The 45,446-nt window shown below is 42.1% G+C and carries 38 protein-coding genes; 32 read left to right on the top strand and 6 right to left on the bottom strand.

Going from position 1 to position 45,446, the window contains the following annotated elements; genetic code table 11:
• Nucleotides 1–571: 571 nt before the first annotated feature.
• The 9 genes from hpf (at nt 572) to HC179_RS11065 (ending at nt 13,105) form a co-directional block, all read left to right on the top strand.
• A complete protein-coding gene (hpf, locus tag HC179_RS11105) occupies nt 572–1,132 on the top strand; it encodes a ribosome hibernation-promoting factor, HPF/YfiA family (protein WP_168864368.1) in 561 nt (186 codons plus the stop codon).
• Nucleotides 1,133–1,354: 222 nt separating this feature from the next.
• Complete coding sequence (secA, locus tag HC179_RS11100; protein ID WP_168864367.1) at nt 1,355–3,865, top strand: preprotein translocase subunit SecA; 2,511 nt, start codon at nt 1,355–1,357, stop codon at nt 3,863–3,865.
• Between the two features lie 499 nt (nt 3,866–4,364).
• Nucleotides 4,365–5,463, top strand: a protein-coding gene (prfB, locus tag HC179_RS11095) for a peptide chain release factor 2 (protein ID WP_148987459.1) whose coding sequence is annotated in 2 segments (ribosomal slippage) — nt 4,365–4,436 and nt 4,438–5,463 — 1,098 coding nt in all. Because the reading frame shifts where the segments join, the coding sequence is not laid out codon by codon here.
• 237 nt (nt 5,464–5,700) lie between these two features.
• Entirely contained in the window at nt 5,701–6,570 is an 870-nt protein-coding gene (locus tag HC179_RS11090; RefSeq protein ID WP_168864366.1) for a YitT family protein, read from the top strand.
• Between the two features lie 60 nt (nt 6,571–6,630).
• On the top strand, nt 6,631–6,963 hold the full coding sequence (cccB, locus tag HC179_RS11085) for a cytochrome c551 (RefSeq protein WP_168864365.1): 333 nt from the start codon (nt 6,631–6,633) through the stop codon (nt 6,961–6,963).
• Nucleotides 6,964–7,267: 304 nt separating this feature from the next.
• On the top strand, nt 7,268–9,694 hold the full coding sequence (locus tag HC179_RS11080; protein WP_481747970.1) for a S8 family serine peptidase: 2,427 nt from the start codon (nt 7,268–7,270) through the stop codon (nt 9,692–9,694).
• Between the two features lie 392 nt (nt 9,695–10,086).
• Entirely contained in the window at nt 10,087–10,773 is a 687-nt protein-coding gene (ftsE, locus tag HC179_RS11075; RefSeq protein ID WP_168864364.1) for a cell division ATP-binding protein FtsE, read from the top strand.
• Nucleotides 10,763–11,656 (top strand): permease-like cell division protein FtsX, encoded by an 894-nt coding sequence (gene ftsX, locus HC179_RS11070; RefSeq protein WP_168864363.1) that lies wholly within the window; start codon nt 10,763–10,765, stop codon nt 11,654–11,656. Before ftsE ends, ftsX begins: the two co-directional genes overlap by 11 nt.
• 105 nt (nt 11,657–11,761) lie before the next feature.
• Nucleotides 11,762–13,105: a murein hydrolase activator EnvC family protein gene (locus HC179_RS11065; RefSeq protein WP_168864362.1), complete on the top strand. Its 1,344-nt coding sequence runs from the start codon at nt 11,762–11,764 to the stop codon at nt 13,103–13,105.
• Between the two features lie 108 nt (nt 13,106–13,213).
• On the opposite strand, the gene HC179_RS11060 is transcribed toward HC179_RS11065, so the two are convergent.
• Complete coding sequence (locus HC179_RS11060) at nt 13,214–14,626, bottom strand: DUF4309 domain-containing protein (protein WP_168864361.1); 1,413 nt, start codon at nt 14,624–14,626, stop codon at nt 13,214–13,216.
• A gap of 5 nt (nt 14,627–14,631) precedes the next feature.
• Nucleotides 14,632–15,174 (bottom strand): sigma-70 family RNA polymerase sigma factor, encoded by a 543-nt coding sequence (locus HC179_RS11055; protein ID WP_168864360.1) that lies wholly within the window; start codon nt 15,172–15,174, stop codon nt 14,632–14,634.
• Nucleotides 15,175–15,530: 356 nt separating this feature from the next.
• Here HC179_RS11055 and HC179_RS11050 point away from each other — a divergent pair, with 356 nt between their 5' ends.
• The 7 genes from HC179_RS11050 to HC179_RS11020 all read left to right on the top strand — a co-directional run bounded on the left by HC179_RS11050 (nt 15,531) and on the right by HC179_RS11020 (nt 23,878).
• Nucleotides 15,531–17,009, top strand: a complete 1,479-nt coding sequence (locus HC179_RS11050) for a S41 family peptidase (RefSeq protein ID WP_168864359.1) — start codon at nt 15,531–15,533, stop codon at nt 17,007–17,009.
• 90 nt (nt 17,010–17,099) lie between these two features.
• On the top strand, nt 17,100–18,296 hold the full coding sequence (locus HC179_RS11045; RefSeq protein WP_240948516.1) for a PDZ domain-containing protein: 1,197 nt from the start codon (nt 17,100–17,102) through the stop codon (nt 18,294–18,296).
• Between the two features lie 302 nt (nt 18,297–18,598).
• Nucleotides 18,599–18,847 (top strand): acyl carrier protein, encoded by a 249-nt coding sequence (locus HC179_RS11040; protein ID WP_168864357.1) that lies wholly within the window; start codon nt 18,599–18,601, stop codon nt 18,845–18,847.
• Nucleotides 18,840–20,234: an AMP-binding protein gene (locus tag HC179_RS11035; RefSeq protein WP_168864356.1), complete on the top strand. Its 1,395-nt coding sequence runs from the start codon at nt 18,840–18,842 to the stop codon at nt 20,232–20,234. The genes HC179_RS11040 and HC179_RS11035 overlap by 8 nt, the downstream gene beginning before the upstream one ends.
• Before the next feature lie 39 nt (nt 20,235–20,273).
• Entirely contained in the window at nt 20,274–21,725 is a 1,452-nt protein-coding gene (locus HC179_RS11030) for an MBOAT family O-acyltransferase (RefSeq protein ID WP_168864355.1), read from the top strand.
• A gap of 51 nt (nt 21,726–21,776) precedes the next feature.
• Nucleotides 21,777–22,682, top strand: a complete 906-nt coding sequence (locus tag HC179_RS11025; RefSeq protein WP_168864354.1) for a hypothetical protein — start codon at nt 21,777–21,779, stop codon at nt 22,680–22,682.
• Nucleotides 22,683–22,873: 191 nt separating this feature from the next.
• Nucleotides 22,874–23,878, top strand: coding sequence for a DUF1646 family protein (locus tag HC179_RS11020; protein ID WP_168864353.1), 1,005 nt, complete (start codon nt 22,874–22,876; stop codon nt 23,876–23,878).
• Between the two features lie 59 nt (nt 23,879–23,937).
• Here HC179_RS11020 and HC179_RS11015 read toward each other — a convergent pair whose 3' ends face one another.
• A complete protein-coding gene (locus tag HC179_RS11015) occupies nt 23,938–24,795 on the bottom strand; it encodes a MurR/RpiR family transcriptional regulator (RefSeq protein WP_168864352.1) in 858 nt (285 codons plus the stop codon).
• Nucleotides 24,796–24,968: 173 nt separating this feature from the next.
• Between HC179_RS11015 and gnd the strand changes: the two genes are divergently transcribed.
• From gnd to gntK, 3 genes are all read left to right on the top strand, one after another.
• The gene (gene gnd / locus HC179_RS11010; RefSeq protein ID WP_168864351.1) at nt 24,969–25,865 is read left to right on the top strand and encodes a phosphogluconate dehydrogenase (NAD(+)-dependent, decarboxylating); all 897 of its coding nucleotides are present in this window, start codon (nt 24,969–24,971) and stop codon (nt 25,863–25,865) included.
• Nucleotides 25,866–26,096: 231 nt separating this feature from the next.
• Nucleotides 26,097–27,443, top strand: a complete 1,347-nt coding sequence (locus HC179_RS11005) for a GntP family permease (protein WP_168864350.1) — start codon at nt 26,097–26,099, stop codon at nt 27,441–27,443.
• A 247-nt stretch (nt 27,444–27,690) separates the two neighbouring features.
• Complete coding sequence (gntK, locus tag HC179_RS11000; protein WP_168864370.1) at nt 27,691–29,229, top strand: gluconokinase; 1,539 nt, start codon at nt 27,691–27,693, stop codon at nt 29,227–29,229.
• A gap of 301 nt (nt 29,230–29,530) precedes the next feature.
• Here the strand turns inward: gntK and HC179_RS10995 are convergent, their stop codons facing one another.
• Nucleotides 29,531–29,794 (bottom strand): hypothetical protein, encoded by a 264-nt coding sequence (locus HC179_RS10995; protein ID WP_240948515.1) that lies wholly within the window; start codon nt 29,792–29,794, stop codon nt 29,531–29,533.
• 150 nt (nt 29,795–29,944) lie between these two features.
• Here HC179_RS10995 and HC179_RS10990 point away from each other — a divergent pair, with 150 nt between their 5' ends.
• The 3 genes from HC179_RS10990 to HC179_RS10980 all read left to right on the top strand — a co-directional run bounded on the left by HC179_RS10990 (nt 29,945) and on the right by HC179_RS10980 (nt 32,473).
• On the top strand, nt 29,945–31,522 hold the full coding sequence (locus HC179_RS10990) for a peptide chain release factor 3 (protein WP_168864349.1): 1,578 nt from the start codon (nt 29,945–29,947) through the stop codon (nt 31,520–31,522).
• Nucleotides 31,523–31,734: 212 nt separating this feature from the next.
• Entirely contained in the window at nt 31,735–32,157 is a 423-nt protein-coding gene (locus tag HC179_RS10985; RefSeq protein WP_168864348.1) for a hypothetical protein, read from the top strand.
• A 91-nt stretch (nt 32,158–32,248) separates the two neighbouring features.
• Entirely contained in the window at nt 32,249–32,473 is a 225-nt protein-coding gene (locus tag HC179_RS10980) for a DUF2198 family protein (protein ID WP_168864347.1), read from the top strand.
• Between the two features lie 25 nt (nt 32,474–32,498).
• Here HC179_RS10980 and HC179_RS10975 read toward each other — a convergent pair whose 3' ends face one another.
• Nucleotides 32,499–33,020: a hypothetical protein gene (locus HC179_RS10975; RefSeq protein ID WP_168864346.1), complete on the bottom strand. Its 522-nt coding sequence runs from the start codon at nt 33,018–33,020 to the stop codon at nt 32,499–32,501.
• A gap of 205 nt (nt 33,021–33,225) precedes the next feature.
• Between HC179_RS10975 and uvrB the strand changes: the two genes are divergently transcribed.
• Nucleotides 33,226–35,205, top strand: a complete 1,980-nt coding sequence (gene uvrB, locus HC179_RS10970; RefSeq protein WP_168864345.1) for an excinuclease ABC subunit UvrB — start codon at nt 33,226–33,228, stop codon at nt 35,203–35,205.
• Between the two features lie 7 nt (nt 35,206–35,212).
• On the top strand, nt 35,213–38,089 hold the full coding sequence (uvrA, locus tag HC179_RS10965) for an excinuclease ABC subunit UvrA (RefSeq protein ID WP_168864344.1): 2,877 nt from the start codon (nt 35,213–35,215) through the stop codon (nt 38,087–38,089).
• A gap of 64 nt (nt 38,090–38,153) precedes the next feature.
• Here uvrA and HC179_RS10960 read toward each other — a convergent pair whose 3' ends face one another.
• Entirely contained in the window at nt 38,154–38,561 is a 408-nt protein-coding gene (locus HC179_RS10960; RefSeq protein WP_168864343.1) for a hypothetical protein, read from the bottom strand.
• 308 nt (nt 38,562–38,869) lie between these two features.
• On the opposite strand from HC179_RS10960, the gene HC179_RS10955 reads away from it, so the two are divergent.
• From HC179_RS10955 to HC179_RS10920, 8 genes are all read left to right on the top strand, one after another.
• Nucleotides 38,870–40,069: a DUF4097 family beta strand repeat-containing protein gene (locus HC179_RS10955; RefSeq protein ID WP_168864342.1), complete on the top strand. Its 1,200-nt coding sequence runs from the start codon at nt 38,870–38,872 to the stop codon at nt 40,067–40,069.
• 1 nt (nt 40,070) lies between these two features.
• Nucleotides 40,071–40,271 carry a PspC domain-containing protein gene (locus HC179_RS10950; RefSeq protein ID WP_168864341.1) on the top strand — a complete coding sequence of 67 codons (201 nt, stop codon included), beginning with the start codon at nt 40,071–40,073 and terminating at the stop codon, nt 40,269–40,271.
• Nucleotides 40,268–40,630 carry a phage holin family protein gene (locus HC179_RS10945; RefSeq protein WP_168864369.1) on the top strand — a complete coding sequence of 121 codons (363 nt, stop codon included), beginning with the start codon at nt 40,268–40,270 and terminating at the stop codon, nt 40,628–40,630. The genes HC179_RS10950 and HC179_RS10945 overlap by 4 nt, the downstream gene beginning before the upstream one ends.
• A gap of 406 nt (nt 40,631–41,036) precedes the next feature.
• On the top strand, nt 41,037–41,975 hold the full coding sequence (hprK, locus tag HC179_RS10940; protein ID WP_060664420.1) for an HPr(Ser) kinase/phosphatase: 939 nt from the start codon (nt 41,037–41,039) through the stop codon (nt 41,973–41,975).
• Nucleotides 41,976–41,997: 22 nt separating this feature from the next.
• A complete protein-coding gene (gene lgt, locus HC179_RS10935; protein WP_168864340.1) occupies nt 41,998–42,825 on the top strand; it encodes a prolipoprotein diacylglyceryl transferase in 828 nt (275 codons plus the stop codon).
• A 94-nt stretch (nt 42,826–42,919) separates the two neighbouring features.
• Nucleotides 42,920–43,864: a nucleoside recognition domain-containing protein gene (locus HC179_RS10930; RefSeq protein ID WP_168864339.1), complete on the top strand. Its 945-nt coding sequence runs from the start codon at nt 42,920–42,922 to the stop codon at nt 43,862–43,864.
• Nucleotides 43,854–44,504 carry a pyrophosphatase PpaX gene (ppaX, locus tag HC179_RS10925; protein WP_168864338.1) on the top strand — a complete coding sequence of 217 codons (651 nt, stop codon included), beginning with the start codon at nt 43,854–43,856 and terminating at the stop codon, nt 44,502–44,504. Before HC179_RS10930 ends, ppaX begins: the two co-directional genes overlap by 11 nt.
• A complete protein-coding gene (locus HC179_RS10920; protein ID WP_148987487.1) occupies nt 44,497–45,009 on the top strand; it encodes an acyltransferase in 513 nt (170 codons plus the stop codon). Before ppaX ends, HC179_RS10920 begins: the two co-directional genes overlap by 8 nt.
• The last annotated feature ends 437 nt before the right edge of the window (nt 45,010–45,446 follow it).

Below are 45,446 nucleotides of genomic sequence, written 5' to 3'. Positions count from 1 at the left end.
CTCAAGCACCGCCCCTAGGAAAGCGAAGCCATTTGTGGAGATCAACAGCGGTATTTAGAGCCAATACCTATGACACCTAAATTGTTCGTCTTTTATTAGGCTTTTTTAGTTTTGTCCCAGCCTCTTTATTCTTTCCTTCCTGTTAAAGGGGGTGAAAATTTTATGCAAATCCCCCCTGTTCCTGCAGTGCAGGGGGTTCGACTCCAGCGGGAGATAGCGGTAGCTTGAGACCCCGCAGCGGAGCGAGGAGGCTCAAGCACACGCCCCGCGGAAAGCGAACAACCGGAACGAAAGGAAACAGGAAGTTAAATGTAACCTATAAATTTTACGAAAGTTTTCCCCAACCCCCGCATATACTTGTTTCACCCCACCAGAACAAGCCAAACTCACCCCTTCACAAATTCTTCACAAATCTTTTACGTTTAAGCAGGATTTCTGTTGGGTATTGTAGAAATATGTTTACATAAGCTTCACGCAAGCTTAACCTTTCTTTCAATTAAGAAAGGAAATGTAGGCAGATTGTTTGGATGCAAGATAAGTCCAAACAGGAACAAAAGGAGGAGTTCGATTTATGAAGTACAACGTACGCGGTGAAAACATTGAGGTAACTCCAGCAATCCGAGATTATGTAGAAAATAAGATCGGAAAGATTGAACGCTATTTTGATTCCACAGACAATGCAGAATGCAAAGTGAATGTGAAAGTCTACAACAACAAACAAAAAATTGAAGTGACCATTCCTATGACAGGCCTAGTGTTACGTGCAGAAGAAAGTCACGATGATCTCTATGCAGCGATAGACCTTGTCGTAGATAAACTAGAGCGACAAATTAGAAAACATAAAACAAAGGTCAACCGAAAGCTACGCGATACCGGTTCACCTAAGTACTTATTCAATGAAGTGATTGATAACGGAGCACCCTCTCACGTGGCAGTAGCAGATGAAGAGGACGAAGCAGATTTGGTTCGTACAAAGCGTTACAATTTGAAACCAATGGACAGTGAGGAAGCAATTCTGCAGATGAACCTGCTGGGCCATAGTTTCTTCGTATTCCTAAACGCTGAGACAAATGAAACGAATGTCGTGTATAAGCGAAACGATGGTAAATATGGATTGATTGAGTCTTATTGATAAGCAAAGGCCCTGGAAACAGGGTCTTTTTCTATGTGCTCGACTTTTTCTGCTAAAATCATTTCTCAGGGAATGTAGAATCATCAATATTTTTGTCACTTCCTCTTTATTTTCTGAAAAGACTGTCTGCAAATCTTCCTTTAAGTTGTACCAGTCCCCAATAAGTGTTAAAATTTATATATTATTTAGGCTATAAGACTATAGTTACAGAGGAGCGTTTGTATGCTTGGTTTATTGAATAAAGTGTTTGATATGAATAAGCGTCAATTAAAGCGTCTGGAGAAGATGGCGGATCAGATAGATTCCCTAAGTGCCGATGTGGCAAGGCTTACGGATGACCAGTTAAAAGAGAAAACGGCAGAATTTCAAAGCCGTTATCAAAAGGGTGAGACGCTAGAGGATATGCTGGTTGAAGCGTTTGCGGTTGTTCGTGAAGCTTCCAAGCGCGTACTCGGACTTTATCCTTATAAAGTGCAGCTTATGGGTGGTGTTTCCTTGCATGAAGGAAACATTTCTGAGATGAAAACAGGGGAAGGTAAAACGTTAACAGCGACCATGCCAGTTTACCTGAACGCGATTACTGGAAAAGGTGTGCACGTTGTAACAGTCAATGAATACTTGGCAAGCCGTGACGCGACGGAAATGGGTCAGCTGTATGAATTCCTTGGGCTTACTGTCGGGTTGAACCTGAACGGACTGTCCCGTGATGAAAAAATTGAAGCATACAAAGCGGATATCACATATGGAACAAACAATGAGTTCGGATTCGATTACTTACGTGACAACATGGTGTTGTACAAAGAGCAAATGGTACAGCGTCCCCTTCATTTTGCAGTAATCGATGAGGTTGACTCCATTTTAATTGATGAAGCGCGTACGCCTTTGATTATTTCTGGTAGTGCTCAGAAGTCCGCAGCATTGTACATCCAAGCAAACGCATTTGCTCGTACATTGGTGAAGGATGTCGATTACACCTATGATGTGAAAACAAAGGGTGTTCAGTTAACCGAGGACGGAATTACGAAGGCGGAGAAAGCATTCGGGATTGAGAATCTGTTTGATATCGCCAATGTTACCTTGAACCATCATATCAACCAGGCATTGAAGGCGCATGTAACGATGCATCACGATGTGGATTATGTGGTGCAAGAAGGCGAAGTTGTCATCGTTGACCAATTCACAGGTCGTTTAATGAAAGGCCGTCGCTATTCAGATGGACTTCACCAAGCAATTGAGGCAAAAGAAGGCTTGGATATTCAAAACGAAAGCATGACACTTGCGACCGTTACATTCCAAAACTACTTCCGTATGTACGAAAAGCTTGCCGGGATGACTGGTACAGCGAAAACAGAGGAAGAGGAGTTCCGAAATATCTATAATATGAGCGTTATTGCAATTCCGACGAATAAGGATATCGTTCGTGATGACCGTGCCGATCTTATTTTTAAAACGATTGAAGGCAAGTTCAATGCGGTGGCGGATGATATCGCGGAGCGCCATAAAAATGGACAACCTGTGCTTGTTGGTACGGTTGCCATTGAAACGTCTGAAGTTATCTCTAAACTTTTAACGAAGCGCGGAATCAAGCATGACGTATTGAATGCGAAAAACCATGCGCGTGAAGCGGATATTATCCTTGGTGCTGGTCAAAAGGGTTCTGTAACGATCGCTACGAACATGGCCGGTCGTGGTACGGACATTAAGCTTGGCGAAGGAGTGAAAGAAGTCGGTGGTCTTGCTGTCATTGGTACAGAGCGTCATGAATCCCGTCGTATTGATAATCAGCTTCGTGGACGTTCCGGACGTCAAGGAGACCCTGGTGTGACGCAATTCTATCTTTCCATGGAAGATGAATTGATGCGCCGATTCGGTTCTGACAATATGAAAACGATGATGGAGCGTTTGGGTATGGATGATACGCAGCCGATCCAAAGTAAAATGGTTTCCCGTGCAGTGGAATCTGCGCAGAAACGAGTTGAGGGTAACAACTTTGATGCACGTAAACAGCTTCTGCAATATGATGATGTTCTTCGTCAGCAACGTGAAGTGATTTACAAGCAACGTTTCGAAGTGTTGGATTCTGAGAACTTACGAGAAGTCGTCGAAAGAATGCTTGTTTCTGCAATTGAGCGTCAAGTGGGTCTTTATACACCAAAAGAGGAAGTGCCGGAGGATTGGAACCTGCAAGGAATCGTTGACTATGTAGATGCAAACCTTTTAGAGGAAGGTGCAGTTACGTTAAACGATCTTCGTGGTAAAGAGCCGGAAGAGATGTCCGAGCTAATCATCGAGAAAGTGAAAGCTCGTTATGATGAAAAAGAGCAGGAGCTTACTCCGGAACAAATGCGTGAGTTCGAGAAAGTTATCGTTCTTCGTGCGGTGGACAGCAAGTGGATGGATCACATTGATGCAATGGATCAGCTACGTCAAGGTATTCACCTGCGTGCTTATGGTCAGATCGATCCGCTTCGTGAGTATCAGTTCGAAGGATTTGCCATGTTTGAAAACATGATTGCTTCCATCGAGGAAGATGTAGCAAAGTATGTCATGAAGGCGCAAATCCGCAACAACCTGCAACGTGAAGAAGTGGCAAAAGGCCAAGCGGTTGTTCCAAAAGAGGGCGGCGGAGAGCCTCCAAAGAAAAAACCAGTGAAGAAAGTAATGGACGTTGGCCGTAATGATGCTTGCATCTGCGGAAGCGGAAAGAAATATAAAAACTGCTGCGGGAAGTAATGGCAGTTTCGGGAAGAGTGGGGCTTATTTGGCCTCACTTTTTCCATGTATAAAGGGCATCTGGATTTTTGTAAAATAGCTATTTTTAAACCAACGTTTGAATAAGTGAAAGTGGAAATGCAGCAACCCCAATGGGTTTAGCTGTTCGATTCGGAATTAATTTTTAAAATTGCTATTGTAGGATAGGGTACTAAATGGAGTTTTTCAGTGTTTTTATTACTCTAAAATAGTAGTTTTTAAACCAACGTTTGATTAACCGAAAACAGAAAATCAGGTTTCTCAATGGGTCTAGCGGTCGTGTTTCGGATTAACTTTTGAAAAAGCTATTTCAGAAAAGAAAAAATATGCTGTAGCCTGCTTTCATTGCTCCATCTGTTAAACACGATTGCTCAGGTACTTTTTTATTTGAGCAAAATACGATAATATAGACTATTAGTTGCCCTGTTCGTTTTATAAGGGTTAAAAAACGTTTTAGTGAAAATTTTATGAGGTGAAATAAATGGAATTAGTAGAGATTCGTCAAGAGTTAGAAAAAATGGCTAAGCGATTAGTCGAGTTTAGGGGGTCTCTTTGACTTAGAGGCCAAAGAACGTCGTATTGCCGAACTTGATAATGAGATGTCCAATCCGGAATTCTGGAACAACCAGAGTGCGGCGCAGGTGGTCATCAACGAAGCAAATGCATTGAAAGAGCCTGTAGGGCAATTTCATGAGTTGAGTGAGAACTATGAAAATCTGCAACTGACCTATGAATTGGTGAAAGAGGAGCCGGATGCGGAGCTGCAAGCCGAGCTAGGCAGTGAAGTGAAAGCAGTAGCTGAAGATTTCAACAAGTTTGAACTTCAATTATTGTTGAGCGGTGAGCATGACAAGAACAATGCCATTCTTGAACTTCACCCAGGTGCTGGCGGAACCGAGTCACAGGACTGGGGTTCCCTTCTACTGCGTATGTACACTCGTTGGGCAGAACGCAAAGGCTTCAAGGTGGAGACGCTTGATTACCTACCAGGAGACGAAGCAGGGATTAAGAGTGTGACATTATTGATTAAAGGTCACAATGCGTATGGATACTTGAAAGCGGAAAAAGGGGTACACCGTCTTGTGCGTATCTCTCCATTTGATTCTTCTGGCCGCCGTCACACAAGCTTCGTTTCTTGTGAGGTTATGCCGGAGTTTGACGATAACATTGAGATTGATATCCGTACGGAAGATTTGAAAATTGATACGTACCGTGCAAGTGGAGCGGGTGGACAGCATATTAATACGACCGATTCTGCGGTTCGTATTACCCATATCCCAACTAATGTGGTTGTAACATGTCAAACAGAGCGTTCCCAGATTAAAAACCGTGAGCGTGCGATGAAAATGTTGCAAGCTAAGCTTTATCAGAAGAAGTTGGATGAGCAGCAGGCGGAACTGGATGAAATCCGCGGTGAGCAGAAGGATATCGGCTGGGGTTCCCAGATTCGTTCCTATGTGTTCCATCCATACTCCATGGTAAAAGATCACCGTACAAATACGGAGGTCGGCAATACACAAGCGGTCATGGACGGAGATTTAGATCCGTTTATTGATGCTTATTTAAGATCGAAACTTTAAAAGATTATGAGAGCACCTCTGGCTTTTGTTTGCTGGGGGTGTTTTTGTGTGCTTTAAAAATAGTAAGGAAAGTATAGTGGGAAAACTTAAGGTTAATCTAAAGAAAATGTATTCATTTTGGAAATGCATGTCCATTAACGCTTTACCACGTTATACCAATGCCATTTACACCCTTATAATCGCGTGCTATACTCTTGCTCGTTGTGTGTATTTTAGAAAGATTTGGGGGGCTTAAAATTGAGTCGTAAAAATAGAAATGGGTATCAAGTGAATCCCGTGTATCAGCGGGTGAAAGAATATACATATGTGTTGTTAGGGTCTGCGATTGTGGCACTGGCGTTCAACATGTTCTTACTGCCAAACCAGGTTGCTTCCGGCGGGGTAAGTGGAATCAGTACCATATTGAAAGCGCTCCTGGACTGGGAACCAGGTATTGTCCAGCTTTGCTTTAACATCCCTCTCTTTTTAGCAGGGGTGATCCTTCTTGGAAAGCAGTTTGGTCTTAAGACATTAGTGGGAACGATTACTCTGCCGTTGATTGTACTTTGGACGAGTAATATTACGCCGGCCACGCAGGATCCGTTGCTTGGATCATTGTTTGGAGGAATAGGTGTCGGACTTGGTCTTGGGCTTGTTTTCCGTGGTCGTGCTTCCACAGGAGGAACAGACCTTGCCGCACAAATCATCCACAAATATACGGGGCTGACACTAGGCGCATGTGTCGCGATGATTGACGGCCTTATTGTTATCTCTGCAGCAGTCGTGTTTGATCTGGAGCTTGGAATGTATGCTCTTATCGGCCTTTTTGTGACATCCAAGACGATCGACTTCGTTCAAGTTGGCTTAGGGTATTCCAAAATGGCCATCATCATCACAAAGAAGGAAGAGGAAGTCAAGGCTGCCATTCTTACCAAAATAGACCGTGGTGTGACAAAGCTTGCGGCTTATGGGGGATACACGGAAGCCGAGTTGCCCGTATTGATGTGTGTGGTGGACCAGACGGAATTCACAAAATTGAAACAAGTGGTTCGGACCATTGATCCTTCTGCATTTGTGGTCGTAACCAATGCTTCTGAAGTGTTAGGTGAGGGTTTTAAAAGAGAGTAAATAGGATATAATAAAAGCAATCTTGGTAATTATTACATCTCAAAATTGGGGGACCTACCTATGAAAAAGTATTTTATGGCATTTGTTCTTGGATCTTCTCTCTTAACGCTTGCAGCTTGTGGCGGTGGCGATGAGGAGCAGGAAACTTCAGGCGGTGGCGAATTCACCATGGTGGAAAATGAAGAAGCGCAACAACTGTATCAAAGCTGTATTGGCTGTCACGGCAAAAACATGGAGGGCGCAAGTGGTCCTAACCTTCAAAAAGTAGGGAGCAAATACAGTCAAGAAGAAATTGAAAGCATCATTAATAACGGTCAAGGAAACATGCCAGCAGGTCTTGTACCAGAAAGTGATGCAGCTGTTTTAGCTGAATGGTTGGCACAGCACAAATAAGAATGAACCGAACTCTCTTAAAAAATGGAGGGTTCTTTTTTTGTACTTTTTTACCTACTTATCAAAAATGAAAAATAGTCTATTCAGAGTGTTTTTGTTGGGTATTTGTGGGATTTTGTCAGTTCTTTATAACTGAATTTTCAGAATTGTAAGTTTAATGCATTAAAGGATATTGAAAATTTAAACTCTTGAAAATATAATTTGGTTTGTAAAGATTTTGGACAATCGTAAGTAATTAGGGCTTTAGTATTTGTCTAGAGATTTTTACATTAGCTGTTTATACATCAAAGGGGAGTGGGATGATTTGAAGCAGAAATTTATTGCAGCATTTATGCCTTTGTTGGTTTTGGTACTTGCTTTTAGTACTTTTGCAACAAACGGTGTTTCTGCTAACACAGGAAATGAAAACCTTGAGTTAGCAACCTTAAAAGGAGATTTTGATTTATCATCCTCCAAAGCAGTGAAAGTTATTGTCGAATTACAAGAAGAGTCAATCGTTGAAGCAAAGCACAATGGGAAAAAGCAGTCTAAGCAGAATCTGAAAAGTGCTCGAGATAAAGTGAAAAAAGAAGTGGCAGAGCGCACTTCTAAAAGTAAAGTGGGGCGCGAGTATGATTATGTATTCTCCGGGTTCTCGCTTGAGATTCCTGCAAACGAGATTCCTAGTCTACTAGCTACTCCTGGTGTTAAAGCGGTTTATCCAAATGTAAAGTATACAACAACTGAGGTTGTGACGGAAGAAGAATTCAGCCCTTCAATGGTTGAATCTGCACCATTCATCGGTTCAAACGAAGCATGGAAACTTGGATTTACAGGTGAAGGTGTAAAAGTTGCAGTCATTGATACTGGAGTTGACTACACTCATCCAGATTTAGCACCTAACTTCAAGGAGTACCTTGGTTGGGACTTTGTAGATAATGATGCAGACCCACAAGAAACACCAAAGGGTGACCCTCGTGGAGCGGAAACAACTCACGGTACCCATGTTGCAGGAACAGTTGCAGCAAATGGAGAAAATATTAGAGGTGTAGCACCTGACGCTACATTACTTGCATACCGCGTACTTGGACCTGGTGGTAGCGGATCTACAGAAAATGTAGTGGCAGCGATCGAGCGTGCAGTAAAAGACGGCGCTGATGTTATGAACCTTTCTTTAGGTAACTCTTTAAATGCACCGGACTGGGCAACTTCGATTGCGCTAGACCATGCTATGGCTGAAGGTGTAGTTGCGGTAACATCAAATGGAAACGCCGGTCCAAATAATTGGACAGTGGGTTCTCCGGGAACTTCCCGTGAAGCAATTTCTGTAGGAGCTACTCAGCTTCCTTACAATGTATTTACAGCAGTAACAACGTCTTCTGACGGTGTATCCTATGCTTCTTCTGCAGTACAAGGTTTCCCAACTGAGGAAGAACTACTTGGACTAAATGGTCAAGATTTCGAATTAGTGGATGTAGGATTTGGTGCACCTGCTAATTTTGCAGGAAAAGATTTAACAGGAAAAATTGCTTTAATCAGCCGTGGTGCTGGAATTCCTTTCGTTGATAAAGCGACGGAAGCTGCAAAAGCAGGAGCAGTTGGAGCAGTTCTTTATAATAATGTTGATGGGGTTATGCCTTTAATCCCAGGAATGGCTGTACCTACGATCATGCTGAATAAGGCTGATGGTGAAGCTCTTAAAGCAAAAGCGTCAAATGTAACAGTGAGCTTTAACATCGCATTTGATAAGAGAGTTGGCGAAACGATGGCAGGATTCTCCTCTCGCGGTCCTGTTGTTGACACTTGGATGATCAAGCCTGATGTTTCTGCACCTGGTGTTAACATTGTAAGTACAGTACCTACTTTCGATCCTGCTAACCCGCATGGTTATGGTGCAAAACAAGGTACAAGTATGGCATCTCCTCACGTAGCAGGGGCAGCAGCGGTTATCCTACAAGCAAATCCTGAATGGGGCGTTTATGAAGTAAAGTCCGCACTTATGAACACCGCGGAAAAATTAATTGACCCAACAACAGGCAAAGAGTACGCACATAACTCCCAAGGTGCAGGAAGCATACGTGTAGTGGATGCGCTACAGGCTGAAACGCTTGTGAATCCTGGCAGCTATTCCTTTGGAGTGTTTGAGCAGTTGGAAGAGGTTCAAGAAGTAAATCAGCACTTTGAAATTAAAAACCTCTCTAATAAGGTGAAAAACTACTCAGTAGAATTTAACTTTAAAAATGAAGTTGGAAAACACGTGAAAGTAAAATCAAGCAAAAATACACGTGTAAATCCAGGTAAAATTCAAAAAGTCAATTTAGTAGTTGAAATTGACGCATCTAAACTTGCTCCTGGTTATTATGAAGGTAATCTGTTGGTTAAGGATGGGTCTGAAAAAATTCACGTTCCTACTATTTTATTTGTAGGAGAGCCAGATTACCCTCGTGTTACTCATTTTGGTTTCACTCCAATGGGTGATAACAATTTTGAATTCTACTCTTACCTTCCAGGTGGAGCGGAAGAATTGGAAGTCTGGGTGTTTACTGCTACATCTACAGGTGGACTAGGGGCTTATGTTGGAGAAGCACTATACGAAGCTAACCTTGGCAAAGGCTACAACTACCATGACTGGGACGGCACCCTAGTTGACGGAACAGAACTAGATGCAGGCAGCTACCGCATCGCAGTCTACGCCAAAAAAGGCAACCTCGACAGAGCAATCCTAGCAGCAGACGTCTTAACCATTCAATAACTAGATTCAAAGAAATCAACTTTATAGTAATCTACAAAGCTTCAAAAACACCTTCGGGGGTCTGACCCCCGAAGGTGTTTTTTTTTTTCTTTCTCCATAAAAAACGACAAATATTGGTCGACATCTTTCTATGTTTAGGAAATTTATCCCTCTGTTACCAAGGGTGACTTGGATTTGAAAAGAAACTGTAATAATAAAAACTCTTATTTTGTCGAAATAGATGATATAATAAAAAGTGAATTTATGCGGAAATTTTAGATAAATATATTAATTTGAATTTTAGAATAGTAGGTTTATCGATCTTCCGTAATTGCTTAACTATATTTCCTATATAAGCAATGATAAAAGAGGGAAATGCAATGATTCAAATCTTTGACCCAATAGGTGATTAAATGATTGAAATGCAAGACGTATTTAAAAAATACCCAAACGGCGTACAAGCTGTGGATGGTATTAATATAAAAATAAAAGCAGGCGAATTTGTCTATGTAGTAGGACCTAGTGGTGCTGGTAAATCCACGTTCATTAAAATGATGTACCGGGAAGAAAAGCCTACGAGTGGTGATATTGTCATAGACGGAGTAAACCTTTCAAAGCTGAAGGAAAGCAAAGTTCCTTTACTTCGGAGGAGCATAGGGGTAGTATTCCAAGATTTCAAACTTTTACCTCAGCTAACCGTTTACGAAAATGTAGCCTTTGCCTTAGAGGTTATTGAAGAAAGTCCTAAAAACATAAAAAAACGTGTCATGGAAGTGCTTGATCTTGTTAAATTGAAGCATAAGGCACGCCACCTACCAAATGAACTTTCAGGTGGAGAGCAACAGCGTATTTCCATTGCTCGCTCGATAGTTAATAACCCAAAAGTGATGATTGCCGATGAGCCGACAGGGAACCTTGATCCTGACACATCATGGGAAATCATGAGCATCTTTGAGGAAATAAACGAAAAAGGCACGACTATAGTAATGGCAACGCACAATCGTGAAATTGTAAACACCATCAAAAAGCGTGTAATTGCAATAGAAAATGGAAAGATAGTGCGTGACCAAGCAGAGGGGGACTACGGTTATGAAGCCTAGAACTCTACTGCGACACTTTAAGGAAAGTTTCAAAAGCTTAGCACGTAACGGCTGGATGACGTTTGCATCTGTTAGTGCAGTGACTGTGACACTCTTGTTGGTGGGTGTATTTCTAGTATTAATGATGAACCTGAACAATGTTGCATCTGAAATTGAAAGTGATGTAGAAATCAGAGTTCATATCGACCTAACGGCAACCGAGGAAGATCAGGAAGTTTTGAGACAACAGATACAAAACATATCGGAAGTGGAAACAATCGAATTTTCTTCTAAAGAAGAGGAATTGAAAGGCTTGGTAGATAGTTTTGGTGAGGACGGCGGTGCATTTGAGCTGTTCGAACAAAATAATCCGCTATACGATGTTTTCATTATCAAGACAGCAACTCCACAAGAAACCATTACAGCAGCCAAGAAGATTGATGAGCTGGAATTTACACATAAAGTCATTTATGGTGCAGAAACGGTGGAAAGGTTGTTCAAAGTATTTGAAGTTGCAAGAAACATTGGACTAGCTTTAATTCTAGGGTTGGTATTCACAGCAATGTTCTTAATATCCAACACAATTAAAATCACCATTTTTGCCCGTAGAAAAGAAATTGAGATCATGAAATTGGTTGGAGCAACAAACGGATTTATTCGTTGGCCATTTTTCTTAGAAGGATTATGGTTGGGGATTCTAGGTTCAATTGTACCGATTGGAATTATCCTGACGTCTTATTATTATTTAATAGATCTGGTTCAACCAAGAATTCAAGGTACGTTTATTCAACTGCTTCCGTTTTATCCATTTGCATTCCAGGTTATTGGAATCCTAGTAGCTATCGGAGCGTTTATCGGTATGTGGGGAAGCATGATGTCCGTTCGAAAATTCCTACGAGTTTAAGAGATTACTATAGTTGTAATACCCGCTTAGAAAATACAGATAACCTGATAGGGGCTACCAATTTGTTCCTGTCAGGATACATAAGAGTTTAGGGGGAAGTAAGGGATGAGAAGAAAGATTGGTACCATTGCTATCGCAGCAGTCATTGGCTTTTCCGGATTCTTCGGTTCAGGTCTATCCGAAAAAGCTTTTGCGAATGAGATGCAACAAAGATTGAATGAAGTTAAAGATCAACAATCTTCAAATGAATCTACAAGAAATGAAAAACAAAATGAAGTGAACAAGCTACAGGCGGAGCAGGCAGAAATAAGAGCAGAAGTTGAACGCCTTGATAAAGCCGTAGCAGAAACGAAAAATAAAATCAGTGCCAAAAAAGAAGAAATAGACAATACTCGTAAAGAGATTGAAAAACTTAAAGAAGAAATAGAAGTACTAAAAGAACGTATTGCCAAAAGAAATGAGCTTCTAGAAGATCGCGCTCGTTCCTTCCAACAAGGTGGAGGAGCCGTGAACTATTTAGATGTATTATTAGGTGCACAAAGCTTTGGAGATTTTCTTGACCGCGTTGGTGCGGTAGCAACAATTGTACAAGCCGATCGTGATATTCTACAAGCTCATCAAAATGACATGGAAGAACTTGAAGCAAAAGAACTGGAAATGCGTGAACAACTAGCTGCATTGGAGCAGCAACTAGTGGATTTAGAAAAGATGGAAATTGAATTGAAGGCTCAAATAGCTGAAAAAGATAAGCTACTTGCTGAGTTGAAGAAAAAAGAAAAAGAAACGATGCATGAAATTCATGAACTTGAAAACGAGGCAGAAGTTCTAGCTTCTCAAGAAAAAGCAATCCGTGCTGAAATTAAAGCAGCGGAAGAACGAGCTAGACGCGAAGCTGAGGAACGAGCACGCCAAGAAGCAGAAAGAAAACGTCTTGAAGAGCAACGTAAAAGGGAACACGAAGCAGCGGTAGCAGCAGCAAAGGCTAAAGGAGAACCTGAACCAGAGCCTGAACATGTTACTTCACCGCCACCACCAGTTTCATCTGGATCTTGGACAAGACCGACAACTGGTAGTGTGACTTCTGGATTCGGTACGCGTTGGGGCACCCAGCACTACGGAATCGATATTGGTAAAAACGGAAGAAGCGGAAATGTACCTGTAGTAGCAGCAGGAAGCGGTACCGTATTCCAAGCCTACTACTCAAGCTCTTACGGGAATGTAGTTTTCATCACTCACTACATCGATGGTCAAACTTGGACTACCGTATATGCTCACTTGGATAGCTTGGGAGTAAGTGCAGGACAATCCGTATCAAAAGGTCAATTCATCGGTAACATGGGGAACACTGGATTCTCAACAGGTCCTCACTTGCACTTTGAATTGCATAAAGGATCTTGGAATGGTTCAAAATCCAATGCAGTCAACCCTGCGTCTTATATTAACTTCTAATAAATAAATGAAAACACAGCTTTGTCTAATTTAAGACAAAGCTGTGTTTTTTATTGATCATTTTAGCTGAAATGTATTGTTTACTGGTGAAAGTCCAGGATTGCCTTGCTAGTATCCTTTGGATTCTCTAAAGTTTAAATTCACAAATTCACCTTCGTTCTCAAACCCAAAAAGAGCTGAGTAATCACCAAATTCATACACCATATAATTCCTAGAACCAACTTCCGAATCCGTAATAACCTGATCTGGTTCACCTAGTATTTCCCTTACCTCTTTACTGGTTACTTTCATGATATGTGGATGAAGAAAAATAGCTAAAATCTCGTCACTTCCATCGATAGGGTAAGCATATCCTCCATCCCAATAAAAGGTCATTTTTGCTCCTTGGTAATAGTTTTCCGATTTTGGATGCGCTCTACTTTCATGGACCTGCTCAATTTTATCACCTAAAGAGAACTCCACTCCTGTAAGCTTGCCTTCATGGGCATCTTTAAACAGTTCTTTTGAAAACTCTATATTTTTAAAATTGTTGTATTCCGAATAGATGTCACTTTCTGTCCATTTAGTAAATACGTAATCCCAAAGCGACTCATCTTGAAGGATGGTGCTGTCAATTAACTCAAGTTGAATGGACTCCTCATTCCATTGCCATGTCTTGTATTCATATGGTGGATCGTCCTGTTTAATCTGCTGTAGTTGATGTACAGTCTGGAGGTACTGATTGTTTATCAGTTTAATTGTCTGCCTATGCAGAGTTCCTGCTTCTTCGGTGATATCTAAAAGTGCTAATTTTCCATCTTTCACCACAAATCCAGCATAAACATAATTATCTATATCCAATTCTTTAAACATAGACAAAAGAGTTTTTGTTCCGACTGTTCCTGAAATAAATGAATAGTTGAAATCAGATGTGAGGTCTAACTCAACTAGTTGCTCTGAAAGATGTACTTGATAATGGGCGGTGGAACTATTTTTTTCCGCAAGGAATAGCTTAAACTTATTTGGTTGTTCTGTATCTTGGTTGTATGGGACATACTCAGGTGCCACATCCATTAAGCTATTGGTATCATCAAGGTAGAGGAACATCTCATAGGGGTTTTCACCGTCCATTAACTGAAATTCATAGTCGGAAAGACTGCGCAATAATTCTTTATCTATCTTACCAGCTGATTCAGGAAGCTCTTCGTCCTCTATTGCGGTTTCTGGCTCGACTGTGTTTTCTTTTTCTATTTCTCTTTCTGTTGTTTCCGGTTCTGTTTTTTCTGTAGGTTCTTCCTTCTGTTCCACTATTGGGATATCTGCAGGGGAGAAATTTTGGTTGTTTTTTGACGATATAAACGAAATAGTAAGTAGAGTAAAAACCCCAATAGCAACAATGAGCGAAAAGGCGTGAAGAACAGAGAATTGTTTTCGCTTATTTTCTGCTTTTGACAGTATAAGCTGTTTTTCTTTTTCGGAGAATTCAACGTTTAGTAGTGCACTATTGATTTCTCTTTTTACTTCCTTATCAAAATCCTCCATTATGCTTAGTCTCCTTTCCATTTCTTTTTTAATAAAATCCTGCCCCTTGTTAATTGTGAACGAATTGTATTTGGGTTTGCTCCCAATAAACTAGCGATTTCATCCACCTTCATATCCTGATAATAATAGAGAATGAGTACGTCTTTATATTTGGATGGTAATTTAGCTAGTGTATGAATCATATCGTTTTGGATTTCTTTTCTCAAAAGGTTTTCTTCAGAAGATGGACCTCTATTTTTCATGAAAGGGTCCATAATAGGTTTATAAATCATATTTTTGATGGACCACTTTTTCCTGTAATCTTTACATTTATTAATGGTAATTCGTATCAACCATGTTTTGTAATTTGACTCGTGTCTGAATGAATCAATATTTTTATAACAGGAAAGAAACACTTCCTGAATGATATCTTCACATTGTCCATGGTCATTTACATACAAAAAGGCTATCCTCTTCAGTTCATTTCCGTACAGTTCCATCAATTCTTCCAATGTGTACTCTTTCTTTTCTAATGTCTCTAATACTTGGCCCCCCTGAAAACTGTTCAATGTATCCCCTCCTTTCCAAAAATTAGACGAACGCAACTCTTGTTGTGATGCAAATTTTCCTAAATACGAATTTGTAAATAAACTATATCACGCGAGACTCTTCTTTTGATTCACATTCATCACATAATCTGTCCGACAACAACATATACTTACACTATAAAAGGCATTACACTTCCTGTGTGATGCCTTTTGCTTCAGGAACAGAAGAATTGCTGAGTGGGACAGGCATTCTTTGGATAATCCCACATACCGTAGCAACTTACATAAGTTTTAATAATTTTCAACCAACGCCGGCTATGGTACAATTGCGACATATCTATCGTACGGTACGGGGTATAGGATGAGGAGGAGCTTACATGAATCGCAAAATTGTTACAGTATTAATGGTTGTATCAGTTCTAGTTGGAGCGGCAGGAATGTATGCAGGTTTACAATGGTTCGGACATGGACCAGCTGCGGCGGTACCTTCCGTGCAAAATCCTCTTACTGATAACACAGAACAAGCTGCACCACAGGAATCGCCGAAAAAAACGGCGGCGCAGATGGAAAAGATTCAACAGGCATACGAAATTATTTCTTCCAGATATGTGGAGGAAACAGATGCTGAAAAACTGATTGAAGGTGCCATACAAGGAATGGTCGATACACTGGAGGATCCATACTCGGTGTATATGGATAAAGATACGGCAGAGCAATTTACACAGTCGCTTGAATCTTCTTTTGAAGGAATTGGAGCAGAAGTAGGTATGCAAAACGGGAAGGTGACCATCGTATCACCATTCCGTGGTTCACCGGCTGAAAAGGCTGGATTGCAACCGAATGACCAAATCCTCAAAGTAGATGACCAAGACATAGAAGGCTTGGATTTATATGAAGCAGTACTTAAAATCCGCGGTAAAAAAGGGACTGTTGTGACACTGGAAATCCAACGTCCTGGAGTGCAAGAACCGTTCAATGTAGAAGTAACACGTGATACGATTCCAATTGAAACGGTGTATTCTGAGACAATTGAACATGATGGGAAGAAAGTCGGCTACATTCAGATTACTTCCTTCTCACAAGATACCGGGAAAGACTTTCAAGAGCAGTTGGCAGCACTGGAAGAGCAGAATATTGAAGGCTTAGTAGTCGATGTTCGCGGTAACCCGGGTGGCCTTTTAGATCAAGTACAGATTATTGCAGCTGAGCTAGTAACAAAGGAAAAACCATATGTACAAATTGAACAGCGTAATGGAGAAAAGCAACGTTTCTTCTCTTCCTTAACAGAGAGAAAGCCTTATGAAATCGTGACTTTAATTGATAAAGGAAGTGCTTCTGCGTCAGAAATTCTTGCTGGAGCATTAAAAGAAGCAGGTAATTATGAAGTAGTTGGAGATGCGTCATTCGGTAAAGGAACTGTTCAGCAAGCTTTAGAGCTTGGCGATGGCAGTAATCTCAAGCTGACACTTTATAAGTGGTTGACACCAGATGGAAACTGGATACACAATGATGGTGTGGAGCCGACAGTACCTGTCAAACAGCCTGACTACTTCTATGCGAATCCAATTAATATGGAAGAAGATGAAGAGCTGGCGCTTGATACAAATAGTGAAAAAGTAAAGAATGTTCAAGTGATGCTCAAAGGACTTGGCTTCGATCCTGGACGTGAAGACGGTTACTTTAGCAAGGAAACGGAAGATGCTGTGAAATCCTTCCAAGCTGAAAATGACTTATCCACATCTGGTAAAGTTGACAGCCAAACGGCAGAACAGCTGCAAGCAAAGCTCCTTGAAGCAGTAAGAGCGAAAGAGAATGACGTACAACTGAAAGAGGCAATTAAAACATTATTCAAATAATTGGACACAGTCAGCTTCCCCTATGGTGGGAGCTGACTTTTTTGTGGTAAAATAAAAGAAAAGTTTGTATGTTTAGGCGGTGAACGGGTGATGGAAACTTGGTTTTGGGAATTGCTGATAGGAGTGGGACGCCTTTTCATCCACCCTGTCCTTTATGTGACCTTAGCTGTTGCAGTAGTATTGGGATATTTTCGCGTTAAAAGAGAGCGTCATGACTTTCATATACGAGTGGAATACGGCCTGACGGAGTTTCAAAAGGCTGCCAAAAGTCTTTTTGTTGGACTTGCTTTATCTTTGCTTACAATAGGTTTGGGTGTTATCATTCCTTTTGGTACGCTTGTACTTCTTAGTGTATTTAGCATCATTTTTACCCTTTTCATAAAGCCAAGGTGGCTTTCGACTGCGTACATATTCGGTTTTACTATTTTGGCAGTGGTGCTTCTTCCAAAATTGGATACCGGAATCACCATCTTTCAGCGCTTGTTCGAATCTGTAGGAGCAACGCATTTACCGACACTTGCCATTCTGATGGGGATTCTCATGATTGCTGAAGGGGTGTTCGTCTGGAAGCAGGCACCTCTGCAAACCTCTCCTCAGCTTCAAAAAAGTAAGCGTGGATTGCCGGTTGGCACCCATGTTGTCCAGAGAGTATGGATTCTTCCGTTATTCTTATTTGTGCCTGTTGGTTCTGGAGGAATCGAAGTGAGCTTTGAGTGGTGGCCTGTCCTGGAAATGGGAGAACACACGCTTTCCTTGTGGCTTGTTCCATTCAGCATGGGTTATTATCAACGACTGAAAGCAAGCTTACCGCTTGATGCCATACCGATCGTTGGTAGACAATTGGTGCTGCTGGCAGTCGTGGTATTGTTGACTGGAGTTGGCAGCCTATGGTGGGAAAATGCCTCCATCCTGGCAGCGGTTTTCGCTGTAGTAGGCAGGGAATGGCTGAATTACAGGGCCAAAACAGAGGACGAGAAGCATCAGCCGATTTTTGTTCGACGTGACAAGGGATTGGTGATCCTTGGGGTGATCCCGGATAGTCCTGCTGAAAAAATGAACCTTGAGATTGGAGAAATAATTACAAAAGTGAACAATATACCGGTAAATTCCGTGTCAAACTTTTATGAAGCACTTCAGCAAAACAGGGCTTTTTGCAAACTGCAAGTTGTGGATGCAAACGGTGAAGCACGTTTTGCCCAAACTGCTTTATATGAAGGTGATCACCATGAATTGGGGCTGCTGTTCGTTCAAGTCGGCAAGAAATGGAAGCAGACAGAAGCAGTGTAATGAAAAGCTGATAAAATTTACGGAAGAGCAAAGCCAATAAATATTTTATACGAACACACTTTAGAGAAACGGATTATTCGTTTCTCTATTTTTATGTATAGAAAATAAATAACTATTACAAAGATACCTGACTTAGTGGGGGTAAATACCATCAAAGAGTTGTTGACCTTTTAAAAAGCGATATGCTAGAATTTTATATGCAATTGATTATTATTATCAATAAGTATATTAATAAAAATAATGTTTGATTCGTGCAACTAAGATTTTCACACGGGTGTGAATTATGGAAAGGGTGTAAATGAATGAGAAATATAGAGAAATATAGAAATGCATTTATCGATGCGCTGGACTTAGAAGAAAATGAGGTAAATGAAGATTTAACTCTTGGATCAACAAGAGAGTGGGATTCAATTGGACATATGGCACTTATATCTGAGATGGAGGATGTATTCGATGTCTCCATAGATTCAGAATGGATTACAGAATTCAACTCTTACCTATCAGGAATGGAGCTATTGAAACGCTTGGGAGTGGACTTTATTAATGAATAGTTTTCAAAAACTAGAGGAGTTTGGGAACCGCACCGCTGTATATGCTGAACGAGCATATTCTTACTCTGAAATGTCAGAAATTGCTGACGCTATCTGCGGTGAAGTAGGGGAAAGGACGCTCGTTTTTTGCTTATGTTCCAATAATAAAGAATCTTTATTTGGCTATGTGGGCTTTATCAGAGGTGGTGTGGTACCTGTACTTTTGGATGCTTCCATCCATATGGACCAGTTGCGCCGATTGATTAATCTTTACAAGCCTACATACATTTGGGCGAGTAGCGAAAATCAAGACCTATTAAATGAAATGGAAAGTACATTTGAATTCGGAGATTACACATTGTTTAGATGTCCGTCATCTTTCCAACATAACCTTCATGATAGTCTTGCGCTCCTTTTAACAACCTCTGGAAGTACTGGAAGCCCCAAATTTGTTCGGTTGAGTTATGAAAATATTTTTAAAAATGCTGAATCAATAGCAACGTACCTTGACATCCATGCAGAGGATAAACCTATTACAACACTTCCAATGAATTACTCTTATGGCCTCTCTATCATCAATAGTCATTTTATATGCGGGGCGACGATCGTTGTAACGGATGCATCTATCATGAAAAAAGAGTTTTGGGACTTATGTAGAGAACAACAAGTAACAACTTTTGGAGGAGTTCCTTTCGTGTATGAGATGCTTGATAGGTTGAAATTTGAAGATTTTGATCTTCCGAGTTTAAAAAAACTGACTCAAGCAGGTGGTAAGTTAAGCTCCACTCTATCGGTGAAATTTGCTAACGTATGCAATCAAAAAGGGATTCAATTCTTTTCCATGTATGGTCAAACGGAAGCAACGGCGCGTATGGCCTATTTACCATGGGAAAAAAATCTTGAAAAAGTCGGAAGTATTGGTATTGCCATTCCAGGTGGAGAACTAATTCTGCAAGATGACAGTGGTAACCAAATTACAGAGCCCAACGTGAAGGGCGAATTGATATACAAAGGACCAAATGTTTCTTTGGGGTATGCCGAGTCGGTATTCGATCTTTCGAAAGAAGATGAGAATAACGGTATTTTGCGTACAGGTGATTTGGCTTACTTTGATCAGGATGGGTATTTTTATATAAGTGGCAGAATCAAAAGAATGATTAAGCTCTATGGGAGCCGGATCAGCCTTGATGAGGTGGAAGGGTTTTTATCTGAGCATGGTCATGATTGTATCAGCGCTGGGACGGATGACCAAATGTATATTTACACATTAAAAGATGATGGTGTTCCAATTAAAAAAATTATTAAGGAAAAATTAAACTTAAAGGGCATGAAGATTATCAGGATTGAGGAAATCCCACGTAATCAGTATGGAAAGATCCTCTATTCCGAGTTACCTAAACATGGATAAGTTATAACATCTTAAGTTTATTTTTTGACAGGTGGTTGGATGGGTTTTATATCAATTGAGTTTCTCCTATTTTTTGCAATAATCGTTTCTACTTATTATTTAATTCCACATCGATTCAGGTGGATTCTCTTATTAGCTGCAAGTTACGTTTTTTACGCGATCTTAAGTATCCAATTTATACCGTTACTACTTGCAAGCACCGTTTCTACCTATTTTTCTGGAATTCTTATAGAAAAACAGGAGACAAAAAGACAGAAGAAAAAGGTCATGCTTGTTGGAATTTCCGTGCTGTTGTTTTTTCTCGGTTGGTTTAAATATGTGACTTTTGTTAATGAATCGCTTCGAGCGGTTGCAAGTTACTTTAATTTAAATTATTCCATACCCTATCAGGAAATTGTACTGCCATTAGCGATTTCTTTTTATACTTTACAGGCAGTAGGTTACCTTGTGGATATCTACCATGGAAAGCAAAAAGCGGAAAGACATTACGGCTATTTTTCCATATTCTTTGCTTTTTTCCCACAATTGGTTGCTGGACCGATTGAACGTGCCAAGAAATTGCTTCCCCAATTGAAAGCGGAACAAAGTTTAAATTATGAGAATTTAAGCTATGGGATGAAGCGAATTGCATGGGGATTTTTTAAAAAGACATTAATCGCAGATCGACTAGCTCCCATTGTATCTAGTGTGTTCGATAATCCTAACCCGACTGGTTCACAAATCGTACTTGCTACTATTCTATTCTCTATACAATTGTTCGCTGATTTTTCAGCGTTGAGTGACATTGCCATCGGTTGTGCTAGAATGCTAGGGATAAAGTTGACAGAAAACTTTAAGCAACCGCACTTTGCAGTTTCGATATCGGATTTTTGGAATAGATGGCATATAACGTTCTCTACTTGGCTAAGAGACTATATCTTTTTTCCGTTATGTAAGGGGAAAAAGAAAAGAAGTGACATTTATGCAGCAATCGTTATTACTTTCTTAGTAAGCGGAATTTGGCACGGAGCCGCTTGGACTTTTGTTATATGGGGTCTAATTCACGGGTTTTATCGAGTGTTTGGAGATTATACAAAACACTATCGTGAAAAAGCAGCTTCATTTACTCATTTGGATAGAAATCCAGTGTTTCATAAATGGGTGAAAATCGCCATAACCTTCCTACTAGTTTGCTTTTCTAGAGTTTTTTATCGATCAGATTCCGTCACACAAGCTTTTGACAATGCACAACTTTTCTTATCCATTAACTCATGGAATCCATTGGGGATTGTAAAAGCGTTTGAAATATTTACGCTGCTAGATTTGGTGATTTTTGTATTTTTCTTTATTGTTTTTCAACTATTTCAGTATATTGAAAGAAAAAATGTTTCAACATGGAAATTGCTATCGCAGCGCCCGACATTTGTTAGATATGCATTCTATATTTTTATCATTCTATCAGTGCTTATATTCGGTGTTTCGGGTGAAGGGTTTATATATGGGAGATTTTAATGAAAATTCCATGGAAAAGAAACAATGTTTTGAAAGGATGTGCTATGTGCTATGGGACGTCTATTCATTAAGATAACAATAATCATGACAGTTGTAATATTACTGTTTATGCCAGTAAATAAATTCGTAAAGGATTCTTATGATTACAACATTAGCCATTCCATACTGGCTTTTAAGGAAGATCCATATCCAGTTGATATCATCAATCTGGGTGCATCTCATTCCATGTACGGTTATTATTTTAAGCCTACGGGTTTGTCCCATCTGGACTTAGCACTTCCTTCTCAGACGCTACAATACGATTTTCAATTGTTAAAAGAATATGGCAAGTACCTTAAACCTGGTGGTGTAGTGATCGTTTCCATATCTCAAATCACATTCGCCAATTCTGAGACCAAGAACGTAGGTAATTATTATAAAATTTTGGATCGTACCGATATTGAACCATTTAGTGTACTTGATTATTACAGTTACTTGTACTTACCTGGGGCAAATAGCGGGAGTTTTCATTCTGCGCTCTCGGGTAAACTGAAAGAATTTAGATGGAATGCTCATCAGCCTTGGGCAAATAACGGTAAAAACTATTCGAAAAGAAAGTATGAGAACGTAGAAGACCAATACAGAGAAGCGGTTAAAAACAATACCATTGAACAAAATGTGAAGCAGTTAAAAAAGATTGTAGATTATTGTAAAGAGAAAGGCTACCAAGTAGTATTAACCATGGAGCCAGTCCATCAGTCTTATCAAGAACATTTAAGTGAGGAAGTTATGAATAGACTTGTCTTTCAGTACTTAGAGCCCCTTAATTTAGATGTCCCATTTTTAAATTATATGAGTGATCAAAGATTCGCAAACAACAAAGAGTATTTTATCGATTCTGATCATTTAAACAGTAAGGGAAGAAAAATGTATTCTTGGATAGTGTACAGGGACCTCAAGAAATTGGGGTATTTATGAGCGATTTAATAGACTCGGTTTTATGAATAATCGTTTTGATTAAAAATGAAAATTTACATGTAATGATAGTAGTGAGACAGGAGCTTTGTTGAACCCTGTCTCTTCTTTTTTACACAGGCATGTTTGTCCAATAACTGCATATATATGAACCGTTATCTAAAGAATTTCTGGAGACAACGGGAGTGTGAAAAATGGATTTCGGATTGATCTCGATTTTTCTGGTCGTTTTATTGGGACCTTTACTTGTCAAGAAAATAGAAGAAAATATGGAAGTTTTCCTGCTAAGCATGGGGATACTCGCCAGTATGGTAAGTGAAGTTTACAATGAACAGCTTTTCTTCATCGCGGCAACTGATCCAATCTTAATTTCACTCGCCGTCTTAATGGCGGGCCTCGTTTTTAGATGGTTGCAGAGACCTTTTAGCAGAACTCTTCACTTTTTGAAAAATAGAGTGCCTTTTAAGTTTTTTATTTTTCTGCTTGTTGTGTTTCTTGGTTTAATCTCAAGTGTCATTACCGCAATTATTGCAGCGCTCTTATTAGTATTCATTGTAGTTGGGCTGGACCTTGAAAAGAGAGAGCAGATAAGGCTCACCGTCCTTGCTTGTTTTTCTATTGGCTTAGGTGCAGCTTTGACGCCAATTGGAGAGCCGTTATCCATTGTGACAATCAGCAAGCTGAACGGGGATTTCTTTTACCTCTTAAGGCTGATTGGCAAGGATGTCTTATTCGCATTGTTGTTATTCGGTATACTTGCTGCCTTTATGGTGAAAGCACCTGCTTCTAACGAATTGGAGCGGAGTGTGAAGGATAAGGAAAGCTACGAGGAAATTTTTATTCGAGGCTTGAAAATTTACTTTTTTGTGATGGGACTGACTTTTCTTGGTGCAGGATTTGAACCATTTGTCTCCGCCTACTTTTTAGGCATGGATCCTACCGTTTTATACTGGTTCAATATGTCCTCCGCCATTTTGGATAACGCGACACTGGCGGCTGCAGAAATTAGTGCGGAATTGGACCCGTCAGTCATCCGTGTGATTTTGCTTGGGCTTATGATCAGTGGAGGAATGCTGGTGCCTGGTAACATTCCAAATATTATTGCGGCAGGAAAGCTCGGCATTACAAGTAAAGAGTGGGCACGGCATGGGGTTCCTGTTGGACTGGTTGCGATGGTGATTTATTTTTTTGTGGTGTAGGTAAACATAATAAAAGGCTGGCTAGTTGTCGGAAGATCCGATTTTCTAGCCAGCCTTATTTATATTCTTTTCACCGATATTGCTGCACGAACCTTCTGCAGTGCTTCCTTCCCCTCATCCTTCTTCGCCATGAGAACATTGACATAAATGGCATCAATCATAGCAAGTTGGGCGATGCGTGAGGCCAATGCCTCAGAGCGATAGTCCGTTTCCTCTGACATTGTATAAAGTGCCATGTCCACACCTTGGCTTAAAGGAGACTTGGCAAAGTTAGTGATACCGATTGTCTTCACTCCATTTGCTTTTACCACCTCAAGAATGTGCATCATGTCCTTCGATGCTCCGGTATGGGAAATGATGATGGCCACATCTTCGTCCGTCAGTTGGCTTGCTGACATAAGCTGCATGTGAGTGTCAGACTGAACATTCACTGAAACACCTGTCCGGATAAGTTTATGGTATGCGTCCATTGCAATGACGTTAGATCCGCCGCTTCCGAACAATTCGACCTTGCGAGCCGCTAAAATTGCGCCAATCACCTCGTGAAATGCCTGTTCATCAAGGATTTTCAAAGTATCTTCTAGTGTTTTTATATTAGATCGGAAAACTTTTTCCGCAATCGTTTTTTCACTGTCGTGTTCCATGATATTTTCATGAATATCTTGAATGGGCTCCACAATTTCGGTTGCGAGTGCAATTTTCATCGCCTGGTAACCTTTAAAGCCGATCCGTTGGCAAAAACGGAATACGGTAGAGTCCGCTACACCTAAATCATCGGCAACCTGGTTGATGGTGCTGTGGACAATTTTTTGTGGATTATTTAGGATATAGTCCGCGATGACTTGCTCCTTCCCCTTGAACTGTGGATAGTGGGAACGTATGCGCATCATGCAGTATTGCGTTTCCTGCGTGTTCATGGTGCGACCCTCCAGAAATAATAATCTAATCTCTATGATAAAGAGGTTTCGAAAAAAAAGAAACTATTTTTTGATAACGCTTGCATTTTGAGGAATTTTTTTTCATAATAAAAACAAGACAAAAAATATTTTTCGATAAAGACTTGAGCATGAAGAAGGGAGTTTCTTTTTATATGAAACTAGCAATGATTGGTTTAGGCAAGATGGGGTACAACTTAACGTTGAATTTAATAGATAACAAACATGAGGTAGTCGCATTTGATGTTGATAATGAAAACGTTATCAAGTGCGAACAGGCAGGTGCAATCGGAGCATACTCCATCGAGGAAGCACTAGGCAAACTGGAGTCACCAAAAGTGATTTGGATGATGGTGCCGGCTGGTGAGATTACAGAAAATGTGCTTACAGAGATTAGTAGTTTCGTAACAGAAGGAGACATCATCATTGATGGCGGCAACTCTAACTACAAAGATACATTAAAGCGTGCGGAAGAACTTGCTGCAAAAGGTGTCCATTACTTGGATGTCGGAACAAGCGGCGGAATGGAAGGAGCTCGGAATGGAGCTTGCACCATGATAGGCGGTAATGAAAAGGCGTTCAAACATGTTGAAACGCTATTCCAAGACATTTGTGTAGAAAACGGCTACTTATATGCAGGGAAATCCGGCAGTGGACACTTCTTGAAAATGGTCCACAATGGGGTGGAATACGGTATGATGCAAGCAATCGCAGAAGGCTTCGACATCTTAGAGAAAAGTGATTTTGACTTTGACTATGAAAAGGTTGCGAGAGTCTGGAATAACGGATCCGTCGTTCGTTCTTGGCTGATGGAACTCACAGAAAATGCATTCAGCAAAGATGCGAGATTAGAAGGTATCAAGGGCGTTATGCATTCATCCGGTGAGGGTAAATGGACAGTAGAAACAGCCCTAGACCTACAAGCCGCAGCACCAGTCATCGCCTTGTCTCTAATGATGAGATACCGTTCCCTAGAGCCCGACACCTTCTCCGGAAAAGTAGTCGCAGCACTCCGCAACGAATTTGGCGGACATGCGGTCGAGAAGAATTGATCTTAGTAGATAACGAGAGACGTTAAATTAAATAAACATCCCCCTGATGACTGTAGTGCAAGATGTGAGACTCCGGCGGGAAGCAGCGGTAGCTTGAGACCCCACAGGCGAAGCCGAGGAGGCTCAAGCACACGCCCCGCGGAAAGCGAACACCTGGAACGCAAGTCATCAGGAAGTAAACGTAAAAATTATTTTTTCTATATAGAGCTAATTAAAAAGGAGGAACAAAACATGTCAGGATCCATGCTAATCCTAATCGCAGCAGCCGCAATATTCGTCCTACTATTCCTAGTAATCCGCACGAAACTACACGCATTCGTAGCCCTGCTGTTAGTCAGTCTACTAGTAGGTATCGCAGCAGGCATGCCGCTAAATGAAGTCATCTCATCCGTCCAAAACGGAATGGGAGGCACCCTCGGCTTCGTTGCAGTCGTAGTCGGACTTGGTGCGATGTTCGGTAAAATGCTCGAAGTATCAGGTGGAGCAGAAAGACTTGCTCAAACTTTAATGAAGAAATTCGGTGAAGAAAAGTCCCAATGGGCGTTAGGTATTACAGGTTTCTTAGTAGCAATTCCCGTATTCTTTGATGTTGGTTTCATCATTTTAGTGCCAATCGTGTATGGCTTGGCGAAAAAAACAGGGAAATCTCTTTTACACTACGGGATTCCATTGCTGGCAGGACTTGCTGTAACGCACAGCTTTATCCCACCAACACCGGGACCAATTGCAGTAGCTGATTTAATCGGCGCAGACCTTGGATGGGTAATCCTGTTTGGTGTTATTGCTGGTATCCCGGCTATGATTTTAGCTGGTCCGGTTTTTGGTAAATATATTGGCAAAAAAATTCACGTGGTTGTACCAAAATACATGGAAATCGATGAAGATAAGGTATATGAAAAGGATCTTCCAGGCTTCGGACTGATTGCTTCTATCATTCTAGTACCTTTAGTGTTGATTTTAGTGAATACGTTTTCAACGGTTATTTTTGAAGAAGGTCATATTGTTCGAGAGATTACGACATTCGTCGGTCACCCGTTCGTAGCGTTGACAATAGCTACATTATTAACGTTCTACTTCCTTGGAACGAAGCGCGGTTATACAAAACAAGATGTTCAAGATATTGCGACTAAAGCGCTTGAGCCAGCAGGTATCATTATCCTTGTAACGGGTGCCGGTGGAGTGTTCAAGCAAGTACTAATCGACTCAGGTGTTGGTGATGTTCTTGGTGAAATGATGGCAGGATCTGCATTACCTCCAATCGTCCTTGCGTTCTTGATTGCAGCGGCAGTCCGTGTGGCACAAGGCTCCGCAACCGTATCAATGGTTACAGCAGCAGGTCTAATCACACCGCTAATCGGTATCATGGGTCTTCAAGGTCCGGTACTTGGTCTAATCGTTATCTCGATTGCTTCCGGTGCAACGGTTCTATCTCACGTAAACGACTCCGGCTTCTGGTTAGTGAACCGATACTTCGGTCTTGATGTAAAAGATACGTTAAAATCATGGACGGTCATGGAAACCATCATCGGACTCGTAGGTTTTTCAGTAGCGGTAATTCTTGGTATATTTATAGGATAGGATTATTTGCTAAGGCTATTCAGAGGGTCATATAGCTGTTGATTGGAGCAAAAGGCGAAGACTCCTGAGGGAGTTAGCGCTAGGTGGAGACCCCGCAGGCGTAAGCCGAGGAGGCTCCAGCAGCGCCCCTAGGAAAGCGAAGCCATTTGCGGAAATCAACAGCGGTGTTAAACATTGTCTTAGGATAATCTAAAGGGGGTCAAGGAACTATTTCCTTGGCCCGTTGTGATTTTGAATCAAGGAGGACATCACCATGACAACATACATGCTAGGCGTTGATATAGGAACAACAAGCACAAAGGCAGTGCTTTTTACGAAGGACGGAAAAGTAGAAAGCCAACATGCCGTGGAATACCCTTTGTATACGCCAGAAATGGGAGCGGCTGAACAGGATCCCGATGAAATTCTAGAAGCGGTGGCGGTTTCCATTAGGGAAACTATAATCAAAAGTGGCATCGATACAACAGACCTTTCCCATGTCAGCTTCAGTGCGGCGATGCACAGTCTGATTGCTGTGGATGAAGCAGGAATTCCATTGACGAAAAGTATCACATGGGCCGACCAGCGAAGTGAGAAGTGGGCAAAGAAAATTAAGAAGGAATGGGATGGCCATAAAGTTTACCTGAGAACAGGAACACCGATTCACCCGATGTCCCCTTTAGCAAAGCTAGTTTGGTTGCGAAACGAACACCCTGCAATTTTTGAAAACGCAGCTAAATTCATTTCCATAAAAGAATATGTGTTTTACAAGTTGTTTGGAGAATATGTAGTGGACCATTCGATTGCGTCAGCAACAGGAATGCTGAACTTGGAAAAGTTGGATTGGGACTCAGGTGCACTGGGTGTTGCCGGTGTTACTCCAGGCAAGCTGTCCCGCCTTGTCCCTACAACAGAGATCATCACAGGATTGCAACCAGAATGGTCGGTGAAATTGGGACTTCCTGCTAGTGTCAAATTTGTAATTGGTGCAAATGACGGCGTGCTTTCCAACCTTGGGGTAAACGCTGTACAGCCAGGCGTGGTCGCTTTGACCATCGGAACAAGCGGGGCCATCCGTACCGTTGCGGACAAGCCAGTAACCGATCCAAAGGGCAGAACATTTTGCTATGCGTTGACAGAAAATCATTGGGTAATCGGTGGCCCGGTCAACAATGGCGGCATGATTATGCGTTGGTTACGTGATGAGTTTTGCCAAGCGGAAGTGGAAGAAGCAAAAGCAATCGGAGTTGACCCATATGATGTGATGACAGCAAAGATTGCTCAAGTGAAACCTGGTGCAGAAGGTGTCCTTTTCCATCCTTATCTGACAGGTGAACGTGCACCATTGTGGAACGGAAATGCACGTGGATCCTTCTATGGCCTTGGTATCCATCATAAAAGAGAGCATATGATGCGAGCGGTATTAGAAGGAATCAACCTTAACCTTTATACAGTGTTGTTAGCACTGGAAGAGATTATCGGCATTCCGGAGAAAATTCATGCAACAGGCGGGTTTGCTCGTTCGGAAGTTTGGTGCCAGATGCTTTCTAATATTTTCAATCAGGAAGTAAGTATCCCTGAAAGTGTGGAAAGTTCCTGCCTAGGTGCTGCAGTTCTTGGATTGTATGCGCTTGGTGATATAGACTCGTTTGATGTGATGAATGAGATGGTGGGGACGACGAATGGGTATGTTCCGAATCAGGCAGAAGTGGAAGTGTATAAAGAGCTGACGCCGTTGTTCATCCGATTGAGCCGTTTGTATGAACAAGAGTTTGAGGCGGTGGTGGCCTTTCAGCAAAGGAATTGAGGGGAATTGGCTCAACGGTTGATTTCCGTTCCAGGCGCTTCGCTTGCTTGCGGGCGGTCCGGGAGTCTCCTCACTTCGTTGTGGGGTCTCCCCTGTCCCTTCCTCCCGTGGGCGTCTGCGCGCCTTCCACTGTAATCAACATTGAATGAAAAAACTCCATGCAATTTATATAAGATAGGATCTGTAAAAGCATTCTGTTGATCATTGCAGCAACCTAGCTGTTGGTTGGAGCGAAAGGCGAAGACTCCGGCGGGAGGTAGCGGTAGCTTGAGACCCCCACAGCGCAGCGAGGAGGCTCAAGCTACGCACCGCGGTAACCGAAGCCTGGCGCGGAAATCAAAAGTGGCGCTAATGAATTGCAAAAATAAAGAACGACATTCTCCTGGTCACCACCATAGCGAGATTGTCGTTCTTTTTTGTACAGCTGATTCAGTTTTTCTTTTTTCGTCTTGGTTGTTTTGGTTGTAAGGTTAGCAAGGGCGTAGATGCCGCGGCCGTTTTCTGGATTGCGGTTGCCTTCCCGGACTTGCTTGTCACGTAGCTTTTTTGCTTTACTTTTTGCCAAAATGATCACTCCTAACATATATTTACAAAGAGTATAACCGAGAATAGGAATATTGGAAATAGGTTTTCGTTGGATTGCTATATTTTTCTCAAGCGTATTTCTGTTATAATAGCACTATTGTGTAATTTTTGAGAGGTAGGTACGGAAACAGTGAAAAATGAACTTTTAAATAAAGAGATAGACCGCCGCAGAACCTTTGCGATCATATCCCACCCGGATGCCGGGAAAACGACCTTGACGGAGAAACTTCTTTTATTTGGTAACGTTATTCGTTCAGCAGGTACGGTAAAAGGGAAGAAGTCTGGCAAATTTGCTACATCTGACTGGATGGAAATTGAGAAGAAGCGTGGAATCTCGGTAACATCGAGTGTTATGAGTTTTGAGTATATGGATAAGCATATTAACATTCTTGATACTCCTGGACACGAAGATTTCAGTGAAGATACGTATCGTACGTTGACTGCCGTGGACAGCGCCGTGATGATCATCGACTGCACGAAAGGGGTAGAGCCGCAAACTATCAAGCTTTTCAAGGTATGTCGTATGCGCGGTATCCCGATCTTCACGTTCATCAATAAGCTGGACCGTGAAGGTAAAGAACCGCTTGCGCTTCTGGAAGAGATTGAAGAAGTGCTTGGTATCGAGTCCTATGCGATGAACTGGCCTGTTGGAATGGGGAAACGCTTCTTGGGTGTTTACGACCGTTACAACGAAGTATTCATTCGCTATCAAGGTAAAGATGAAGAGGATCGCATTCCGTTCAAGGAATTGGATGCGGTGGAGGAGATTTCTACTCACCCGACTTTTATACAAGCAAAAGAAGACTTTGAGCTGCTAGAAGAAGCAGGAAATGATTTTGACATCAATAAAGTGAAAAATGGCTTGCAGACGCCGGTATTCTTCGGAAGTGCGATCTCCAACTTTGGAGTGGAAATGTTTTTCCGTACGTTCTTGGATCTTGCTAGTGAACCGCAGCCTCGTCAGACAGAAGAGGGGAAAGTAGAGCCAAAATCAACTGATTTCTCTGGCTTCATTTTTAAAATCCAGGCGAACATGAACCCGGCTCACCGCGACCGTCTTGCATTCTTGAGAATCTGTTCAGGTGTGTTTGAGCGTGGAATGACGGTACAGGTTAGCAGAACAGGAAAATCCATTAAGTTAACGCAGTCCCAACAATTCTTGGCGTCTGATCGTGAGACGGTAGATCACGCATACCCTGGGGATATCATCGGTATCTATGATCCGGGTGTTTATCAGATTGGTGATTCTCTGTTCAGCGGCGGCAATCAAAAAGTTGAATTTGATGAAATTCCGACATTTGCTCCTGAGCTTTTCGTAAAAGTAGAAGCGAAAAATGTCATGAAAGGGAAGCAATTCGGAAAAGGTATCACTCAGCTTGTGCAGGAAGGTGCTATCCAGTTGTTCCGTCAATACGGTACGGAAGCTTACATCCTTGGAGCAGTTGGTCAGCTTCAATTGGATGTATTCGAATACCGCATGAAGGGCGAGTACAATGTGGAAGTCGTCTACAATATGATTGGCTCAAAAATTCCTCGTTGGTTGGAAAGCCAAGACGTGGATACTTCGTTGTTTGATTCCCGTAATATCTTGGTGAAAGACCGCAACGATCAGTATGTTGCCTTGTTTGATAACGACTTCTCATTACGTTGGTTCCAAGATAAGAACCCGAAAGTCGGCTTGATTGATATTATGGCGGATGAGGACTAAGTTTAATTTAATTGAAAGCTCAGAATACCCTTTCAGACAGGGTGTTTTGGGCTTTTTTGTCGTTTGAAGATACTTTAGAAGGGGTTTTTTGTTTAAAATGTTTTCATCACTTGACTAGTTTAAATTAATGGCTACAAATTATGAGAAACCCTAAAAAACTTGGTTCCCCTGACGATATAATAACCAAAAGCACGGGATTAGGGGGCAGTTTGGTGGGTGATCAAAAGGATAAGTTAATGTGGCTAGGCCTATACAGAACAAGACATTTTGTAGTAGGTGGGATGACCATTTTACAAGTGAACGGCCGTGAAGTGACGACAGGCAGTACCAAAGTGTACATGGAAGAGCTAAATATGGAAAAATTGCGCTTTATCAGTAGGGTGCAGATTCCTGAAGACAGTAAAGTTCTATTAGGATTAAAATTCATGGTTGCCAATCAATTGCTTGAATTTAAGGTCAATATCCTTGGCGTTCAGGCAAATGTAAAAAAAAGAAGGTATACATACCTGGTAGAATTTTTAATTGAAAATGATAGCGACAGACAGTCCCTCCTTACATTTGTAAATAAAATTCAGTTGGCGAATAAACAGAAGAAATTGAGAAGTGTGACAGAGATTGCTGTGGAAGTGGAATAATGAGTGAATGAAATCTCCTTATACAGAACCAAAAAAACTGCTATACTAACACTAGAAGATTTTCGGAAGTGATAGAAAAGAGGTTTTCAGATTGTTGGTAAAGCTGGTTTTAGCATTGATTATCCCTGCGCTGCTCGTGGTCCTATTTACAAGAGTAACCTATAATCTGTATGTTGGTACAGGTTTGGCGATAGCGCTCATTTTAGTTTCGATCTTTAAAGGACATGGGAACGAATGGTTTGTTATTGTAGTGGACGTCCTTTCTTTAGTAATCGGATTTTTGTATGCGAGGAAAATGGTAGGGAAATTCAAATAGAAACAGAGGGAGCGGCTTTTCCGGATTACGGATGGTCTGCTCCCTCTTTTGCTTGTTGGGCTGCTCGTTGAAAGGTAAATAATGCTTCTTGTTCTTCAGCAGTGGTCGACTCGAGTCTGGCTGGTCTCACTACCCAAAGCGGGTCTTTGCCAAATGTTTCTCCATAGCCAGTTAGTACGCCTTTGAATGTCAGAACGTCCCCAACTATTGGTGGGGGATTTAAATCATCTGCAAAAGTAACAAGAATGGCCGGGAGTAGCGGTTCCTGCAGCTCATAGGTAGAATTGTTTTCTACACGCGTCACCGTTGCAGTCCACCTTACGGACTTATCTTTATTAGCTTTGATGAAATCATGGACATACGCTCCATCCACTTCACTGTAGGTCAGTTCTTCTTCTGGATTTTCCAATGCACGTTCATCTAGATAAGGTAAATCTAGCGTTTCTTCGGGAATATCTTGGGAAAAACAGCCCGCCATTAATATAATCAGCCAAGCTACGCAAAACATTTTTCTACTGATAGTACTGCCAATAAACTTTTTCATCATAAATCTCTCCAAATGAAGTTTCCGATTCCCAATACATGATAAGAATATAGAAAACACTCTTTAAACGCAACATAGACGGGTATAGAGAAAAAAGATGATTTTTACAAAAAACACGAATATCAGTTCGTATTTTTGTTGTTTTAGGTCAATGTTGTGATAGAATATTGGTAGAAGTTAGATGAACGGAAATGGAGGCTTTTTGTGGATGGAACAGTTTGAGTTAGTTTCTGGATATAAGCCGGATGGAGATCAGCCAACCGCGATTGCGGAGATTGTAGAAGGCATCAAAAACGGAAAAAAGCATCAGACACTTCTTGGCGCAACAGGTACAGGTAAAACATTTACTGTCTCCAATGTGATACAGGCAGTAAACAAACCGACGTTAATTATCGCCCACAACAAGACGTTGGCAGGGCAATTATATAGTGAGTTCAAGGAATTTTTCCCTAACAACGCAGTCGAATATTTTGTTAGTTATTATGATTACTATCAACCAGAAGCGTATGTACCTTCCACTGATACATTCATAGAAAAAGACGCAAGCATCAATGATGAAATCGATAAGCTCCGCCACTCAGCAACGGCTTCCCTTTTTGAGCGGAACGACGTTATCATTATAGCCAGTGTGTCTTGTATCTATGGCTTGGGGTCACCGGAAGAATATCGTGACCTGGTTGTCAGCTTAAGAACAGGCATGGAAAAAGAACGAAATGTCTTACTGCGCGACTTAGTAGACATCCAGTACAGCAGGAATGATATTGACTTCAAGCGCGGGACCTTCCGGGTTCGCGGTGATGTGGTGGAGATTTTCCCGGCATCCCGCGACGAACACTGTATTCGAGTGGAATTTTTCGGCGACGAAATAGACCGGATAAGAGAAGTGGATGCACTAACAGGGGAAATTCTTGGCGATCGTAACCATGTTTCCATTTTCCCGGCTTCCCACTTCGTAACCCGAGAAGAGAAGATGAAAAAAGCCATCGTCAATATTCAGGCAGAACTGGAAGAGCGACTGGAAGAGCTTCGCGAGGCAGGTAAACTGCTAGAAGCTCAGCGACTGGAGCAGCGGACCCGATATGACCTGGAAATGATGGCGGAGATGGGTTTTTGTTCTGGAATCGAAAACTACTCCCGGCATTTGACACTGCGTCCGGCTGGCTCGACACCATACACCCTAATGGATTTCTTCCCGGAAGATTTTCTGCTGGTAATTGACGAGTCCCACGTTACGCTTCCTCAAATCAGAGGGATGTTCAATGGGGATCAGGCAAGAAAGCAAGTCTTGGTAGACCATGGGTTCCGTCTGCCGTCTGCTAAGGATAACCGTCCTTTGAGGTTTGAGGAATTTGAAAAGAAAACCGCCCAACTTGTCTATGTTTCTGCAACACCAGGACCATACGAGCTGGAGCACACACCAAAAATGGTAGAGCAGATCATCCGTCCGACGGGGCTGCTTGATCCAATCATTGAAGTTCGTCCGATAAAAGGTCAGATTGATGACCTGATCGGCGAGATACATCAAAGAGTGGAAAAGGATGAAAGAGTCCTTGTCACTACCTTGACGAAGAAGATGTCCGAGGATCTTACTGCTTACCTGAAGGAGCTGGGAATTAAAGTAGCGTACCTGCATTCTGAAATCAAGACCCTTGAACGAATTGAGATTATCCGAGAATTGAGAATGGGTAAACATGATGTTCTCGTAGGGATTAACTTATTGAGGGAAGGTCTCGACATCCCAGAAGTTTCCCTTGTCACCATTCTTGATGCAGATAAAGAAGGTTTCCTTCGTTCTGAACGTTCCTTGATTCAGACCATCGGACGTGCGGCCCGTAACTCGAACGGTAAAGTCATCATGTATGCAGATAAAATAACAAACTCCATGGATATTGCAATAAATGAAACCAAGCGTCGCCGGGAAATCCAGGAGGCTTATAATCTAGAGCATGGAATCACACCGACAACCATCAAGAAAAAGGTTCCGGAACTTATCCGTGCGACTTTCGTAGCCGAGGAAGATGGCAATTACGAAGGTAAGGTACCGACACTCAGACCGAAGAACAAGAAAGAAAGAGAAAAGCTCATAGAAAGCATGGAGCAGGAAATGAAAGATGCGGCAAAAGCGCTCGATTTCGAACGTGCAGCCGAGCTTCGTGACCTCATCTTGGAGCTCAAAGCGGAAGGATGACATAAGGATGGCAATGGATAAAATAGTAGTAAAAGGGGCCAGAGCCCATAACCTAAAAAACATTGATGTAACGATTCCCCGCGATAAATTAGTGGTGTTGACGGGGCTATCAGGATCGGGGAAATCCTCTCTAGCCTTTGACACCATCTATGCAGAAGGACAACGCCGTTATGTAGAGTCCCTTTCTGCCTATGCGCGCCAATTCCTTGGACAGATGGACAAACCGGATGTGGATGCCATTGAAGGGTTATCCCCTGCCATCTCCATCGACCAGAAGACTACAAGCCGTAACCCGCGTTCTACCGTGGGAACGGTAACGGAAATCTATGATTATCTTCGTCTTCTTTTTGCAAGGGTGGGTAGGCCGACATGTCCGAAACACGGTATCGAGATATCTTCTCAAACAATCGAACAAATGGTAGACAGGATTATGGAATATCCAGAACGGACAAAACTTCAAATTCTTGCTCCTGTCATCCAAGGTCGTAAAGGAACCCATGTGAAAACACTTGAGGACATTAAGAAACAAGGGTATGTCCGCGTACGTGTGAACGGTGAAATGATGGAAGTATCCGATGATATCGAGTTGGAAAAAAACAAAAAGCATTCCATTGAAGTAGTGATAGACCGTATCGTCGTAAAAGAAGGCGTGGAAACCCGTCTGTCAGATTCATTGGAATCGGCTATCAGGCTTGGGGAAGGAAAAGTGATTGTGGATGTAATCGGAGAAGAGGAACTTCTCTTCAGCGAGCATCATGCTTGTCCACAATGTGGATTCTCCATTGGTGAATTAGAACCAAGAATGTTTTCCTTTAACAGTCCTTACGGAGCATGCCAAAAATGTGATGGTTTAGGGACAAAGCTGGAAGTGGACATTGATTTGGTGCTGCCTAATAAAAACCTAAGCCTCAAAGAGCATGCACTTGCTCCTTGGGAACCAACAAGTTCACAATATTATCCACAAATGCTGCAAGCTGTCTGTAATCACTACGGCATTGACATGGAGGTACCGGTAAAAGATATCCCCAAAAATCTTTTAGATAAGGTGCTTTATGGTAGTGGGAAGGAGGAAATTTACTTCCGCTACGAAAATGACTTTGGTCAAGTGCGTGAAAGCTATATCATCTTCGAGGGAGTTATCCCCAATGTGGAAAGACGCTACAAGGAGACTAGTTCCGACTACATCCGTGAACAGATGGAAAAGTATATGGCTCAGCAACCATGTCCTACTTGTAAAGGGAACCGCTTGAAGCTAGAAAGCTTATCGGTGCTTATCAACAATAATCATATCGGGAATGTGACTAACTTTTCTATCGTAGAAGCTTTGGATTTCTTTGAGAGCCTGGAGCTGACGGAAAAAGAAAGAAAGATTGCCCATATGATTTTGCGAGAAATTGAGGAACGTCTGGGGTTCTTGAACAATGTCGGATTGGATTATTTGACGATGAGCCGTTCTGCCGGAACGCTTTCTGGTGGAGAAGCACAACGTATTCGTCTGGCAACCCAAATTGGTTCAAGACTTACCGGAGTTCTTTATATCCTCGATGAGCCGTCTATCGGACTTCATCAGCGAGACAATGACCGATTAATCCAAACTCTCAAGAACATGCGTGATATTGGTAATACGTTAATTGTAGTCGAGCATGATGAAGACACCATGATGGCAGCCGACTACTTGCTTGATATCGGACCTGGAGCAGGTGTACATGGTGGTCAGGTAATTTCAGCTGGTACACCTGAGGAAGTAATGAATGACGAGAGCTCTTTGACTGGTCAATATTTGTCTGGAAAGAAGTTCATTCCACTTCCGACAGAAAGAAAAGTGGTTAAGGACCGTTTCATTGAAGTAATTGGTGCGAATGAAAACAACTTAAGCAATGTGGATGTGAAAATACCGCTTGGCTGTTTTGTGGCAGTGACAGGGGTGTCAGGTTCAGGAAAAAGTACATTAATTAATGAAATTTTGCACAAGGCCCTTGCGCAGCGTCTGCATAATGCAAAGACAAAACCTGGCCAACATAAAGAGATTCGAGGAATTGACCATCTTGATAAGGTAATTGATATCGATCAGTCTCCGATTGGAAGAACCCCACGTTCTAACCCTGCCACCTACACAGGGGTATTCGATGACATTCGTGACGTATTTGCATCTACTAATGAAGCGAAAGTTCGCGGATATAAAAAAGGTCGTTTTTCGTTCAATGTGAAAGGTGGCCGCTGTGAGGCATGTCGCGGGGATGGAATTATAAAAATTGAAATGCATTTCCTTCCTGATGTGTATGTGCCGTGTGAAGTGTGTCACGGGAAACGTTATAATCGTGAGACGCTTGAAGTGCAGTATAAAGGGAAAAATATTGATGATATTTTGAAGATGACCGTTGAGGATGCAGTGAGTTTCTTTGAAAACATACCGAAGATCAAGCGGAAGCTGCAGACTATTTACGATGTTGGCTTAGGCTATATTACACTCGGTCAACCGGCAACCACTCTTTCGGGCGGGGAAGCGCAACGTGTCAAACTTGCATCAGAGCTGCACCGTAGATCGACAGGTCGATCTCTCTATATCTTGGATGAGCCGACAACAGGGTTGCATGTGGATGACATTTCGAGGCTGTTGAAGGTGTTACAACGATTAGTGGAGAATGGGGATACTGTGCTGGTCATTGAGCATAACTTAGATGTTATTAAAGCGGTGGATTACATGGTCGACCTTGGTCCTGAGGGTGGGGACAAAGGGGGCAGTATCATTGCAACTGGTACACCAGAAGAGGTTATTGAAGTAGAAGCTTCTTATACGGGGCAATATCTCCGACCTGTTTTACTGCGTGACCGCGATCGAATGGATCAAAAAGTAAAGAAAGTCGAAGCGGTTAGTAAAGGGTGACTATAAAGATATAAAAAAGAGGATGGTTACTCCAAATGGGCAACCATCCTTCTTTTTTGTATTTCTACTGGTTTGTCTCTTGTTCTTGAACTTTCTTTTCAATAATATCTTGTAAGAATCGAACATCCATTTCATAGGTTTTATCCTTGAAACGAATTTCGCCAGTATTTTCGTTTAGTTTTCCTTTCAGGTGAAAAGAGGCACTTTGAATCTTGTACTCTTTTGACCCTTCATCATAATGAAAATCTGCTTTATCTATTTCGTTCGTCACGACTGGACGAATCGTATTCTCCACATAATTAGAGGAAGACTCAGTGAAATCAGGACCCAGTACGCCAAAGAAAATCAAGCCGGCAAGTATCAGTCCAATCATAACAAGTTTAGATAAAATGCTTTTCAAGAAAGGGATCACCACAAATAATATGACCAGAACAATAATGATTGTCAACAAATGATCCATAATAAAATCCATATCCATTTCACTCCTTCCACACAATCTATACCCAGAAACTAGAACCATTATACCATTTGGTGAGTGGGAGACTCAAAGAATCCAAATTGAATCACCATGGGCAACAAACTAATAAGACTTGAGGCGTACGACATGGGTAACAAAAATCCTGCCGGGGTCTGACCCCTTTTCGAAATTTTTATGCAACAATAAGGTATATAAGCAGAAAGTGAAACTTTTGAGTGTGTTCAGTCGTAGAGGTAGTATAGAAGAATCTTATTGAATGTTAAATTGAGCTTTATAGGTTACAAAAAGGGAGGATGTTTTGTATGGAAGAGCGTAAGCGTATTTTGAAGTTGGTGGAGGAAGGGAAGCTGACGGCGGAAGAGGCGATTATTTTATTGGAGAGTTTGGAGAAGAATAGTGAAGAGAAGAGTTTGAGGCAGGATGAAATTGTTTCTGAGCTTGCTAGGGATGCGAAAGGGTCTCAGGAAGCAGAAGAGAATATTTTTAAAGCGCTGTCCTCAAAGGTTTTTTCCAATTCCAATAGTAAAAATGGATCAACCGGCTCCAGCTCTTTTGATAAATCAAAATTTGATTCTTACAGCAAGCAGGCGTCCTCTTTTAAAAATAACATCTTAGATTTTGTTGGAAGTGCGCTGCAGAAGATTAAAGATTTGGACTTGGATTTCAACTTTGGTCCTTCTATCTCGATTCAACATATTTTCCAGCAATCAGATGTGCATTTGCAGCATATTGACCTTGATGTGGCGAATGGCGCGGTTAAGGTGGTTCCTTGGAAAGAGAACGATGTGAAGATAGAGTGTGAGGCAAAGGTTTATGAGGAGAACTCACAAGATGACGCGCGGAAAGCTTTCCTTAGTGAAGTACTATTTGCAATTGAAGCTGGGAAACTACGTTTTTCTGTCCAGAAGAAGCATATGAAAGTGAATGCAACGGTTTATGTGCCAGAAGAGAAATATGATAGCTTGAATATCCGCATGTTTAATGGGCCGATTTCAGGGGAAGGTTTACATGTAAAGTCGATGAAAATGAAGTCGGCGAATGGTTCGTTAACATGGGAGAACTTAAGAAGCGATTACATTGAAGCGGAAACGGCAAACGGTCATATTAAATTGACTGATTGCGATGCGAAAGAAATCGAGGCAGAAACCATTAACGGAATGTTAAAGGTTCGCGGAGATATTGAAAAATTGGATGTGCAGAGTTTTAATGGAAATGTGGTTGGAGAGTTGACTGGAACTTCCGCCCGTTCCATTATGGCGAAAACAAAAACAGGTAGTGTGGATCTGTTCATTCCAACTGAAAATGCGTTGGAAGCAGAGCTGAAAACGAATCTTGGAAGCTTTACATGCGAGGTTCCAGGAATGGATGTTGTGGAGGAAAAAAATGAAGTGGTGCAAAAGGCGCTTCATTTTAAGGCGAAAAAGGAAGATGCTCCGCTTACGTACATCCTTGCGGAAACGACGACAGGTTCCATTTTAATCAAACCATATGAGGTGAAGTAATATGAGACGTCTTATTCGTTCCAAAAACGACCGCAAGCTTGCGGGTGTGCTTGGAGGTCTTGGAAAATATTTAGGGGTAGATTCCAATCTGTTGCGCGTTATTTTTGTTATTCTGTTGTTCCCAACAGGAGTAATGCCTCTGATTGTTACGTACTTTGTTTTAACTTTTCTACTTCCGAATGAAGAGTCAGAGATACACTGATGAGATGGGCTGTCAGTATTCTCGTTAATGCATTGATATTGATTGTGGTTGCGGGCTATTTTGACTCGTTCCAGCTGAGCGGTGTCGGAGCGGCAATCATTGCAAGTTTGATTTTGGCAGTGTTGAATACGATTGTGAAACCAGTCTTGGTTATTTTGACTTTGCCTGTCACGTTGCTAAGTTTGGGGTTGTTCTTATTTGTGATCAATGCGATTACGCTTATGTTGACTGCTTTCTTGATGGGAGATGCATTTAATATTGATGGTTTCGGTACAGCCATTTTAGCAGCGATAGTCATTTCGATATTAAATCTGTTAATCCAGAAGGCAATTGTGGAGCCTTTGCAAAAGAAGAATTAACATGAAACGCGAACCTGATTTCTCAAGGGTTCGCGTTTTTTATACTCTGTTAACCACCGCTGTTGATTTCCGCAAATGGCTTCGCTTTCCGCGGGGCGACCTTGAGCCTCCTCGGCAAGCCTGCGGGGTCTCAAAATTGCCGCTACTTTCCCGCAGGACAAGGAAGGCTTCGGCAGCGAAACTTCGCACGAAGAAAATGCGTAGCATTTTCGAGGAGTCTCCGCCTTTTGCTCCAATCACCAGCTTAAAGATTCTATATCCTCATTTAAATCCCCTCTCCCAAACCTCCCACTTAATAAAAAAGTCAAATAGTGCTAAAATGAGAAAAGGTTGATTTACATAGGAAGCGTAACACTCATTTTGATATTCACATCAGGGTGTTTCCATACTGAAGGAGGTTTTGGCTGTGCCAAAGGTTCGGACAAAGGATCTGATTGAGAAGTTTAATTTTGAATTGATTGGTGGGGAAGAGGGCGTGAATCGTCCGATTGCGACAAGTGATATTTCCCGACCTGGTATAGAGATGGCCGGTTATTTTACCTACTATCCGGCCGAGAGAATTCAGCTGCTTGGAAAAACGGAGCTGTCTTTTTTTGAAAGGCTTACGCCGAAGGAAAAAAGAGAGCGGATGAGTCAGCTCTGCACGGACATCACTCCGGGCATCATTGTGTCAAGGGACATGGAAGTTCCACCTGAACTCGTGGAAGCAGCAGAGTACGAAAGTGTGCCACTTATGCGCTCACCGATGAAAACGACGAGGCTTTCCTCCCACCTGACTAATTACTTAGAAGGGAAGCTTGCACCGACAACCGCTGTACACGGCGTGCTTGTCGACATTTACGGGGTAGGCGTGCTTATCACTGGGAAAAGTGGCGTGGGTAAAAGTGAAACGGCGCTTGAACTTGTAAAAAGAGGGCATCGTTTGGTGGCTGATGACTGCGTCGAAATCAGACAGGAAGATACAGATACACTTATCGGGAACTCGCCGGAATTGATTGAACATCTTCTCGAGATCAGGGGTCTTGGTATCATCAACGTGATGACCCTTTTCGGAGCGGGAGCAGTGCGCAGTTATAAACGCATCACCCTTGTTATTAATCTTGAGCTTTGGGATAAAAACAAGCAGTACGATCGAGTTGGTTTGGATGAAGAAAAGATGAAGATCATTGATTCGGAAGTCACTCGCTTGACAGTTCCTGTACGTCCTGGACGAAACTTGGCTGTTATCATTGAAGTGGCAGCGATGAATTTCCGCTTGAAGAGAATGGGCATGAATGCTGCCGAACAGTTCTCCAACCGTTTGTCAGGTGTTATTAATAATGAAAACGAGCATGAAGACATTTAAAAAATAATGGAGTGTGGGGAACATGTTGTTAGGAAACATCGAGCCGTTAAATCCGGTCATGATCAGTTGGCCGATTACGGTTTACTGGTATGGGGCCATTATTGGTACAGGTGCCCTGCTTGGATTATGGATTGCCACAAGAGAATCCGAAAGACGTGGACTTAACAAGGATATATTTGTAGATCTTGTCTTGTTTGCGATTCCGATTGCGATTCTTTGTGCAAGACTATATTATGTAGCGTTTCAATGGGATCATTATTCTCAAAACCCAGGCGATATTTTGAAGATTTGGGAAGGCGGCCTTGCAATTCATGGCGGATTAATCGGAGCCATTACCACTGGGGTTATTTTTGCAAGAATACGAGGAATTTCGTTCTGGAAGCTTGCCGATATCGGTGCACCAAGTATCATCCTTGGTCAAGCAATTGGCCGCTGGGGGAACTTCATGAACCAGGAAGCCCATGGTGGGGAAGTGACAAGAGAATTCTTGGAGGGGCTTTACTTACCGGATTTCATCGTCGACCAAATGTACATAAACGGGACGTACTATCACCCAACTTTCCTTTATGAATCTATTTGGAATTTGGTTGGTTTCGGATTGCTTCTTTTACTGAGAAAAGTGAATTTAAGACGCGGGGAACTCTTCTTGAGTTATGTGATTTGGTACTCCGTCGGACGCTTCTTTATTGAAGGAATGCGTACGGATAGCTTGATGCTGACTGAGTCTTTAAGAATCGCACAAGTTATCTCCATTGGACTGGTCGTCCTTGCCATCGCACTTATCATAGTGCGTCGTGTGCTTGGCATGGCTAACAAACGTTACTTGGATCCAGAAAATAAAGAAGGTTAGATGTACTCAAACAAAAATACACCTGAAGCGACTAGATAAATAAAGCCTCCAACAAAAAAAGATGGAGCGGCTACTTCAAAGGGGGAGGAGCTTCATGCTGCAAACATTAAAACGCGGGCTGATGGTGGGGCTGGGAACGACGTGGACACTGGGTAAAGTCATTTTCCCAGTCACACTCCTTGTCGGCATTCTTCAGCATACACCAGTCCTGCAATATCTTATAAAAGCAATCGCGCCGATCATGGGGATTTTCGGTCTATCAGGTGAAGCAGCCATCCCGCTTGTAATCGGGAATTTTCTGAACCTGTATGCTGGAATAGGTGCCATCCTTACCTTGGACCTTACCGTAAAAGAGGTCTTTATCTTGGCTGTCATGCTCTCGTTTTCACATAATCTTTTAGTAGAGTCGACCGTTGCGGCAAAAGTAGGGTTGAAAATTTCCGTGATATTAGCGGTAAGGTTAGGTCTTGCCTTTTTCTCAGCCATTATCATCAACTTGGTTTGGAAAGGTGGAGGCGAACTTGCCCAGTATGGCATGGTCGCAAAATCTGAAGAGGCTGTAACAGGCTTTTTCCCTATAATCCTTGATGCCACACAACGTGGTCTGATGGGGATTCTGCAGCTTGCAGTAATCGTCATTCCACTTATGGTCCTTGTGCAATATATGAAGGAGCTCGGCTGGTTGGCGGTATTCTCGAAGTGGATGGGGCCGTTTACCCGAGCGCTTGGAATGAAAGAGAATACGTCTACTACCATGGCGGCCGGTCTAGTAATCGGCCTTGCATATGGAGCAGGGGTTATGATTCAGGCGGTAAAAGAGGATAATGTAAGTAAGAAGGATTTGACTCTTGCGTTTATTTTTCTCGTTGCCTGTCATGCGGTGGTGGAGGATACGCTTATCTTCATTCCGCTCGGCATCCCTGTATGGCCGCTACTTGCCATCCGAATTACAACTGCCATTCTCCTTACGATAGCCGTTGCTTTTGTTTGGAAAAGGCTAGAACTTGCAAAAAGAAAGGAAGCCTCTTATGACCATTAACACCGTACTTTTTGATCTAGATGGAACACTAATAGACACAAACGACCTTATTATTGAGTCGTTCCTTCACACATTAAATCATTATTATCCAGATCAGTATGGCCGTGAAGACGTACTGACCTTCCTCGGCCCACCTCTATATGATACATTCGTAAAAATGGATGAGTCGAAAGTGGAAGAAATGATTGCCCATTATCGCGACTTCAATATGACTAAACATGACGAATATGTAACAGAGTTTGAAGGGGTATTGGAAACAGTAAAACTTTTGCATGAAAAAGGTCTGAAGCTTGGAATTGTGACGACAAAAATGCGACAGACTGTGGTGATGGGCCTTAAGTTGACGGGACTTGACCAATTCTTTGATGTGGTCGTCTGCCTTGATGATGTCACCAATGCCAAACCAGATCCAGAACCAATCCACCTTGCCCTGCAGCAGCTAGGCTCAACGCCTGAAGAGGCAATTATGGTAGGTGACAACTTTCACGACATCCTAGCAGGAAAAAATGCCGGAACGAAAACGGCAGCAGTAAGCTGGACGATTAAAGGAGTCGAATACCTACAATCCTTTGAACCGGATTATACGCTCACACATATGCAAGACTTGCTGCCAATATTGGGAGTGACTGAGGGTGAGTAGAAGGACGACCCGCTACCCGGTGGAGGGCGCGAATTCCCTATGGCATGTTTACAAAACCGTCCCTTTTATAAAAGTCGTGAAAAACTTTGCAGTCATTCAGATCGCCAGGTACACGCCATTTTTAGGCATGAAAAACTGGCTCTACCGCACATTTTTACGCATGAAGGTGGGCGAGCAAACCTCCTTTGCTTTAATGGTCATGCTTGATGTCATGTTCCCGGAAAAAATAAGCGTCGGCCGCAACACGGTCATTGGCTATAACACCACCATCCTTGCCCACGAATATCTGGTCAAGGAATACCGCCTCGGCGATGTGGAAATCGGCAGCGAAGTCATGATCGGTGCCAACACGACCATCCTTCCTGGCGTCATTATCGGAGACGGCGCCATCGTCTCCGCTGGCACCCTTGTACATAAAGACGTCCCAGAAGGCGCCTTCGTCGGAGGGAACCCGATGCGCGTCATCTATACGAAAGAGGAAATGCAGGAGAGAATGAGGTTTTAGTTGGCGAGTTGGGAAGAAACTAAGCTAGCGTATGAAGACCTTTAAAGCGTCAATTTTGAGCCGGTGAAGTCTTTATATCCTGTATGAAGACCTATTTGGGTAAAATTTCGAGACTGAGGAGTCTTCATTACCGTAATGAAGACCTGACTAGAATGAATTTTGAGCCAGAGAAGTCTTCATTACCGTAATGAAGACATGACTAGAATGAATTTTGAGCCAGAGGAGTCCTCATACCCAGAATGAAGACCTGTCTAGCCAAAATATTGAGCCAGAGGAGTCTTCATAGCATGAATGAAGACCTGTCTAGCCAAAATATTGAGCCAGAGGAGTCCTCATAGCATGAATGAAGACCTGTCTAGCCGAAATATTGAGCCAGAGGAGTCCTCATACCCAGAATAAAGACCTGTCTAGCCGAAATATTGAGCCAGAGGAGTCTT

This window comes from Bacillus sp. RO1, assembly GCF_012524115.1.
In the GTDB taxonomy this organism is placed as follows: Bacteria; Bacillota; Bacilli; order Bacillales; family Bacillaceae_I; genus Sutcliffiella_A.
This window is presented reverse-complemented; position numbering and strand designations above follow the sequence as displayed.

Bases quoted from the DNA above. Each gene is read 5' to 3' on its own strand.
- hpf (WP_168864368.1), top strand. From the start codon at position 572: ATGAAGTACAACGTACGCGGTGAAAACATTGAGGTAACTCCAGCAATC.
- secA (WP_168864367.1), top strand. From the start codon at position 1,355: ATGCTTGGTTTATTGAATAAAGTGTTTGATATGAATAAGCGTCAATTA.
- cccB (WP_168864365.1), top strand. From the start codon at position 6,631: ATGAAAAAGTATTTTATGGCATTTGTTCTTGGATCTTCTCTCTTAACG.
- ftsE (WP_168864364.1), top strand. From the start codon at position 10,087: ATGATTGAAATGCAAGACGTATTTAAAAAATACCCAAACGGCGTACAA.
- ftsX (WP_168864363.1), top strand. From the start codon at position 10,763: ATGAAGCCTAGAACTCTACTGCGACACTTTAAGGAAAGTTTCAAAAGC.
- HC179_RS11065 (WP_168864362.1), top strand. From the start codon at position 11,762: ATGAGAAGAAAGATTGGTACCATTGCTATCGCAGCAGTCATTGGCTTT.
- HC179_RS11060 (WP_168864361.1), bottom strand. From the start codon at position 14,626: ATGGAGGATTTTGATAAGGAAGTAAAAAGAGAAATCAATAGTGCACTA.
- HC179_RS11050 (WP_168864359.1), top strand. From the start codon at position 15,531: ATGAATCGCAAAATTGTTACAGTATTAATGGTTGTATCAGTTCTAGTT.
- HC179_RS11045 (WP_240948516.1), top strand. From the start codon at position 17,100: ATGGAAACTTGGTTTTGGGAATTGCTGATAGGAGTGGGACGCCTTTTC.
- HC179_RS11040 (WP_168864357.1), top strand. From the start codon at position 18,599: ATGAGAAATATAGAGAAATATAGAAATGCATTTATCGATGCGCTGGAC.
- HC179_RS11035 (WP_168864356.1), top strand. From the start codon at position 18,840: ATGAATAGTTTTCAAAAACTAGAGGAGTTTGGGAACCGCACCGCTGTA.
- HC179_RS11030 (WP_168864355.1), top strand. From the start codon at position 20,274: ATGGGTTTTATATCAATTGAGTTTCTCCTATTTTTTGCAATAATCGTT.
- HC179_RS11025 (WP_168864354.1), top strand. From the start codon at position 21,777: ATGGGACGTCTATTCATTAAGATAACAATAATCATGACAGTTGTAATA.
- HC179_RS11020 (WP_168864353.1), top strand. From the start codon at position 22,874: ATGGATTTCGGATTGATCTCGATTTTTCTGGTCGTTTTATTGGGACCT.
- HC179_RS11015 (WP_168864352.1), bottom strand. From the start codon at position 24,795: ATGAACACGCAGGAAACGCAATACTGCATGATGCGCATACGTTCCCAC.
- gnd (WP_168864351.1), top strand. From the start codon at position 24,969: ATGAAACTAGCAATGATTGGTTTAGGCAAGATGGGGTACAACTTAACG.
- HC179_RS11005 (WP_168864350.1), top strand. From the start codon at position 26,097: ATGTCAGGATCCATGCTAATCCTAATCGCAGCAGCCGCAATATTCGTC.
- HC179_RS10975 (WP_168864346.1), bottom strand. From the start codon at position 33,020: ATGATGAAAAAGTTTATTGGCAGTACTATCAGTAGAAAAATGTTTTGC.
- uvrB (WP_168864345.1), top strand. From the start codon at position 33,226: ATGGAACAGTTTGAGTTAGTTTCTGGATATAAGCCGGATGGAGATCAG.
- uvrA (WP_168864344.1), top strand. From the start codon at position 35,213: ATGGCAATGGATAAAATAGTAGTAAAAGGGGCCAGAGCCCATAACCTA.
- HC179_RS10960 (WP_168864343.1), bottom strand. From the start codon at position 38,561: ATGGATTTTATTATGGATCATTTGTTGACAATCATTATTGTTCTGGTC.
- HC179_RS10955 (WP_168864342.1), top strand. From the start codon at position 38,870: ATGGAAGAGCGTAAGCGTATTTTGAAGTTGGTGGAGGAAGGGAAGCTG.
- HC179_RS10950 (WP_168864341.1), top strand. From the start codon at position 40,071: ATGAGACGTCTTATTCGTTCCAAAAACGACCGCAAGCTTGCGGGTGTG.
- lgt (WP_168864340.1), top strand. From the start codon at position 41,998: ATGTTGTTAGGAAACATCGAGCCGTTAAATCCGGTCATGATCAGTTGG.
- HC179_RS10930 (WP_168864339.1), top strand. From the start codon at position 42,920: ATGCTGCAAACATTAAAACGCGGGCTGATGGTGGGGCTGGGAACGACG.
- ppaX (WP_168864338.1), top strand. From the start codon at position 43,854: ATGACCATTAACACCGTACTTTTTGATCTAGATGGAACACTAATAGAC.